Source organism: Stenotrophomonas sp. Steno-Z4 (genome assembly GCF_056393145.1).
The window spans coordinates 1,418,072-1,475,742 of sequence record NZ_JBWJPC010000001.1 but is presented as its reverse complement, the minus strand read 5'-3'; the positions used below and the strand labels follow the sequence as shown (position 1 = coordinate 1,475,742).

The 57,671-nt window shown below is 68.2% G+C and carries 31 protein-coding genes (1 of these 31 cut by a window edge); 21 read left to right on the top strand and 10 right to left on the bottom strand.

What is annotated here, in order from left to right; translation table 11 throughout:
- Window positions 1-194 precede the first annotated feature (194 nt).
- Window positions 195-1,043 (bottom strand): alpha/beta fold hydrolase, encoded by an 849-nt coding sequence (locus tag AC06E7_RS06460; protein ID WP_478063592.1) that lies wholly within the window; start codon window positions 1,041-1,043, stop codon window positions 195-197.
- Window positions 1,040-2,002, bottom strand: a complete 963-nt coding sequence (gene hemH, locus AC06E7_RS06455; RefSeq protein WP_478063590.1) for a ferrochelatase — start codon at window positions 2,000-2,002, stop codon at window positions 1,040-1,042. Before hemH ends, AC06E7_RS06460 begins: the two co-directional genes overlap by 4 nt.
- Before the next feature lie 166 nt (window positions 2,003-2,168).
- Here hemH and AC06E7_RS06450 point away from each other — a divergent pair, with 166 nt between their 5' ends.
- From AC06E7_RS06450 to tatC, 4 genes are all read left to right on the top strand, one after another.
- A complete protein-coding gene (locus AC06E7_RS06450) occupies window positions 2,169-3,056 on the top strand; it encodes a YSC84-related protein (protein ID WP_184126063.1) in 888 nt (295 codons plus the stop codon).
- Between the two features lie 77 nt (window positions 3,057-3,133).
- A complete protein-coding gene (gene tatA / locus AC06E7_RS06445) occupies window positions 3,134-3,361 on the top strand; it encodes a Sec-independent protein translocase subunit TatA (protein WP_217538947.1) in 228 nt (75 codons plus the stop codon).
- Window positions 3,362-3,376: 15 nt separating this feature from the next.
- The gene (gene tatB, locus AC06E7_RS06440) at window positions 3,377-3,868 is read left to right on the top strand and encodes a Sec-independent protein translocase protein TatB (protein ID WP_068847927.1); all 492 of its coding nucleotides are present in this window, start codon (window positions 3,377-3,379) and stop codon (window positions 3,866-3,868) included.
- Complete coding sequence (gene tatC, locus AC06E7_RS06435) at window positions 3,865-4,614, top strand: twin-arginine translocase subunit TatC (RefSeq protein ID WP_068847925.1); 750 nt, start codon at window positions 3,865-3,867, stop codon at window positions 4,612-4,614. Before tatB ends, tatC begins: the two co-directional genes overlap by 4 nt.
- A 490-nt stretch (window positions 4,615-5,104) precedes the next feature.
- On the opposite strand, the gene AC06E7_RS06430 is transcribed toward tatC, so the two are convergent.
- The 3 genes from AC06E7_RS06430 to AC06E7_RS06420 form a co-directional block, all read right to left on the bottom strand.
- Window positions 5,105-6,016 carry a BPSS1780 family membrane protein gene (locus AC06E7_RS06430; RefSeq protein WP_478063586.1) on the bottom strand — a complete coding sequence of 304 codons (912 nt, stop codon included), beginning with the start codon at window positions 6,014-6,016 and terminating at the stop codon, window positions 5,105-5,107.
- Between the two features lie 103 nt (window positions 6,017-6,119).
- Entirely contained in the window at window positions 6,120-6,839 is a 720-nt protein-coding gene (locus AC06E7_RS06425) for a glutamine amidotransferase (protein ID WP_068847921.1), read from the bottom strand.
- Window positions 6,811-8,646 carry a GspE/PulE family protein gene (locus AC06E7_RS06420; RefSeq protein ID WP_478063584.1) on the bottom strand — a complete coding sequence of 612 codons (1,836 nt, stop codon included), beginning with the start codon at window positions 8,644-8,646 and terminating at the stop codon, window positions 6,811-6,813. The genes AC06E7_RS06425 and AC06E7_RS06420 overlap by 29 nt, the downstream gene beginning before the upstream one ends.
- A gap of 116 nt (window positions 8,647-8,762) precedes the next feature.
- Between AC06E7_RS06420 and glyQ the strand changes: the two genes are divergently transcribed.
- From glyQ to AC06E7_RS06375, 9 genes are all read left to right on the top strand, one after another.
- Complete coding sequence (glyQ, locus tag AC06E7_RS06415) at window positions 8,763-9,674, top strand: glycine--tRNA ligase subunit alpha (protein ID WP_068847918.1); 912 nt, start codon at window positions 8,763-8,765, stop codon at window positions 9,672-9,674.
- A complete protein-coding gene (gene glyS, locus AC06E7_RS06410; RefSeq protein ID WP_478063582.1) occupies window positions 9,671-11,767 on the top strand; it encodes a glycine--tRNA ligase subunit beta in 2,097 nt (698 codons plus the stop codon). The genes glyQ and glyS overlap by 4 nt, the downstream gene beginning before the upstream one ends.
- Before the next feature lie 269 nt (window positions 11,768-12,036).
- The gene (locus AC06E7_RS06405) at window positions 12,037-16,830 is read left to right on the top strand and encodes a hypothetical protein (protein WP_478063580.1); all 4,794 of its coding nucleotides are present in this window, start codon (window positions 12,037-12,039) and stop codon (window positions 16,828-16,830) included.
- Window positions 16,831-16,838: 8 nt separating this feature from the next.
- Complete coding sequence (locus AC06E7_RS06400) at window positions 16,839-18,887, top strand: hypothetical protein (protein ID WP_478063578.1); 2,049 nt, start codon at window positions 16,839-16,841, stop codon at window positions 18,885-18,887.
- A 96-nt stretch (window positions 18,888-18,983) separates the two neighbouring features.
- Complete coding sequence (locus AC06E7_RS06395; protein ID WP_478063577.1) at window positions 18,984-19,496, top strand: hypothetical protein; 513 nt, start codon at window positions 18,984-18,986, stop codon at window positions 19,494-19,496.
- A gap of 77 nt (window positions 19,497-19,573) precedes the next feature.
- A complete protein-coding gene (locus AC06E7_RS06390) occupies window positions 19,574-21,358 on the top strand; it encodes an autotransporter assembly complex protein TamA (protein WP_217539147.1) in 1,785 nt (594 codons plus the stop codon).
- Window positions 21,355-25,197 (top strand): translocation/assembly module TamB domain-containing protein, encoded by a 3,843-nt coding sequence (locus tag AC06E7_RS06385; RefSeq protein WP_478063575.1) that lies wholly within the window; start codon window positions 21,355-21,357, stop codon window positions 25,195-25,197. Before AC06E7_RS06390 ends, AC06E7_RS06385 begins: the two co-directional genes overlap by 4 nt.
- A 737-nt stretch (window positions 25,198-25,934) precedes the next feature.
- A complete protein-coding gene (locus AC06E7_RS06380) occupies window positions 25,935-26,261 on the top strand; it encodes a SymE family type I addiction module toxin (RefSeq protein ID WP_426805281.1) in 327 nt (108 codons plus the stop codon).
- Between the two features lie 98 nt (window positions 26,262-26,359).
- A complete protein-coding gene (locus tag AC06E7_RS06375; protein WP_478063573.1) occupies window positions 26,360-28,507 on the top strand; it encodes a S46 family peptidase in 2,148 nt (715 codons plus the stop codon).
- Here AC06E7_RS06375 and AC06E7_RS06370 read toward each other — a convergent pair.
- Window positions 28,459-29,250, bottom strand: a complete 792-nt coding sequence (locus AC06E7_RS06370) for a hypothetical protein (RefSeq protein ID WP_478063571.1) — start codon at window positions 29,248-29,250, stop codon at window positions 28,459-28,461. The genes AC06E7_RS06375 and AC06E7_RS06370 overlap by 49 nt on opposite strands.
- A 171-nt stretch (window positions 29,251-29,421) precedes the next feature.
- Between AC06E7_RS06370 and AC06E7_RS06365 the strand changes: the two genes are divergently transcribed.
- The 4 genes from AC06E7_RS06365 (at window position 29,422) to AC06E7_RS06350 (ending at window position 44,274) form a co-directional block, all read left to right on the top strand.
- Window positions 29,422-30,141 (top strand): response regulator transcription factor, encoded by a 720-nt coding sequence (locus AC06E7_RS06365; protein ID WP_478063569.1) that lies wholly within the window; start codon window positions 29,422-29,424, stop codon window positions 30,139-30,141.
- Between the two features lie 222 nt (window positions 30,142-30,363).
- A complete protein-coding gene (locus tag AC06E7_RS06360) occupies window positions 30,364-39,903 on the top strand; it encodes an SdrD B-like domain-containing protein (protein ID WP_478063567.1) in 9,540 nt (3,179 codons plus the stop codon).
- Window positions 39,900-43,253 carry a hypothetical protein gene (locus tag AC06E7_RS06355; RefSeq protein ID WP_478063565.1) on the top strand — a complete coding sequence of 1,118 codons (3,354 nt, stop codon included), beginning with the start codon at window positions 39,900-39,902 and terminating at the stop codon, window positions 43,251-43,253. Before AC06E7_RS06360 ends, AC06E7_RS06355 begins: the two co-directional genes overlap by 4 nt.
- Window positions 43,254-43,263: 10 nt before the next feature.
- Window positions 43,264-44,274 carry an OmpA family protein gene (locus AC06E7_RS06350; protein WP_478063564.1) on the top strand — a complete coding sequence of 337 codons (1,011 nt, stop codon included), beginning with the start codon at window positions 43,264-43,266 and terminating at the stop codon, window positions 44,272-44,274.
- An 11-nt stretch (window positions 44,275-44,285) separates the two neighbouring features.
- On the opposite strand, the gene AC06E7_RS06345 is transcribed toward AC06E7_RS06350, so the two are convergent.
- Complete coding sequence (locus AC06E7_RS06345; protein ID WP_478063562.1) at window positions 44,286-46,151, bottom strand: diguanylate cyclase domain-containing protein; 1,866 nt, start codon at window positions 46,149-46,151, stop codon at window positions 44,286-44,288.
- Window positions 46,152-46,259: 108 nt separating this feature from the next.
- On the opposite strand from AC06E7_RS06345, the gene AC06E7_RS06340 reads away from it, so the two are divergent.
- The 3 genes from AC06E7_RS06340 (at window position 46,260) to AC06E7_RS06330 (ending at window position 52,319) form a co-directional block, all read left to right on the top strand.
- Window positions 46,260-47,606 carry a sensor histidine kinase gene (locus AC06E7_RS06340; RefSeq protein WP_478063560.1) on the top strand — a complete coding sequence of 449 codons (1,347 nt, stop codon included), beginning with the start codon at window positions 46,260-46,262 and terminating at the stop codon, window positions 47,604-47,606.
- Between the two features lie 51 nt (window positions 47,607-47,657).
- Window positions 47,658-51,104, top strand: coding sequence for a hybrid sensor histidine kinase/response regulator (locus AC06E7_RS06335; protein WP_478063632.1), 3,447 nt, complete (start codon window positions 47,658-47,660; stop codon window positions 51,102-51,104).
- 207 nt (window positions 51,105-51,311) lie between these two features.
- Entirely contained in the window at window positions 51,312-52,319 is a 1,008-nt protein-coding gene (locus AC06E7_RS06330; RefSeq protein ID WP_478063559.1) for a hypothetical protein, read from the top strand.
- A gap of 1 nt (window position 52,320) precedes the next feature.
- Here AC06E7_RS06330 and mntP read toward each other — a convergent pair whose 3' ends face one another.
- The 3 genes from mntP to acs all read right to left on the bottom strand — a co-directional run bounded on the left by mntP (window position 52,321) and on the right by acs (window position 56,068).
- Entirely contained in the window at window positions 52,321-52,899 is a 579-nt protein-coding gene (mntP, locus tag AC06E7_RS06325; RefSeq protein ID WP_093532614.1) for a manganese efflux pump MntP, read from the bottom strand.
- Window positions 52,900-53,440: 541 nt separating this feature from the next.
- On the bottom strand, window positions 53,441-54,106 hold the full coding sequence (locus AC06E7_RS06320) for a response regulator transcription factor (protein WP_068847883.1): 666 nt from the start codon (window positions 54,104-54,106) through the stop codon (window positions 53,441-53,443).
- Window positions 54,107-54,124: 18 nt separating this feature from the next.
- Window positions 54,125-56,068, bottom strand: coding sequence for an acetate--CoA ligase (gene acs / locus AC06E7_RS06315; RefSeq protein WP_217537482.1), 1,944 nt, complete (start codon window positions 56,066-56,068; stop codon window positions 54,125-54,127).
- Window positions 56,069-56,337: 269 nt separating this feature from the next.
- On the opposite strand from acs, the gene AC06E7_RS06310 reads away from it, so the two are divergent.
- A protein-coding gene (locus AC06E7_RS06310) for a DcaP family trimeric outer membrane transporter (RefSeq protein ID WP_210131374.1) crosses the window boundary here: on the top strand, window positions 56,338-57,671 show its 5' portion. The gene runs 94 nt beyond the window's last position; 1,334 of the gene's 1,428 nt are visible here — the first part of the coding sequence; it begins with the start codon at window positions 56,338-56,340; the stop codon falls past the right edge of the window.

Sequence of the window (57,671 nt, the reverse complement as noted above, 5' to 3'; positions counted from 1 at the left end):
CGAGGCCCGGCGACCCAGCGGCGGAAGACCTTGCACAGACATGGATGGGGGAGAGCACTCCTTCCTTGGAAGCCGGATGACACGCGGCTTCGCAGACGGCGGAGCAAGCGACGACACAGGCACGCTGCGCGTGCCTGCTGCATCGGTATCGGTTGGCGCCGCTGGAAGTTGAGTGCGACAGGGTGTCGCAGTGGTCAGCCGGCGAGGAAGCGCGTGATCACGTCGGCCACCAGTGCCGGGTGCTCCATGTGCAGGTGATGGGTGCCGGGGAATACATCCAGGCGGCCGTCGCGAAGCAGCTTGATGCGTTCACTGCGCAGCGGCTCGGGGTAGTACGACTGTGCCGGCGTCGCGTAGATCACCTGGGTGGGGCATTCGATCGCCGACAGCAGGTCGTCGATCTGCGCTTCGCTCAACCGCATCGCGGTGGGCAGCATCAGGCGCTGGTCGCTGCACCAGCTGTAGCCGCCTTCCACCGGCATGACGCCGCGTTCAACCAGCAGGCGCGCGCAGGGCTCGCTGAGTTGGTTCGCCATCATGCGCGCGCGTACCGGCGCGGCCAGATCGGAAAACACGCGCAGCTTCTTCGATGGCAACGCGCGCACGGCGCGTACATGCTCGCGAAGGCGCTGCGCGGTTTCATCTTCCGGCCCGCGCAGGCCGCCGAGCGCTTCTATGGCGATCAACCGCTCCACGCGCTCGGGCGCGGCGGCAGCGGTGAGGCTGGCAATGCCGGCGCCCATTGAATGGCCGAGCAGCGTGAAGCGCTCCCAGCCCAATGCATCGGCTACGTCGAGCACATGGCAGATCGCGCCCGGGGTGTTGTACTGCGTGCCCGGCGGCATATGCGAGCTGTGGCCGTGTCCGGGCAGGTCGATGGCCACCAGGTCCAGCCCGGGGAGTGCTGCGGCCAACGGCACGAAGCTGGCGGCGTTGTCGAGCCAGCCGTGCAGCGCCAGCACGCGCGTGCCTGCCGCCGGCGTCGAACGCAGGCCGGCCACGCGGGTGCCCGCCACCGGCAGTACAAACGGTTCGAGCGTCATGCCAACGCCGTGATGCTCAGCCGCGACAATGCCAGCGCGTGCGCGGGATCGGCGTTGAGGCAAGGGATGTAACGCATCTGCGCACCGCGCGCGGCGACGGTTTCGGTGAAGCCCATCGCTACTTCTTCCAGCGTTTCCAGGCAGTCGGTGGCGAAGCCCGGGCAGACCACGTCGATCTGTTTGACGCCGCGCTCGGCCATCGCCCACAGCGTGGGTTCGGCATAGGGCTGCAGCCACTTCTCGCGACCGAAGCGCGACTGGTAGGTGAGCTTCCACTCGCCATCCGCCAGGCCCAGTGCCTGCGCGATCGCCTGCGCACTGGCTTCGCAGCGCTGCGGATAGGGGTCGCCGGCATCGGCGAGGCGCTGCGGAATGCCGTGGAAGGAAAACACCAGCTGCTCGCCGCGGCCGTTCTGCTCCCACCATTGCCGGATGCTGCCGGCCACCGCCGCCACCCAGTCCGGGTCCACCGCGTAATCGCGCACCAGGGTGACGGTCACGCCCGGATGGCGGGGCTGCCAGTCACGCACCTGGTCTTCGATGGAGGCAGTGGTGGTCGTCGAATACTGCGGGTACAACGGCAGCACCACGATCCGGCGCATGCCTTCGGCGGCCAGCCGGTCCAGCTCGGCGGTGAGCGCGGGCGCGCCGTAGCGCATGGCGTGGCGTACGCGCACATTGGGCATCAGCTGCTGCATGGCTTCGGCCAGGCGGCGCGTGTAGACCATCAAGGGAGAACCGTCGGGCAGCCAGATCTGGGCGTACTTGGCTGCCGAGCGGCCACTGCGCAGCGGCAGGATCAGCCCGAACAGCAGGGGCTTCCACAGCAGCGGCGGAATCGCGACCACGCGCCGATCGCTGAGGAACTCAGCCAGGTAACGCCGCACCGCCGGGGCGGTGGGCGTCTCGGGTGTGCCTAGATTGACCGCCAGCACGGCGGTATCGGGTGCGTCGAGCATGGGACCATTCTCGCAGGTCTGCGCGACGGTCGGGATCGAATCGCGCCATCACTATCATCGAGCGGCTCGATTGAACCGAACATACTCATTGCGGATTCATCAGAACCCCACTAATTTCGGGGAAAGCGTATCGACGCTGTCCGTATTTCCCCTTTCTGGAGCACCCATGCGCCGCTTGAGCCTTGTACTGCTGATCTCCGCCAGCCTGCTGTCGACCCAGGCAATGGCCGGGCCGGAGGAGGACCAGCGCGCCCGCAACGCGGTGCGCGTGTTGAACGACATCCAGAATATTCCCGAGCAGGGCATTCCGGACAAATTGCTGGACGAAGGCCGCGCGATCGTGGTCATTCCCGACACAATCAAGGCAGGCCTGGTGATCGGCGGCCGCCGTGGCCACGGTCTGATGTCGGTCAAGAACGCCGATGGCAGCTGGTCCAACCCGGTGTTCATGAAGCTCACCGGCGGCAGCATCGGCTTCCAGGCCGGTGTGCAGTCCTCGGACGTGGTGCTGGTGTTCCGCAACGACCGCAGCCTGGACAATCTCGTCAACGGCAAATTCACCCTGGGCGCCGATGCCGGCGTGGCGGCCGGTCCCGTCGGCCGCAATGCCGCCGCGGCCACCGATGGACAGCTGAAGGCCGAGATCTGGTCGTGGTCGCGTGCGCGCGGTCTGTTTGCCGGCGTGGCGCTGGATGGCGCGGTGCTGCAGATCGACGATGAGGCGAACCTGGACGCCTACGGCAGCAACACCACGCCGCGCATGGTGTTCGAGGGCCGCATGGGCGAAGCGCCGTCGATGGACGTGGTGGCCTTCCGCGACCGTCTGGAAGAGGCGACGTATTCGGCACGTGAAAAGCGCGGCACCGCCGGCAGTGCACCGGCCCCGCGTGCGGCGACCCCGCAGCCCCAGGCAGCGCCGGTCGTAACTGAACAGGCCAATGCCGGTGCCACCACCGCGCCGTTGCAGGCCGTTCCGGCGCAGCCGGCGCCGCAGCAGGGCTTCCAGCCGGTGGGCGAAGGCGAAGTGCGTACCGAATCGCTGGACGGCAACTGACTTTCGTCACGCGCGCCGCCCTACCGGCGGTGCGCTATGCTCAGGTCCTTGTAACCGGGTAATGCGAGCAGAACATCATGGGCAGTATGAGCTTGTGGCATTGGGTGGTGGTACTGGTCATCGTTCTGCTGGTGTTCGGCACCAAGAAGCTGACCAGTGGCGCCAAGGACCTTGGCAGTGCCGTGAAGGAATTCAAGAAGGGCATGCGCGACGAGGACAAGCCGACCGCGCACCTCAGCGATGAGTCGCGTCCGCAGGATTCGACGACGACATCGCAGAACGAGCACGACCGCGACCGGCGCTGATCGGGGCGGCATGGCGTGTTCGACATCGGTTTCAGTGAACTGCTGGTCATCGCGGTAGTAGCGTTGGTCGTGCTGGGTCCCGAGCGTCTGCCCAAGGCAGCCCGCTTCGCGGGGCTGTGGGTGCGGCGCGCGCGCAACCAGTGGGATTCGGTGAAGCAGGAGCTGGAACGCGAGCTGCACGCAGACGAGATCAAGCGCCAGTTCCGCGACGCGCAGGATTCGGTGCGCGATACCGAGGCGCAGTTGCGTGCCAGTGGTGAGGCGGTACGCCGCGAAGCCGAGCAGGTGCGCAACCAGGTACAGCGCGATGGCGATACGCCAGCCAGCACCGACGAGCCGGTCATGACCGGGCCCGCGCCGGGTTCGCCGGCGAGCGTGGCCCAACACGTCGTGGCACCCGAGCCCGAGGCCGTGCCTGAAGAACCGCGTGATGCGATGGCACCGCCGGGCATCGACGGGCAGGCGCCGCGCGATCCGCCGCCTGCGACGACGGAGGCCCCGCGATGAGCGGTAACGAGTCGCCGGAAAGCGGGTTGATCGAACACCTGATCGAACTTCGCGCGCGTCTTATGCGGGCGCTGATCGGGCTGGGCGTGGTGCTGCTGGGGCTGATGCCGTTCTCGCGGCAGATCTACACGTGGTTGGCGCAGCCGTTGATCTCGCAGCTGCCCAACGGGCAGTCGATGATCGCGACCAACCCGGCCGGTGCATTCTTCGCGCCGCTCAAGCTGACCTTCTTCGTGGCCGTGTTCATCGCGGTGCCGTGGTTGCTGTACCAGCTGTGGGCATTCGTGGCGCCGGGCCTGTATGCGCGCGAAAAGCGCCTGGCCGTTCCGTTGCTGGCAACCTCGGTGCTGCTGTTCTACATCGGCTGCGCGTTCGCGTACTTTCTGGTGCTGCCGGCGGTCTTCCACTTCCTGACCACGTTCCGCCCCGAGGTGATTGCGATCACGCCGGACGCGAATGCGTACCTGGATTTCGTGCTGGCGATCTTCTTCGCGTTCGGCAGCAGTTTCGAACTGCCGGTGGCGATGGTGATCCTGACCCTGCTGGGGTGGATCACGCCGCAGCAGTTCAAGGACGGCCGCGGTTACGCCATCGTGGGCATCTTCGTGTTGGCGGCTGTGCTGACCCCGCCGGATGTGGTTTCCCAGTTGATGCTGGCGATTCCCATGTGCCTGCTTTATGAGCTTGGGATACATGCTTCGCGGTGGTTGGTGCCTGCGAAGGGTGATGAGCCTCAGGCGCAGTAGCGCTTTTAGAGCTTAAGAGCAGCGTTTTCTTTGCTGCGTGCTGGGGAGGCCGACGGGCAGCCCCTTACGGGACACGCCGTAAATACATCCTTGTAGGCTTGGCAAAAACATCCATGTTTTTGACAGTCCCTACAGGGGCTGCCCGCCGGCCTCCCCTCTCGTGCATCGCGAGTGCGGATAAGAAAGCAAAGCAAAGCAGCGACGCATGGCGTCGCTCTACGTTTTTGATTCTTTCAATGCATCACCGAATACATCGCACGCGCACGGTAGAGCGACGCCATGCGTCGCTGCTCTTCGTACCGCACAGCGCGATCCATGACGGGGCCGGGCGGCGGGTAGCCCCCGGAGGGACTGTCAAAAACATGGATGTTTTTGCCAAGCCTCCAGGGATGGATTCACGGCGTGTCCCGGAGGGGGCTGCCCGTCGCCCGGCCCCAGCCCGCAGCATCTGAAACGCTGCTGTTGCTGTTGCTGTTGCTGTCGCCGCCAATCAAGCCGCGAAAATATTCCCAGGCCCGTTCGACGGCGGTACCGGCGGTGGGGCGGCGCGGCCGCGGTGGGCGAACATCTGGTTCCAGGCGGCGTATACCGCACCCACGTACAGCGGCATGATCACCGCGGTGTTGGTCAGCTGCATCACGAACGCGGCTGCACCGGCGCCGCCGGCCATCAGCGCCAGCTGCATCACGATGATCATCACGAAGTAGATGCACATCGCCGCGATCAGGCCCAGCAGCATGAACACCGCCATCGCGCCGAAATTGCGGATGCAGCCCTGCAGGCTCATGCGCAGCGCGTGCATGCCGCTCTGGTGGTCGAACACCACCAGCGCCGGCTGGGTGAACATCGCCATACTCAGCGCCACGAACGTGCCGAATGCAATCAGCAGCCACAGCAGGATGCGCACCACCGGTACGCCGGCCATCAGCGCCATGGTCTGCTCATTGCTCGGCGTGGCGCCGGACTGCTGCAGCTCCTGCATTCTGCGGAACATCTCGGCCGTGGCAGTCAGGCCGTCGGGGCCCATCATCACGTACAACAGCGTACCCAGCGCAATCACCGCGATCAGCTGGATCGCCAGCGGCACCAGCAGGTGGCTCACGCGGCGGTCGCGGATCGGCTGCAGCAGGTGGGTCGGCATGGCGCGGTGGCCCTGGGCCACTTCGCTCACTGCGACCAGCATGCCGCCGAACACCAGCGGGCCTACCGCTACCGACACCAGCTGCAGCAACACGCCGAGCCAGCTCGGCAATGCCTGCGCCAGCACCAGGATCAGCGAACTGACCAGCATGCCGATCACGCCAAGGACCGCCAGCTGCAGCGGTGCGCGGCGATACAGGGTGAACGCGTCCAGCAGCCATTGGGCGCCCGCCGAGGCGGGCAGCTTGCGAATTTCGCTCATACCATTCCGGAACAGGGGGAAGGGCGCGTACGCCCCGAATACCAACGATTATCCCTGTTTTCCGTGCCCATCACCTGAAGGAAAGGTCGCTCCCAGCGGTCTTTCAGTTGTTGCGCGCCTGGCGGACGAACCGGCGCAGCAGCTGGCGGGCCAGCGGGGCCGCACTGACCCCGCGCGCCACGCTGCGCGCGCAGCCGCCGTGGCGACCGATGCACTCGGCACGCGCCCGCACGTAGCCGCGCATGTGGTGGGTGGCGAACTCCGGGTGGAACTGCACGCCCCAGGCCTGCTGGCCCCAGCGGAAGGCGTGGCAGTTGTCCTGCGCCGAGCGCGCCAGGATGGCCGCACCCTCCGGCGCGCGCAGCACCGTCTGCAGGTGGGTGGCATGGGCCGGGAAGCGCGCCGGCAGGCCCGCGAACAGCGGGTCGTCCACCGCCGACGGCTCCAGCGCCAGCTCGATCGTGCCCGATTCGCGCCCGGCCGGGTTGTAGGCCACCTCACCGCCCAGCGCATGTGCAAGCAGCTGGTGGCCGTAGCAGATGCCGAACACCGGGCGGTTGTCATGCGCGGCGGTGCGCAGCCACTGCGCGCTGCGCTCGCTCCAGTCGGCACGGTCGGTCACGTAGGCGGCCGAGCCGCTGATGATCACCCCGGCGAAATCGCGGTGGTCGGGCAGCTCGCCGCCGTGCTCCACGTCCACCACCACCGTCTCGTCCGCATCCAGCCCCGCCGCGACCCGGATCCAGTGCGGAAAACGGCCGTACCGGCGCAGCGAAGCGACCGGTTGGCCGGTTTCAAGAATCAGGAAAGGCGAGCGGTTCATCGGGGGGAGGCAGCACGCTGAGGACTTCCTCGATTGTAGTCAGCCCTGCCGCCACCTTTTCAAGCCCCGCGCGGCGAAGGGTTCGTACTCCTTCAGCACGCGCGGCCCGGTTGAAACCGGCCAGATCCATGTCCGCCCGGATCAGCCCGCGCAGCCGCGAACTCAATGGCAGCAACTCATACAGGCCTACCCGGCCCATGTAGCCGGTGCGCCGGCAGTCGAGGCAACCGGCCGGCGCATATGGCGTGGGAGACTCTGGTAATGCCTCATCGGCATCAGCCAGCACCGCCCATTGGGCCGCGCTGAGCGGCTTGGGCACCTTGCAGTGCGGGCACAACGTGCGGACCAGGCGCTGGGCCAGGACCCCGTTGATGGTGCTGGCCAACAGGTAATGCGGCACGCCCAGGTCGAGCAGGCGTGTGATCGCCGAAGGCGCATCGTTGGTGTGCAGCGTGGACAGCACCAGATGGCCGGTCAGCGACGCCTGCACGGCCATCTGGGCCGTTTCCAGGTCGCGGATTTCGCCGATCATGATGATGTCCGGATCCTGCCGCAGCAGGGTGCGTACGCCGGCGGCGAAGTCCAGGTCGATGTTGGTCTGCACCTGCATCTGGTTGAATTCCGGCGCGATCATCTCGATCGGGTCCTCCACCGTGCACACGTTCACGTCCGGGGTGGCCAGCCGCTTCAGGGTGGAATACAGGGTGGTGGTCTTGCCCGAACCGGTCGGGCCGGTGACCAGCACGATGCCGTGCGGGCGCTCCACCAGCGCGGTCCAGCCAGCCGCTTCCTGTGGGCTGAAACCGAGCTGGTCGATGCTCTTGAAAGCCGCATCCGGGTCGAAGATGCGCATCACGCACTTCTCGCCAAAGGCGGTGGGCATGGTCGACAGGCGCATTTCCACCTCGCGCCCACCCGGCGAGCGGGTCTTGATGCGGCCATCCTGCGGCCGTCGACGCTCGGCCAGGTCCATGCGGCCCAGCACTTTGATCCGGCTGACCATGGCGGTCATCACCGCCGGCGGTACCTCGAACACCTTGTGCAGCACGCCGTCGATGCGGAAACGCATGCGCCCCATGTCACGGCGCGGTTCCAGGTGGATGTCCGAGGCGCGCTGCTCGAAGGCGTACTGCAGCAGCCAGTCCACGATGTGCACCACGTGCTGGTCATCGGCGTTCACATCGCCGGAGCGGCCCAGCTCCACCAGCTGCTCGAAGCTGGGCAGGACGCCGCTGGCTTCGCCGCGCACGTCGCCGCGCGCCCCGCGCACCGACCGGGTCACCCCGTAGAACTCCATCGTGTAGCGGTGCAGGTCCAGCGGGTTGACCATGGCCAGCTCGATCCGGCGCCGGGCCAGGTGCTGCAGGTCGAGCAGCCACTCCTGGGCCAGCGGCTCGCTGGTGGCCACCAGCAGCCGCTCGCTGTCCACTGCCAGCGGCAGGAACCGATGGCGGCGGGCATAGGCATGGGAGACCAGCGCGGTCACCGCCGCCACGTCCACCCGGGTGGGATCGATGCGCAGGTAGCGGGTGCCGGTTCGGGTGGCCAGCCATTCGGTCAGCCGTTCCAGGCCCAGCTCTCCGCCGGAGGCGGCCGCCAGCTTCAGGTTGGCCAGCAGCACCAGCGGGTGCACCTCGCTGGCATTGCGGGCGCCTTGACCGGAAAAGCGGATGCGCTCCACATCACTGGCCGCGACCAGCCCGTCGGCCACCATGGCAGCCGCCACCTGATCGAAATCCAGCCGACCCGGCGGCAGGGGCCCCGGAGCAGGATCGGGGGCGAGCGTTGCCGGTGAGCGGTGTTCCATGGCGCCAGAATCCTCGGAGCGGGGGCCTGCACGGCGTGATGGCAGCTTGCCTGGAATGCCGGCGGGCGGTCCGTCGCTATACTAGCGCACCCCCTGAGCAGGCAAGACTCCGCCGCATGTCCGCGACCCAGAACGTTCCGATCACTTTCCAGGGCCTGATCCAGACCCTCAACCAGTATTGGGCGCAGCAGGGCTGCGTGCTGATCCAGCCGCTGGACCTGGAGGTCGGTGCCGGCACCTTCCACCCGGCCACCTTCCTGCGCTCGATCGGCCCGGAAAGCTGGAATGCCGCGTACGTGCAGCCCTCGCGCCGCCCGACCGATGGCCGCTACGGCGAAAACCCCAACCGCCTGCAGCGCTACTACCAGTACCAGGTGGCGATGAAGCCCAGCCCGGACAACATCCAGCAGCTGTACCTGGATTCGCTGAAGGCACTGGGCATCGACCCGCTGGTGCACGACCTGCGTTTCGTCGAGGACAACTGGGAATCGCCGACCCTGGGCGCCTGGGGCCTGGGCTGGGAAGTCTGGCTCAACGGCATGGAGGTGACCCAGTTCACCTACTTCCAGCAGGCCGGTGGCCTGGAGTGCAAGCCGGTGCTGGGCGAGATCACCTACGGTCTTGAACGCCTGTGCATGTACCTGCAGAACTGCGACAACGTGTATGACCTGGTGTGGACCTACGGGCCCGACGGCACGCCGGTGACCTACGGCGATGTGTACCTGCAGAACGAAGTGGAGCAGAGCACCTACAACTTCGAGTACGCCGACGTGGAAGAACTGTTCCACCGCTTCGACGCGTGCGAGAAGGAAGCGCAGAAGCTGGTGGAGGTGGGCCTGCCGCTGCCGGCCTACGAGCAGGTGTGCAAGGCCAGCCATTCGTTCAACCTGCTGGATGCGCGCCGCGCGATCAGCGTGACCGAGCGCCAGCGCTACATCCTGCGCGTGCGCGCGCTGGCCCAGGCGGTGGCGAAACTGTATGAAGCCAAGCGCCTCGAAGCGGTGGCGGCCAAGGAGGTGCAGGCATGAGCACGATGCTGCCGCTGCTGATTGAACTGGGTACCGAAGAACTGCCCGTGAAGGCGCTGCCAGGCCTGGCCCAGGCATTCTTCGATGGCGTGGTGGACGGCCTGGCCAAGCGTGGCGTGGAAGTGGAACGCGGCGACGCCAAGCCGCTGTCCACCCCGCGCCGGCTCGCGGTGCTGCTGCCCGGCGTGGCCGTGGAGCAGCCGGAACAGCGCGGTGAAGTGCTGGGCCCGTACGTGAACATCGCGCTGGACGCCGATGGCCAGCCGACCAAGGCGCTGCAGGGTTTCGCGGCCAAGGCCGGGATCGACTGGACCGCGCTGGAGCGCACCAGCGATGCCAAGGGCGAGCGTTTCGTGCACCGTTCGGTGACCCCGGGTGCGCGCACCGCGGCGCTGCTGCCGGAGATCCTGGCCGAAGCGATTGCCGCCATGCCCATTCCCAAGCCGATGCGCTGGGGCAGCCACGCCTACGGCTTCGCTCGACCGGTGCATTGGCTGGTGCTGCTGCACGGCAAGGACGTGATCGAGGCCGACGTGCTGGGCCTGAAGTCCGACCGCATGAGCCGCGGCCATCGCTTCATGCACGACAAGACCGTGTGGCTGTCCTCGCCGGACGACTACGTCAGTTCGCTGCAGGCCGCTTATGTGCTGGTGGACGCCGACGCGCGCCGCAGCCGCATCGTAGAGGCAGTAAATGCCGAAGCCGCCGCCGCCGGTGGCCAGGCGCGCATCACCGATGACAACCTCGAACAGGTGGTCAACCTGGTTGAATGGCCGGCGCCGGTGCTGTGCAGCTTCGAACGCGATTTCCTGGCGGTACCGCAGGAAGCGCTGATCGAGACGATGGAAATCAACCAGAAGTTCTTCCCGGTACTGGACAACAGCGGCAAGCTGACCGAGAAGTTCATCGGCATCGCCAACATCGAATCGAAGAACGTGGCCGAAGTGGCCAAGGGCTACGAGCGGGTGATCCGCCCGCGCTTCGCCGATGCCAAGTTCTTCTTCGACGAGGACCTCAAGCAGGGCCTGGAATCCATGGGCGAGGGTCTCAAGACCGTCACCTACCAGGCCAAGCTGGGCTCGGTGGCCGACAAGGTGCAGCGCGTTGTCGCGCTGGCCGGGCTTATCGCACCGCAGGTGGGCGCCGATCCGGTGCTGGCCAGGCGCGCCGCCGTGCTCGCCAAGAACGACCTGCAGTCGCGCATGGTCAACGAGTTCCCCGAGCTGCAGGGCATTGCCGGGCGCCATTACGCGGTGACCGGTGGCGAATCGCCCGACGTCGCGCTGGCGATCGATGAGGCCTACCAGCCGCGCTTCGGTGGCGATGACATCGCGCTGTCGGACCTGGGCAAGGTGCTGGCCATCGCCGAGCGTGCCGACACCCTGGCCGGTGGTTTTGCCGCAGGCTTGAAGCCAACCGGCAACAAGGACCCGTTCGCACTGCGCCGCAACGCGCTGGGCCTGGCGCGCACGATCATTGAATCCGGCTTCGAGCTGGACCTGCGCGCGCTGCTGGAAACGGCCTTTGCCGGCCTGCCGGCGGCGGTGCAGCCCAGTGCCGAGCGTAAGACCGAGGCCATGCCGCAGGAGCTGTACGACTTCATCATCGACCGCCTGCGCGGCTACTACGCCGACAAGGGTGTGCCGGCCACGCACTTCAACGCCGTGGCCGAACTGAAGCCGGCCTCGCTGTACGACTTCGACCGCCGCATCGACGCCATCGGCATCTTCGCCGCGCTGCCGGAAGCCGAAGCGCTGGCCGCCGCCAACAAGCGCATCCGCAACATCCTGCGCAAGGCCGAGGGGGCGATTCCCGGCATGGTCGATCCGGCCCTGCTGGCCGAACCGGCCGAGAGCGAACTGGCTGAAGCTGTCGAAGCGGCCATCGACGACAGCAACGCCAGCCTGCACCAGAAGGACTACGTCAGCGTGCTGGCGCGCCTGGCCCGCCTGCGCCCGCAGGTGGATGCGTTCTTCGATGCGGTGATGGTCAACGCGGAAGATCCCGCACTGCGCGGCAACCGTCTGGCGCTGCTCAAGCGCTTGGGCGACCGCTTGGGCAGCGTGGCGGCGATCGAGCATTTGTCCAGCTGACGGCAACAGCCTTATCGCGTCTCACCCTTGAAAGCGCCCGACTGGTTCGGGCGCTTTCTTTTTATGCGCATTTGCTCGAATGCGACGAAAACTGCAATCAATCTGAATATTGATTGAGCGTTTCTTAGGAAAAATCAGAAAACGATAAATTCGTGCAATCGGTATTTCCCAGCGCCGCGTGATCATCCGGCGCCGCACTTCCACGCGGCACCGACACGTCGCGTGCGTCCTGCGCGGCTCGCCCCCGCTTCGCATGGAAGTTCTGCCGCATGCCCATCTTCGATCGCGCCGCTGGCGCCTTGTCTACCTTCAACCCGTTCAACGCACCGGCCAACGAGTCTGTGGCGCAGGATGCGGCTGGGACAGGCGCAAATATCCCCACCCATGTAAGCAATGCGACATCGCCGTACCCGCGGGAAGCCACGGCACTGGACGTCGTGCTGAGCCCGCGTGAAAGGGCGGTGCATGATGCGATCCTGGAAACAGAAGCGCCGGAACGCGCGGCGCTGGCGTGGACGATGAAAAAGTACATCGCCGCTGCCACCACGCCGGAAGAACGCGAGGCCATCACCCAGCGGATGGAGCAGGCGCTTGCTGCGAGAGGTCGCGATGTGGCGATGCTGCGCCACCTGGGCATCAACACGCTGGACAGCGCGTTGACACGGGCAGCGTGGACCACACTGATGGCCGAACTGCCCGGCTGGGCCAGCAGCGCGATGACCGCAGGCCAGCTCGCCCGCAGCGTATTCACCGGCACGTGGGGCAGCGTGGCCGCCGTGCTGCCGTCATTGGCGGCGGCGCTTCCGTCGCTGCGCACTCATGCGCAGTTCGACGCGCTGGTGCAGTCGTTGCCCGAAACACTCCGGGCCAGCCTGTGGACCCTGCATGAGCAGATCGCACAGGCCGACGCGCAGTTGCGCCCCAACCTCGGCGGCGGTCACCTGGTGTCGGCGCTGGCGGTGGCCGCACTGCTCTGGCAGGTGCAACGCGCGCTGCCCAAGCCGGCGGGGCAGCTGCAGGGGATCGGTCGCTTCATCGCCGAACTGCCGTTGCACTGGCAGCGCATCGCCGTGCTCAATGGCGTGGGCGGGGCGCTGCTTGCACCGGGCGCGGTGGCTGCCGATGGGGAAGCGGACGTGCCGGTCGAACGCGACCAACGCGCACTGCGTCCAGGCCCGGAAGAAAAGGCACAACGGATCGAGTTCCAGCGCTGGGCGGACCGGGACCTGCGGCCGGGCCCGCCACGCATCCGTCCGACCATCGACAGCCTTGAGCCGGTGACGTTTGAAGCGTCGCGCGCGCCCGGGGCCCCGCAGGCAGGGGGGCCGACCCGCGAACCTGCCCCGGCACCTAGCCCGGCGCGGCCGGCCGATGCGGCAGCGTCACCGGGCAGCCGCCCGCAGAGCGGTTGGCTTGCGTGGCTGGGCGCCGGCATTGCCACCTTGGGCCATGCGGCACGGGGTGGCTTCCAGTCGGTGCCACAAGCCGCACCCGCAGTAGAAATGACCTTGATGGGCGGCTCGGCGCTGCGCGAGGTGGTGACCGAGCCGCTGATGTCGCCCGAAGCAGTTGAAGTGGCGACGGGAGCGGCTACCACCGCGCGCATGTTCCCCAATCTGCGACGGACGCCGCTGGCGCTGGCAGCGGCAGCGACGGTAACCGGTGCGGGTGCGGCAGTGATTGGCTTGAAGCGCTATTTCTGGCCCGATACCGCCGCGGCCACGCCGATTGCGCTGGCCGAACAGCTGGCCGTCGAGGTGGTTGGGTTGCCGGACGGCCACTGGGGCACCGCGCTGGACCTGGTACTGGGCGAACTGGAGCCCACTCCGCGTAGCGGTCGCACGCGGCGCGCGGCACCCGCCACCACCGCCTACCGCGCAGGCGAACAGGAAACCGACCTGCAGCGGCACGGTGTGTCGACCGCGCAGCTGGATGTACTGCGCGCCGACCCTGCCCTGATGCAGCAGCTGCAGTCGATGCGTCTGTGGTCGGTAGCGGTAGCGCGCGACATCGCCACGCAGCCCGGCTGGGAGTGGGTGGCGCGATTGTCGGCCTCGGAACAGGAACTGCTGGTCGGCCACTGGCAGGCGCTGCGCAGGATCGCCCCCACCCTGGCGGCGGTGGACAACGCGGCCGATGCGGTGATGGAAGAACTGCTGCAGAAGGCGGGGTGGCAGGGGAACTGGATGGACATCGAAGTGCGCCTGCCGCACAAGGACGTGGCCGGGATGCAGGTGGACGACCGTCTGCCGCTGCTCGCGTACTGCCTGTCGCGGCCGCGCGCCGGTGAGGCGTCGTTCCTGCGCGATGACCTGCCGGTCACCCCGCGTGAGTGGGCCCAGCTCAGGCAGGCGCTGGCCAGTGCCGACGCCAGCCGCCTGCGCGTGGACATCGCCTCCCGCGTCGAACAGGCGCGGCCGGCGCTCAGTGCAGCCGTGCAGGCGCAGCTGGTGCTGGACGCGCTCAAGGCCAAGGCGCTGGGCCGGCTGGGCAGCGGCGACGCGCATCGGCGCGGCGCGGAGGTGGTGCTGGGCTTCCTGCAGGGCACCGGCGCGGTCGAACGCGCCACGTTGACCTATGTGGACCGGCTGCCCGACGGCAGCGCGATCACGGTGCCGGTGCCGAATTACCTGGTGCTGCGCAGCGCCGCCAAGGAGGAGGGGCTGCGCGGCCAGGTGGTGCTGTACCGCTCGGACCTGTCGCGTTTCCAGGCATTCGGCGACGAAGACGCGTTCCGCGAGTTCCTGGATACCCAGCGCGCCCGCAGCGGTGCCTTTGCCGCCGACGGCGGGGTGCAGCGCAGCCTGGGCGACGACATCGTGCAGGCCGCGCCGCCAGAACATCGCAGGGACGTGCAGAGACTGGTCGATGACTGGGAAGCCCGTCTCGTGCTTCACCAGCGCGGCCAGCGCGGACCTGAGGCATGGAACCCGGCCACGAGCTTCACCTTTGCGTTCACTCCGGTCGAGCACGCCGACGGCGCGCGGCAGCAGTGGGCCGACACGCTGGTCAGTCACGGGCAGGCGCTGGCGCAGCAACAGCTGGGCCGCAACCTGCTGCGCTGGAGCCCGCTGGGCATTGCCAACGTAGCGGCGGACGCCGCCTACGAGCAGCGCCGCGACAGCGCCCTGCAGACCCTGGACACGCACGCGCAGCCCAGCGTTACCGACGCCATGGTGGGCGCGCTGCGGATGGCCGGTTTCGAAGGCTCGCTGGCGGGCTTCGATCCGAGCCGGGTCCGTCTGCAGCTGGGCGAGCAGCACATGGACCTGACCCGTTGGGCGACCCGCGGCTGGCAGCAGCACGGGCTGCCCCGGCCGCCGGTACCGCTGAACGCCCCGGACTGGGCGCCCGACGCGGCCGGCATGCCCAATGCCCGGCTGCCGCCAGCCACCTGGCTGGACGATGCGACGCTGGACGCGATGCAGCTGGTGGCGTGGCGCGGCGACGCGCAGGGCGGGGTGGACGCCGAGCTCACCGCGCGGCTGGCCGACCCGGCGCTGCGCCGGGCGATCTGTGGCGAGCTGGAGAGCTTCGCCACCAGCAACCGGCTGGCCACGGCCTACATTGAGCACCTGCGCGCGCTGCCGCGCACCGGGGAGGGCAGGGCCTTCGCCGCTGCGCTGGGCAACCAGATCCGCGCGCGCACCGCGTGGATGATCGAGGTGGCCCGACAGGACGGCCTGCTGGACGCCGCCACCCACGCCGCGCTGCAAACGGCGCACGCGCAGCTCGACCCGGTCGGCAAGCAGACTTCGACCCTGCAGGTAGTGACGCTCAAAGGCCACCCGCTGGTGGGGCTGTGGGCGATCCAGACGCCTGCCGGTCGCCATGTGTTCCTGCCCGATACCCCCTACGGCGACCAGGTGCTGGACGAGCGCGCCTTTGCCCTCTGGCTGCGCCGGCCCGAGGCCGAAGCCTATGTACGCACCCGCGCGCAGTATCGCTACCACCCGGACCTGGCCGGGGCATTCGAGCATACCGCCAGCTCGCGCGGCATCCCGTTCGGCTTCGCGGCCACGCGTGGGCCGCAGGCGGCGGCGGCCACGCTGATCGCCGCGCGCATCGACGATGTGGACGAGCTGACGGTGAGCCCGCACGAGCAGCTGGTCGAGACCCTCAGGATGATCGGCACGATCGGGGTGGGCGCGTTGTGTTCCCTCGCCAGTGGCGGCACCGGCACGCTGCTGTGCCTGGCCGGCACGCTGGGGGTGGTGGTCGACAGTTTCCACCGGGGCCTGGTTTACCTGGAGCGCGGCCTGGTCGATGACGGCATCCTCGAGATCGGCGGGGGGGTGGTCGACCTGCTCGACCCGGCCCAGATCACCGCGATCCCCGGGCTGCTGTACCAGCTCGGCAAGCGCAGCCTGGGCACCATCGCCGAGGCGACCGCTGCAGTGCGCCAGCTGCGCCTGCAGCGGCGGGGGTTCAGCGCCGACGGACAGGTCAACCAGGGCTTCGCGGTGTCGGACAGCGCATTGGCGACCGCAGCGCTGCCCATGCTGGAACAACCGCTCGCCGGTGGCGGCCTGCTGTACCGGCAGCGGGACCGTACATATATCCGGCAGGAAGGTCATTTCGTCGAAGCGGTGACCGATGGCCGCGATGTGCGCCTGCGCATGCCGGATGCATCCGAGGCGCCAGGTCCACCGGTGGAATTCAGGAACAACGCCTGGTACCGGCAGGAGCGCCCGGCGGCGCACCGCGGCACCACCACGCTGTCGCCAGTGGGCGGGCGCGGGTGGGTGAGCCGCCTGCCGGAGGCTGAAAACCTGCCGCCGGAGAAGCTGGACGAGCTGGAGGCGGTGTTCGGCGTGCGTTCGCGAGATTCCTCACCCAGTGCCGACCTGCGCCACGTGGTGCAGGAGCTCACCATCGACCAGCGTGTGCAGCGCATTCTCGGCGACCCCGAATCGCTGGGCATGCCCGGCGACGAGGCGATCATCATGCGCGCCTGGGCCGACAGCCCTGCACTGGGCAACGGCAAGGGTGTGGAAACCTATGTCACACCATCGGCGAGTGGACCCGAGGCGCACGTTTCGGCCGCGGTCCCGTCGGGCTGATGGTGGAAGTGGCCGACACGCGCACCTTGCCCGGCGTCGAGGCCCTGGTTGACGCTGCTGACGCAACCGCCCTGGCCACGCGGCTGAAACTACCGGCGGACACCGGCCGCGACGCGCTGCTGCAGGCGGTGCGCAGCGAGCTGGGCCGGGTGATCAAGGCCGACCCGGCGCAGAGCCGCCTCACCTGGCAACGCTGGATCGCCGCCCAGCACCGCCTGCCAACGGCAGCGGACAACCTGGTCAAGCACTTCCCCGATCTCACCAAGGCCGAGGCGGAAGAGATCATCACCCGCTCCAACGGCCTGCAGAAGCGCGAGGTGGAATCGTGGATATTCTCCACGGACATCCGCGCGATCGTGGCCGACACACTCACCAGCCGGACGCAGCGCCAGCAACGCCAGGCGGTGGTGAACGACGCCTTCGGCACGCTTGCCGATGTGCAGCAACTGGGCACCCACCTGCAGTCGGCACTGCCTGGCCGCACCATCAAGGTGCGTGACGATGGCCAGGGCGGTTCCGTGCTGCTGGTCGGCTCGACAACGCCCGGGGTTGCCGAAGCACGGCTGGCCTTCAGCCCTGGCACGGGTAGCGCACTGATCGTGTCGGATGCGCAGCACAAGGTACATACGCACTGGCAGGACGCGTTGTTCGAACAGCTTGCCGCACCCGAAAAACGCCGGTTGGGCGACGCAACCACGCTGCGGCGCGAAGTGGTCGAGCAGATGAAGCAGATGCCGATCACGCAGCGCTGCAGCCTGAGGGGACCGCTCAAGCCGGTGCCCGACATCAGCCCCAACAGTGAGGCACGGCCCCACGAGCGCACCCGCCGTTCGGCGGACTGCGATCCTCCGGACAGCATCTCGCTGGGTCCGGACATGATTGCACTGCGTGACGACATGCAGCGCAGCCTGGGCGCGATGCGGCACGCGCTGGACCGGACCTACACCGGCCTGCGCGCGGAAGAACGCGAACTGAAGGCGCTGACCAGCCGCATGATGCAGCTCAAGCTGGAGAAGCAATCCCTGCCGCCGGCCGACGCCGCACGCATGAAGGAGCTGCAGAAGAAGAACTTCCGCACCTTGAACGGCTACGACCTGATGAACGCGGCCTACTACCGTCTGGACGACATCGCGTACGACGGGGTGCCGCTGGGTCCATCACCGGATTTCCCGGACAGTGGTTTCGCCTTGAGTACCGTGCCGCGGGCATGGATGCACCCGGAAAACTTCGTCAAGCCGGTGCCGGTGCGCCGCGTGTTCCTGCCCGCTGCACAGGCCGAGGGCAAGCCGATGCAGAGCGACCTGTTCCGTGCGGACTATCCGCTGGGTGCAGACCTGATGCCCTCGGTGGGCAAGCTGGCCGAACCGGGGCAGGCGTCGAAGAAGATCACCCTGACCGAGCGCGACCTGCAGGTGACGGTGCCGGGCGGGAAGCAGGCCCGGTCGTTCGCCGAGCTGACCGACGCGGAGTTCGACGCACTGGATGGCAAGTCGCTCTCGGAGGCAATGCGGCAGTACGTTGGCGAGGGAAATCTGCTGGCAAGCAATGCAAAATCCCTGACCCCCGGCGACTACTACCTGTACCAGATCCGCTCATGCAGCGAGAGCAAGATCCTGAAGGGCTGGTTTGACGCATTGAAGAAGGCGGTGCCTGCGATCGCAGACCTTCTCGATGGAAGGGGCCCGATACCGAAGGTCACGGGGAAGGTCGGCATCCTGTCCGACAGCAACCCCTGTTCCTACAGCTGTGATCGCCGCCTGGCCGAGTTGGAGGAGATGCTGCCCGATGTCGAACTTACCGTGTTCTATCACTTCGACACGCCGACCGAGGCCCTGGAGTGGCGGTCGGAGCAGGCCATGCTGCGGGTGATGGAGAAGCACCGCGTCGCATGGGAGGGTGCAGGCCATTCCGAAAACGACATTCGGCAGATGGCCGCCGCCGAGTTGAAGAAGCCCGATGTGCGCCAATGGGCCGAGGAACAGTTGCTGGCATCGCCGCCGCCGCGGCCGGTGCCGCGGCTCTGGACACGGACGGAGTATGAAGCCGAGGGATTCTGAGGCGCGCCGCATGCGGATGCGGCACCATGTCGATGTGCGACGGCCGGGGTGCGAGCCCCGGCCGCCGCTGGACCACCGATTCCGGGAGCACTTGCAATGATCATCAACGGCGCCGGCCGTCCTGCCGCACTTTCCAGCACACCGGGCCTCACCGCGGCGGACGCCTCCGTTCTCGGGGCCGACCGCGAGCAGGCCCTGGGCACGCGCGAGCACGATTTCCTGCTGTTCGGCAGCCAGGCCACCGCGTTCGCCCGCGACCTGTTCCGCAGTGGGATCGCCGACGACCTGCGCGCCTATCTCGAACAGGGATTCCTGCACGACGCTGATGCCAGCGGGCCGGTACACCGGAAGGTGGCGCCCGGGGACGGCGACGACGGGCTCGATGCCTGCGGCGGGAATCTGACCCTGCGCGACGGGGTGCTGATCTTCGGCCGCTACAACAACCACGGTAACGGCGATTGCTATTACGCCTGCGTGCCGGGCAGGGGGGCGCCTGCGTTCTTCAGCATCTGCATCGAGTCCGGCGTGGACAGCGGTGAGGCCTACGAAATCTCCGTGTCCCCCTCGATGGACTGGTCACAATTTCTGGCTCACCTTCCGCCTGCGTGAATATGGCGTGATGCTCGAGGCCGCATGCACCGCAGCGACGGGCTTCGTTTTTGGCACGATCCCGCTATCCTGTGCCCATGCCGCCTTTGAAATATTTCCTGCCGCTGTTGTTCCTGTCGCTGGCCATCGCCTCGACCGCGCATGCGCGTGGCACCATCGAGAAGGTGGACATTACCGGCCTGGACAGGGACGACGATGCCGAGATGATCGAGAACATCGAAGTCTCGCTGTCGTTGTACGACACCATTGGCAAGGAACAGGGCGAGTCCCGGCTGGAATACCTGCTGTCACAGGCCGAGCGCCAGACCCGGCGCGCGCTGGAACCGTTCGGCTACTACAACCCGGTAATCACGGTGGAAAGCCCGCGCGAAGGTGAGAACCTGCGCGTGGTGATCCATGTCGATCGTGGTCCGCCCACCCTGGTACGCCGCGAGAACATCGACATCACCGGTCCGGCGCAGCTGGACCAGTACCTGCAGGAAGACCTGGAGAACTTCCGGCCGCGCAAGGGCCAGCGCTTCGAGCACACGCTGTACGACGCCAGCCGCGTGACCATCACCCGGCGCCTGGCCGAACGTGGCTACTTCGATGCCGATTTCACCCAGCGCCGGGTCGAGATCACCCGCGCCGAGAATGCCGCCGACATCGATCTCACCTGGGATAGCGGCCGCCGCTACAACATGGGCGATATCCGCTTCCACCAGGATTACTTCGTGGAGCGCCTGTTCGACCCGCTGGTGTACTGGGAAAAGGGCAGCTACTTCCACGAAGGCAAGCTGGACCGCCTGCGCGAATCGCTGACCAAGCTGGATTACTTCAGCGTCATCGACATCCAGCCGCAGCCGGACCAGGCCGACGAGAACGGCAACGTGCCGGTGGATGTCACCCTGACCCGGGCCAAGCGCAGCATCTACACGGCCGGTATCAGCTACGGCAGCGAAAGCGGCGCCGGTGTGCGCGGTGGCCTGGAGCGGCGCTTCCTCAACAGCCGCGGCCACAAGATGAACACCCAGCTGGACTACGCGCAGAAGCGCAAGAGTCTTGTCACCACCTACCGGATCCCGGCGTTCAAGTGGCTGGACGGGTGGTACGGGCTCACCGCCAGCGCGTATGACGAGCAGACCGACTACATCGACCTTCGCAACTTCAAGCTGATCGGCAGCCGCAGCGGCGAGATCAACGAGAACTGGACGGCCATCGCCTCGATCAACGCCCTGCGCGAGCGCTGGCGCTATGCCTCGGGCACGGAATTCACCAACGCGATCTACAACACCTCCACGCTGGTGTATCCGCAGCTGGTGGCCGACTACGTGAATGTCGACGACCGCCTGGCCCCGCGCAAGGGCATCAGTGGCAGCGCGACCATGCGTGGCGGCATTGAAGGCGCAGGTTCGGATACCAGCTTCGTGCAGGCCAGCGTGATGCTGCGCTGGTTCATTCCGGTCGGCGATGCCGACCGCCTGATCCTGCGCGGCGAAGGGGGTACCACCTGGACCAGCGACCTGGTGGCGATGCCGCCCAGCCTGCGCTTCTTCGCCGGTGGCGACCGCAGCATCCGCGGCTATGCATTCCGTGAAGTGGGCCCGCGCACGCCTCCGCCGGATAAATTCGCGCTGGGTGCCAAGAACCTGGTGACCGCCTCGGCCGAGTATGAGCACTACTTCAAGGGCGGGCCGTGGGGCGGCGCGGTGTTCGTCGATACCGGCAGCGCGTTCGACAACACCATCGACCTGCATACCGGCGTGGGCTTCGGCGTGCGCTGGAAATCACCGGTGGGGCCGGTGCGCGTGGACATCGCGCACGGTCTGAACAATCCGGATTCGAAGTTCCAGCTGTACCTGAGCGTGGGAGCGGACCTGTGAGCACGCCGACCCCGACCCCGCCAACCCCGCCGCCGCCGCGCGTGCGCTTCTACCGCAAGCGCCGGTTCTGGGCATGGTCCGGCTTCACCGTGCTGGGGCTGGTGCTGCTGGCGCTGCTGCTGGTGTACTGGCTGCTGCAGACCGTGGCCGGGCGCGATGTGCTGCTGGCCCAGGTGGTGGCGCGGCTGCCGGTGGGCGCCACGCTGACCTGGAGCAAGGTGGATGGCCCGGTGGCCGGGCCGCTGGTGCTGCACAACCTGGATTTCCGCTACGACGACATCCACTTCACCGCCGAGCGCGCGTACCTGGATCCGGATATCCGCCCGCTGCTGGGCCGCAAGCTGCAGCTGGATGCGCTGCAGATCAAGAACGCCACGTTGAACCTGGCCAAGAGCGACGAACCGTTCGAAATGCCCTCGTGGCCCGATTCGCTGCCGCAGATCGAAATGCCGCTGGCGATCCAGGCCGACACCATCATCATCGATGGCTTCCGCATCACCCAGGCGCAGGAACCGTTGATCGACATCACCAGGCTGCGCGGTGGGCTGGAAATTGCCAACGGCGAATTCCGCGCGCGCCAGCTCAAGGTGGACAGCGACCTGGGCGACTTCCGCGTGGACGGCCGCTATGTGCCGCGCAACGACTATTCCACCGACATCACCATCGGCGCGGTGCTGCCGGCACCGCGCGGTCGCACCCCGGCCCGGCTCGGGCTGGTGGCCCGTGGCAACCTGGACCGCATGGAAATCGCGCTGGCCGGGCATGCCCCCGCGCCGCTGCAGGCCAGCCTGGTCTTCGACGGCCGCGACGCACCGGTGTGGAAGGCCAGTGCGCGCAGCAAGGAACTGGACCTGGCACTGCTGGTGCCGGGCATGGATGCCAGTACCAGCACGCCGCTGTCGCTGGATTTCCAGGCCACCGGCAAGGGCGGGCAGGCCAACCTGCAGGGCCGCATCCAGCAGGGCGACCTGGCGGTGGAGCTGGCGCCGTCCAATGTCGGCCTGGCCGACCAGGTACTGACCGTCTCACCGCTGGTGGTGAAGGGCTTCGGTGGCCAGGCCCGGCTGCAGGGCACCGCCGATTTCCGTGACCGCGAAAATGCCAGCCTGCGCTTTGCGATCGTCGCCAACGACCTGACCTTCGTGCCCGAGGCCGATCCCACCACGCCGGGCGCCGCCAAGCCGGTGCCGGTGACGCTCAACGAAGCGCGCATGGGCCTGGCCGGCACGCTCAAGAACTGGGCGGCGGTCGGCACGGCCTCGGTGGAGCGCGAACAGCAATCGGCCGACCTGACGTTCGATGTGCGCGGCAGCGACACCGCCGCCCGGATCAAGCAGCTGCAGGCCAAGACCCCCGGCGGCGCGCTCGACGTGACCGGCCAGGTGGCGTGGGCGCCGCAGCTGGATTGGGACGTGGCCGCCAAGCTGGCTGCATTCGATCCCGGCTACTTCGTGCCCGGGTGGGATGGCCGCCTGTCCGGCAACGTGGCCTCCAAGGGCCGCCAGCTGCCGCCGCCGGCGGGCAGCCCGGCCGGTACCGCCGGCATCTATGAAGCCACCGTGGACGTGCCCGGCATCAACGGCATGCTGCGCAACCGCCGCGTGGATGCGCAGGGCCGCTTCGCGCTGCGCGGGCAGCAGGGCGAAGGCAACGTGCGCCTGGCGGTGGGCAACAGCCGCTTGACCGCGCGCGGCAGCGTCGGCGACCGCCTCGATGTGCAGGCGCAGCTGGAACCGGTGCAGCTGGATGACCTGATGCCCGGCAGCACCGGCACGCTGCGTGGCCAGGTGCAGGTGCGCGGACCGCGCACCGCGCCGGACATCACCGCCGACCTGGTCGGCAGCGGGCTGCGCTATGCCGATTACAGCGCTGAAGCGCTCAGCATCCGTGGCCGCCTGCCGTGGCAGGGCAGCAACGACACCCTGGCGCTGCAGGGCACCAAGGTGCAGGCCGGCATGCTGCTGGACACGATCAACGTGGACGCGCGCGGCAGCGTGTCCAACCTGCGGCTGGATGCGCAGGCGAAGAACGAACTGGGTGCGGTGGCGCTGGAAGGCGGGGTACGCCAGCAGGGCAATGCATGGCGGGGCGATATCGCCGCGCTGCGGATCGCACCCATCAAGGGCGATGCGTGGGCGTTGCGCGCACCGGCCACCTTCGGTATCCAGGGCAGCAATTTCACCCTGACCGACACCTGCCTGGGCGCGGCCACCGGCGGCGCGCTGTGCGCCAGCGCCAACTGGCCGCGTGATGGGTTGAAGGTACGCGGCGATGCGCTGCCGCTGGCGCTGGTGCAGCCGTGGCTGCCGCCGCAATCCGGGCGCCGCCTGCACCTGCGCGGCGAAATCACCCTGGATGGGCAGATCCGTCCGCGCGGCAATGCCTGGGAAGGCAGCGCCAGGATCGCGTCGCTGGAAGGCGGCATCCGCCTGGGCGACAACGCGCGCGGCGAGCTGGTGCGCTACGACCAGTTCTCGGCCACGCTGGAAATGACCCCGGCGCAGATCAACGCCAAGCTCGGTGTCGGCTTCCAGGGCAACGGCTTCGTCGATGCCAAGGTGCAGACCGGCTGGGATGCCAACGCGCCACTCAACGGCGAGCTGTACCTCAACATGTCGCGGCTGTACTGGATCGAGTTGTTCTCGCCCGACATCGTGCGCCCCACCGGCCTGATCGAAGGCCACGTCAGCCTGCGCGGTACGCGCGGCACGCCGTCGCTGGGCGGCGACGCCAAGCTGAGCAACTTCAAGGGGGAATTCCCGGCGCTGGGGCTGACCTTCGACCAGGGCAGTGGCAGCTTCACCGCGCAGCCGGATGGTTCGGCGAAGATCACCGCACAGGCGAACTCGGGCAAGGGCACGCTGTACGTCGACGGCGGGCTGTCGTGGTTCGGCGATGCACAGCCGCTGCAGCTGCATATCCATGGCGAAAACGTGCTGCTGTCCAACACGCCGGAACTGCGCATCGTGGCCAACCCCAACCTCGACTTCACCCTGGCCAAGGCGGCCATGCAGCTGCGCGGCACCGTGCACGTGCCCGAAGCCGACCTGGACCTGGAGCGGCTGGATCGCGGCACCTCGGTCTCCGAAGACGTGGTGGTGCTGGACCCGGCCGACCCGGAAGAAGGCCCGAGCCTGCCGCTGGACATGGACCTGACCGTAAGCCTGGGCGACAAGGTCCGCATGGCCGGCTTCGGCCTCAAGGGCGGGCTGGGCGGCAAGATGCAGGTGTGGGCGCGGCCCGGTCGCGAGATGACCGCCAACGGCGCGCTGGAAGTGAGTGGCCGCTACAAGGCCTATGGCCAGGACCTGACCATCACCCGCGGCAACCTCAACTGGAACTTCAACGCCGTCTCCGACCCGCGCATCAACATCCGTGCAGAGCGCCGGGTGGGTGATGTCACCGCCGGCATCGACGTGACCGGTCGCGCGCAGTCGCCACGGGTGGACGTGTGGTCGGACCCGTCGATGTCGCAGTCCGAAGCACTGGCGTTCCTGGTGCTGGGGCGCAGCCTTACCGGCGCCAGCAGCGACCAGACCCAGCAGGTCAACGCGGCCTCGGCAGCGCTGTCGGCCGGCAGCGGCCTGCTGGCTTCGCAGCTGGGCGCCAAGCTCGGCCTGGACGACGCCGGCGTCAGCCAGTCGCGCGCGCTGGGCGGCTCGGTGATCGGCGTGGGCAAGTACATCTCGCCCAAGCTGTACGTCGGCTACGGCGTCTCGCTGGTCGGCAGCGGCTCGGTACTCACGCTGAAGTACCTGCTGCGCCGCGGCTTCGACATCGAAATCGAATCCAGCACGGTGGAAAACCGTGGCTCGCTCAACTGGCGAAAAGAAAAGTAGAGCCAGGCCCTGCCTGGCTGCTGACAATGATCGGCGCCACGGCCCACCGGACGTGTGGGGACCTGGTATCGGTAGGGTCGCATCCCAATCGACTGCCGATAGGCTACCCGCGTCCGGTACTGGCACTGCAATGATCGGCATCGCGCCTCCGTCAGCCCGTGTGATTGCGGGTACGACACCGGTAGGGTCGCATCCCAATCGACCACCGACGCGGCATCCGCGATCGTTGATGGCATTGCAATGATCGGCATCACGCCTCCGTCAGCCATGCAATTGCACATGTCCATGCGTCAAAGCGATCGCGCACATTGTCGGCAGTCGTTTGGGAACCGACCCTACCGCGCGGGGCATGCCGAATGCGGCATGGAAATCCCGGCGATTCAAGCAGCGCAGGGCGCTTGGAAAGACAGTTCGCCTACCGCATCACACTTTGCAATGTCCTTGCGCCGCAATGGATACCGGGTACCTCCGGATCAATTCCGACACAGTGTTAGGCACTGCTTACCGGTTCGGCCGAATCAACAGATACAACCGAATTCCGTTATGGTCATCGCGTCCGCATGGTAGGCCCTGAGTCTAAAAGCTCAGCAACCAAGCAAGCTTGATGCAATGCGTCGGGAGGGTGACCGAATACAACACCCCTCGTGGAAATACGTCGCACCGTTTCTTGCTTAACGGCTTTTAGCCTCCCGACTCCCCCGCCATTCCGGCGGGGGGACATCAAGGAGAGGCCTACCATGCACGACCAAGAAAACCAGTCATCCGCCCGCACCCCATCGCGTGTCGTCTACCACTGGCGTACGCCGCGCAGCGTGCTCGTTGGTGCGTTGCGCGAGGACGACCGTGAGCCGGAGCCCGGCGAACTACTGATTCCCTCCCTCCACCTGCGCGGCATGTGGATGACCACGGCAGGCATCGAGACCGGCAGCTGTCTGAGCGTGCATATCGCGCCCGGCTGCCTGCTGCTGCGCAGCGTGAAGCCCGTGGTAAGCGTCGCGTGCCGCCCCGGGTGGTACCTGTCCACGAAAGAGGCCCCGAGCGTTCGAACGCGCTCGCGCTGGTAAGCCGCGCGTCATTCCCCGGCCCCTGACCATCGGCCGTTGCCCCTGCGGGGCGCAGCGGCTATGGTCCCGGACTGTTCAACAGTGCCGGAATCAACTCCATGGCCACTCGCAGCACCCTCTCCACCGCCCTGGCCCTTGGCCTCACCCTCGCCGCCGGCGCCCACGCCGACGAAGGCATGTGGATGCCGACCCAGCTGCCGGACCTGGCCAAGCCGCTGAAGGCCGCCGGGTTCAAGGGCAACCCGGCCGACCTGGCCAACGTGACCGCCGCGCCGCTGAGCGCCGTGGTGCGTGCGGGGGGCGGCACCGGCTCGTTCGTCTCCGAAGACGGCCTGCTGCTGACCAACCACCATGTGGCCATGGGCGTGATCCAGTACAACAGCACCGCCGAGCACAACCTGATCGACGGCGGCTTCATCGCCCAGGGTCGCAGCGATGAGCGCCCGTCCAACCCGGATTTCCGCGTGCTGGTCACCACCGGCTTCGACAAGGTCACCGATGAAGTGCTGCGCGATGCGCGTGGCAAGACCGGGCGCGCCTACTTCGACGCGGTGGACCGCGCCAGCAAGCGGCTGGTGGCCGAGTGCGAGCAGGAAGGCAACGTGCGCTGCAGCGTGGCCGACATGTACTACGGCACCGACTTCTATCGGATCCGCCAGCTGGAACTGAGCGATGTGCGGTTGGTGTACGCGCCGCCGCGCGCGATTGGCAACTACGGCGATGAGATCGACAACTTCATGTGGCCGCGCCATACCGGCGATTTCACCCTGCTGCGCGCCTACGTGGGCAAGGACGGCAAGCCGGCTGCGTACAGCCCGGACAACGTGCCTTACCACCCGCCGGCGCACCTGAAGATGGCCATCGATGGCCCGAAGACCGGTGATTTCGCCATGCTGGCCGGATACCCGGGCATCACCTACCGCCACCGCACGGCGGCCGAGTTCGCCGGCCAGATCGATGCGGTGCTGCCGCGCCGGGTGGCGGTGTTCCAGCAGATGATCGACACCATCGAGGCGGCTACCGCCAAGGATGCGCAGGCCCGCACCCGCTATGCCGCGCAGCTGCAGTCGCTGAAGAACAACCGCAAGCGTGCCGCCGGTGAGCTGGAGGGCCTGCTGCGCAGCGATGCCAAGACCCAGCGCGCCACCGATGAGGCGGCGATGCTGAAGGCCACCGATGCGACCTGGCAGCCGGACATCCAAGCGCTGCTGGGCTCGCTGTCGCAGGGCGCGTCGATGGGCGAGCGCGATTTCGTGCTGGAACAGGCCGCCGCGCAGAGCCAGCTGCTGCGCTCGGCGTTGCTGCTGGAGCGCCTGCGCGTCGAATCGGCCAAGCCCGATGCCGAGCGCGAAAGCGGCTACCAGCAGCGCGATCAGGCGCTGATCGAAGGCACCCTCAAGCAGGTCCAGCGCCGCTACGCGCCGGAGGTCGAGAAGGCGCTGCTGACGAATCTGTTGACCCGCTACCAGCAGTTGCCCGATGCGCAGCGCGTGCCCGAGTTCGACGCCGCGTTCGGCCGTACCCCGGCCGCGCTGGCCAAGGCGTTGGACGCGCTGTACAGCGGCACCCGGCTGGGTGATGAAACCGAACGCCTGAGCCGCTTCGCCGCTGCGAAGGAAGGCAAGGCATTGGCGCACGACCCGCTGATCGACCTGGCTGGCCCGCTGGTGGCCGCGCAGCTGCGCATGGAGGGTGAGCGCAAGGAACGCGAAGGCGAACAGCTGCGCCTGCGCCCGGCCTACATGCAGGCGCTGTTTGCATGGCGCGCAAAGCAGGGCCGGGCGGTTTACCCGGACGCCAACCGCACCCTGCGCATCAGCTACGGCAAGGTCGAAGCGCTGTCCCCGCGCGATGCGGTGCATTTCGATCCGGTGACCACCGTGGCCGGCATCGTGGAAAAGAACACCAACGCATTCCCGTTCGATGCGCCCAAGCCGCTGCTGGCGGCCATCGCCAAGGGTGACTTCGGCAGCACCGCCGACCCGGTGCTGAAGACCCAGACGGTCAACTTCCTGACCAACCTGGATACCACCGGCGGCAACTCCGGCTCGCCGGTGCTCAATGCACGCGGCGAGCTGATCGGGCTGAACTTCGACAGCAACTGGGAATCGGTCAGCGCAAGCTGGTGGTTCGACCCGCGCTTCAAGCGCGCCGTGCACGTGGACATGCGTTACCTGCGCTGGCTGCTGGCCAAGGTCTACCCGGCACCGGCACTGCTGACCGAAATGGGCGTGCCGGCCGAGTGACGCTCTCGGCCCCGTCCGGGTAGCAGCGGGGTGATACCGGTCCATTCCAGCTGCAGCGGCGCACGCCGCAGGTCCGGTTCGTTGCCCAGTGGGTTGTTCGGGTCCCACACGTTCGGATTGGCGGTTTCCGCCGTGCATTCGGGTGGCGGCGTGGCGGCGTTCCATGCCGCCAGGTGCAGTGTCACCCCGCCCAGGTGACGCCGGGCCATGGGCGGCACTTCCTGCGAGGCAACCACCACCACCTCGGTGGGTTGCAGACCGAGCGCAAGCGATTGCGCCATCAGCCGGGCGGACACGTCGTGGACTGCCCGTTCCCAGCCTTCGAACGGTTTCGCATAAGGCAGCTGGGCGAATTCGCGGCGAACTTCATTCAACAGACGGGCATGGATGGCGGCCTGTGGCCAGCGTCCCGCGATTGTGGGGATGTCGTGCAATGGCGCGGCGGCGTGCACCTCATACAGGTAATGCACGGTGCGTAAGGTGTGGCATTCCGCCGCGCTGAGCGGCCCCTGCTCGGCGCCATATCCCGGTTGCATCAGGTATTGGAAAACCCTGGCCATCGGCCAGCGGTTGTTGCATTCGACAGGCGGCGGCGTGCAGGTTTCGGGAGGAATGTTCTGCACCGACACGAGCAGGGAACGGAGCTCCTTTACTGCGGTGATGCGGTGCTCCAGCGGCAGCGACGCTTCCAGGCGCCGGGTCAGCATGGGGCTGAGCACTTCAGGGACAGTGGCAACGGGCACGGCGGACTCCACATGGCGGGGCCTCCAAGCTGACCGCCGCGTCCCGTGGCGACAAGGGGCATCCCCGACGCCTTGGTGTCCGATTGCGCACGGATACTGGGAGCCTGCTGCTGCTGTCCGATCTGGCTCACCTGCAGCCGGGCGGCTAGACTGCAGCCTGGATCTGGGGAGATGACGCGCCACGTGACGGCAGTACGGGAACTTGAAGGGCTGAAGGTCTGGGTGGTTGAAGACGACCCTGAGCTGCTTGCACTGCTGCTGGACGACCTGGCCTGGCGCGGCGCGACCGTGCGTGGCCTGGACAGCGCCGAAGCCCTGTACCGCGCGCTGCTGAGCGACCGCTGCGACATCGTGGTGCTGGACGTGGGCCTGCCTGGCGAAGACGGCTACACGGTGGCGAGCCACCTTCGCGCCTCGGCCTCGATCGGCATCGTGATGCTGACCGGCCGTGGCGATCCGCGCGACATGGCGCTGGGCCTGATCCAGGGCGCCGACCTGTATCTGGTCAAGCCACCGGACCTGGACGTGCTGGCAGCCGGCCTGCACAGCCTGCGCCGCCGCCTCTCGCCCCCTTCCACCGCGCCGGCCCCCGCCACGGCGCAGCCGCGCTGGCGATTGGCCGATGACGGCTGGACCCTGCACGCACCGACCGCCGCCACGCTGGCGCTGACGATGATGGAGCGCGGCGTGCTGCAGTTGCTGTTCGCGGCCAACGGCGGCGCCGTCACCCGCGAGCAGCTGATCGCCAACATCACCGACACCCCGTGGGATTTCGATCCGCACCGGCTGGATGTGCTGGTCCATCGCCTGCGCACGCGCGTGCGCAGCGCCACCGATGTCGAGCTGCCGATCCGCGCGCTGCGCGGCCAGGGCTACCTGCTTACCGCCTGACCCGCGCGGGTCTGTGTGAGCCGGTGTGAGCGTGCGTGAGCCGCCGGCACTGACTTGCCTTCACGGCAACATCACAATCCGCCCCGCCCGGCACCGTCGGCGACGTCTGTCGCCTGCAGGCCTGGGATTCATCTGACAGGGGACGTCTGGACCGGTTGCGTTGGGTACGCATCGTGCGGCGTTCCCTGTGAACGCTGCAACGACCGGAACAGGGGAAAACGCATGTCCATCCAGAGCGATCGCGCAGGCATCTGCGCGGCGGCAACGCCGTTTGAGCGCACGCAGGCGCAGTCCTGGCGGTTGTCGCTGCGCCGCGCCGTGCTGGGCCTGCTGATGGCGCTGCCACTGCCCGCACTGGCCATCGACCTGCAGATCACCGACTTCTCCGATACCGGTTACGACCCGGTGCCCGCAGGCACCACGGTGATCTACAACGTCAAGGTCGAAAACGGCGCCAACGACACCGCCAGCGGCAGCGCGACCCTGTTCGATCTGCCCGCCGGCACCGCGCTGGGCAGCACCGCCCCGGCGGGCTGCAGCGCTTCAGCCGGCGCTGCCGGCACTACCCGCGTGGTGTGCACGAACCCGGCATTGAATGCCTCCACGGCGCCTTACGAATTCAAGCTGCCGGTCACCACCATTGCCTCGCAGCCGGCCACCATCACCGTGCGTGCCGCGATCGGTTTCGCCAACGCGCTGCCGCCGGCGACCACGCCGATCAGCACGCTGCAGAACACCGACCCGTTCTTCGGCAGCGATACCAACGTTGCCAACAACCGCACCAGCCAGAACACCACCATCCAGGCGGCGGCCGACCTGGAACTCAGCAAGAGCGCCACGCCCGATCCGGTGATTGGCGGCGGTGAAGTCACCTACACCCTGACCGTGCGCAACGCCGGCCCCAGCGTCACCACCGGCTTCCGGGTCGCCGATACGCTGCCGCCGAACGTCACCCTGGTCGGCGCGCCGACCGGTGCGGACTGGGCCTTCACCCAGCAGAACGGCACCTACAACGGCACCCTGGCGGTAGGCGCGAGCACCAGCTATTCGTTCCGCGGCAAGGTCAATGTCGGCACCGGCAACATCGTCAATTCGGCGGTGGTCAACGCCGGCAACGTGCCCGACCCGGTGCCGGACAACAACGCTGCCCAGGTGACCACGCAGGTGACCGCCGGTGCGGACCTGCTGGTGTCCAAGTCGGTATCGCCCGCGCCGGCAGCCGCCGGCTCGGTGGTCACCTATACGCTGACCGCGCGCAACGATGGTCCCAGCGCGGCCACCACCGTGGTCCTGCGCGATGCGTTGCCGGAAGGCTTCCAGGTCAACGGGGTATCCGGACCCGGCGGCTGGTCGTGCACCAACAACGCCGAGCGCACCGTGGTCACCTGCAACGCCGCGAGCTTCGCACCGGGCGCGCAGGCGCAGATCGCGATCCAGGCGCAGGTGCCGTCCACCGGCACCAACAGCAGCGGTACGGTGACCAACACCGCCCAGATCAGCGCGGCCACGCCGGATCCGGTGCTCACCAACAACGAAGGCAGCGTCGGCCTGACCGTCATCCCCGACGGCGCCGATCTGCGCATGACCAAGACCAAGACCCCGGCGCTGGTACCGGTGTGGAACAACACCGGGCTGCGCACCGACAGCGTGATGACCAGCACCCTGCGCGCGCAGAACCTGGGCCCGCGCACGGTCACCGGCAACCTGCAGCTGGTCGATACGCTTGCCGCGGGCGAAGAATGGGTCGATGCCAGTGGGCAGCCCTACGCGGCGGGCGTGCCCGTGACCGTGGGCGGTTTCAGCTGCAGCGTGGACCGCGCCTGGAGCGGGGCCCCGGCGCAGGTCGTCACCTGCACCCAGACTGGTGGCTACCCGGTCGCGGTCAACGGCAACTCCGCCGCGCTGACCCTGTACACGCTTGCGCGCCTGCAGGGCACGCTGGCCAATACCGCCTGTACCGGCGGCAGCGGCGGTTCGGCCGAACCGACCACCGCCGGTGGCATCAACCTGGATCCGAACACCGGCAATGACTGCACCGGCGGGCAGAGCCGCGCCACCGACGCCCGCGCCGACCTGTCCATCACCAAGCGCACCAATGGCGCTGGCGACGCCGACAACGTGATCCGGGAAGCGGATGGTGGGGTCAGCTACACGCTGCAGGTCACCAACAACGGCGCAACCACCACCGGCGTGGTGGTCAACGACCCCATCCCGGGCTTCGTGACCGGCAGCACCACCGTCACCAAGAACACCGTGCCGCCCGGCTGGACCTGCGATGTGGTCGGCAGCGGCTACATCTGCCGCTCCGCCGGCACCGCGCTGGCGGCCGGCGCCACCGCCACGATCGTGTTTACCGTCAACCGTGGTCTGTTCGACAGCCAGAGCCAGGCCGCCGGTACCTGCGGTGGCGTGGCGATGCCGGCCGGCCGTTTCTGCAACACCGCTGGCGTCAGCATCGATCCGAGCGTGAGCGGGTCGATCGGCGAAGCCAACCCGGGCAACAACAGCGCCTCGGACTGGGTGCAGATCGACCCGGTGGCCAACGTGGCCACCACCGCCAAGGACATCACCTCCGGCAGCCCGGGCCGCGCCGGCGTCAACACCACCTACCGCATCACCTACCAGAACCGGGGTCCGTCCACGGCCCGCGGCGTGGTGTTCAGCGATACCTTCACCCTGCCGGCCAATGACGCCGGTTTCGTATTGGTTTCCGCGGCGCGCACCGGCAGCGGCAGCACCGCGTGCAGCGTGACCTCCAACGATGCGGCGATCAGCTCGGCGCCCGCCCCGGGCGGCACCTCGTGGTTCAACACCGGCGGCGCGCCCGCCACGCTGCGGCTGACCTGTGCGCCGCAGGACATGGCCAACAACTCCACCCAGACCATGACGGTGGTGATCCGCCCGAACGTCAACAGCGGCAACACCGGTCGCCGTTTCACCAACGATGGCTCGTTCCATTTCGATCCGGACAACACCGGCAGCCCGGTACCGGCCAGCGGCGTCGACGGCAGCGGGCGCAGCTACAACTACAACAGCCGAACCGACGATGACCTGCGTGCCGCCGCGCTGGATTTCACCGCGGGTGAAGTGGACCTGATCGTCAACAAGATCGACCAGAACTTCGCCGGCGCGGTAGATCCGTTGGGCTTTGATTCGCGCGTGGGCCAGGAAGCGAACAACTACATCCTGTACCAGGTCAGCGTGCGCAACGACGGCCCGTCGCTGGCCACCCGCACGGTGATCGAAGACACCATCACCCCGGCCAGTGGCGCCAATGTCGCCTTCGTCGGCAGCCGCACCGGCACCGCCACCACCCCGCAGGGCGCGATGGAAGCACCGGGCGTGCGCTGTACCGTTGCCCCGGGCAGCAGCAATCCCACCACGGCGCCGCAGACCCTGTCGTGCAGCATGCCCAGCGTGGGCGTGTCCACCACCGAACAGGGGGCGATCGCCGCCAACCAGACCAGCTACCTGTACCTGGTGTACCAGTACCTCAGCGCGCCGCCGGCCACCGGCGCGACGCTGTTGAACGAGGTCACCGCACGCTCGGCCGAAACCGAGCGCGATACCAGCAACAACAGCGCGGTGCAGGAAACCAGCATCCGCACGCGCTCGGACCTGGCAATGACCAAGACCAGCGTGGTGCTGGCGCCCAATGCCAACCCGACCCAGCCGCTGCCCGCCGCTGCCACCACGATCAGCCTGCGCCAGCCGTTCTGGTACGTGCTGGACGTGGTCAACAATGGCCCCGGCCACAGCCTGTCGCGCGACCGCAGCGGCGACAATCCACTGCGCGGCGATGGCGTGGTGGTCACCGATACGCTGCCGGCAGGCCTGGAGGTGATCGGCGGCGGCGAAGGCACCAGCTGGCAGAAGGCCGGCAACACCGCTGACGCCGGCGTGGTCAGCAACGGCACCGGCAGCTGCGTGGTGAACGGTCGCAACCTTACCTGCCGCATGGGCGACCTGGCGCTGGACGGCCGCGTCCGCGTGCTGGTGCCCGCGCGCTGGACCACGGTGCCGGCCAATGGCGCCGGCCTCAACACCGCACGCGCCACCAGCGACCAGCTCGACCCGACCCCCGGCAATGACGAAGGCACCAGCACCCACACCGTGGTGCGGTCCTCGCTGACCGGCGTGGTGTTCCAGGACCGCGAGCGCAGCGGCACCGACGGCGGCACGCCGCAGGCCGGCGAACCGACCATTTCCGGCGTGGAAGTGCGCCTCACCGGCACCGATGCCTACGGCAACGTGGTGGCGCTCACCACCACCACCGACGGCAACGGCGCCTACCGCTTCGACAACCTTGCGCCGGCCGGTACCGACGGCTACACGCTGACCCAGGTGCAGCCGGCCGCGTACGTCAATGGGCCGGTGGCACCGCCCGTTTCGGGCGGCCTGGCGCCGTCGGACGGCGGTACCTATGCCGTGGTCGATCCGGCGATCAGCGCCAACTCGCTCTACTCCGCCATCGCGCTGGGCGCGGGCGTGGACGCGGTGCGCTACAACTTCCCGGAAGTGCGCCGCCCGGCGTTGTCCGGCTTCGTCTACGTCGACAGCAACTACAGCAACACCCGCAACACCGGCGACGCCCCGATTGCCAACGCCACCGTCGAACTGCTCGACGCGGCCGGCACCGTGGTGGCCAGTGCCACCACCGCCGCCGACGGCAGCTACAGCTTCCCCGGGCTGAACCCGCTGCAGGTGTACACGCTGCGCGAAGTGCTGCCCACTGGCAGTTACCGCAACCGCCCCAGCGCGATCAATCCAGGCCTGGTGGGTACTGCGGCGTGCGCAGGCTGCACCGTGGCCACCGGCGCGGCCGGCGATGCCGCCACCACCGACCGGATCGGAAACATCGACCTCTCGCGCGGCGAAGACGCCACTGCGTTCAACTTCGGCGAAGACGCGGTCACCGCCATCTCCGGGAATGTGTACCTGGACCGCAACGGTAACGGCGACTTCGATGCCGGCGATGCCGGTACGCGCAATTCGCAGGCCAATGGCGGCCTGCAGGGCGTCACCGTCACCCTCATCGGCGCGGGCCCCGACGGCGCGTTCGGTACGGGCGATGACCTGCCACCGGTGGTGGTCCAGACCGACGCGCAGGGCCGCTACGATTTCGATGGCCTGGTGGTCGGGCAGAACTACCGCATTACTGAGACGCAGCCGCAGGGGTATGCGAACGCTGCGGAAAACGCGACCAACAGCATCACCCTCAACGCGCTGCCGTTGACCGGTTCCAGTGGCAATGATTTCGGCGAGGCGCTCGGTTCGCTCAGCGGCGAGGTCTACGAAGACTTCTCCAACGTGGCGGCCAACAACAACAACGGCCGCCGCGACGCCGGTGAAAACGCCATCGCCAACGTCACCGTGACCCTGTCGGGCACGGACGTGCTTGGCAATCCGGTCGCGCTGACCACCACCACCGATGCCAACGGCGGCTACCGCTTCAGCGACCTGCTGCCGCCGCAGGCCGGCACCGGCTACACCCTGACCGAAACGCAGCCGGCCGGTTACCTGGACGGCAAGCATGCGGCCGGCAATGCGGCCACCCCCGGCAGCACGGCCGTGGCCAACGTCATTTCGGCGATCGCCATCAACGCCGGGCAGGACGCCAGCGGCTACCTGTTTGGCGAACTGGCCAATGCGCCGATCAGCGGCACGGTGTACCTGGACCGCAACGACGACGGCGACAACACCGCCGGCGACATCGGCGTGCCCGGCGTGCAGGTGACCATCGTCGGCAATGGCGCCGACGGCGTGTTCGGGACGCCCGACGACACCACCGTCACCCTGGTCACCAATGCCGATGGCCAGTACAGCTACCCTGGCGCGATCGCCGGCCAGGCCTACCGCATCACCGAAACCCAGCCGGCCGGGCTGGGCGAAGGCCGCGAGCAGCCGGGCAACGTCATCCTGATCGCCAACCTGCCCGCCGCCGGCGCCAGCGGCAACGACTTCGGCGAGCTGGCCGCGTCGCTGTCCGGCACCGTGTTCCTGGACCGCAACAACAACGGCGTGCAGGACGCCGGCGAGCCGGGCCTGCCGGGCGTGCAGCTGCAGCTGCCGGCCGGCACGGTCGACGCGCTGGGCAACGCCGTGGTCACCGTGGCGACCGATGCCGACGGCCGCTACCGCTTCGACCACCTGCTGGCCGGCACCTACAGCGTGACCGAGCAGGCCGCGCAGCCGTCGTTCAATGGCGTCCCGACCCTCAACGGCCTCACCCGTGCGGGCAGCATCGACGGCGCCATCGTGGGCGTGTCCACGGCCGTGGCCAGCGTGCCGAGCGCGATCAACGCGATCACGCTGCCGGCCGGCAAGGCAGGGACCGCCTATGACTTCGGCGAGATCCTGCCGGTGTCCATCGCCGGCGCGGTGTTCTTCGATGTCGACAACGACGGCGTGCGCAACGGTGCCGCTGAAACCGGCATCGAAGCGGTGACCGTGCAGGTCACCGGTACCGACGACACCGGCGCCAGCGTCTCGGTCAGCGTGCAGACCGATGCCGATGGCCGCTTCATTTTCGAAGGCCTGCGCCCAGGCACCTACACGCTTGTTGAACCGCAGCAGCCGGCCGGCACCAGCAACGGCATCACCACCGCCGGCACCGTCGGCGGCACGCCGCGTGGCACCGCCACCCCGATCACCACCGTGCCCAGTGCGATCAGCACCATCGACCTGGCCACGCCGGGCAGCGCTTCGGTGGACAACCTGTTCGGCGAAATTCCGCTCAACAGCGGCATCAGCGGCAAGGTCTGGACCGACCGCAACAATGACGGCGTGGTCGACCCGGGCGAAACCGGCCTGGCCAATGTGCGGGTCACCCTGACCGGCACCGACCTGGCCGGCAACCCGATCAGCCGCGATACCGTGACCGACGCCGACGGCAGCTACAGCTTCGCCGAACTGCCGCCGGGCACCTACGTGGTGACCGAACCGGAGCAGCCCACCGGCACCCGCGATGGCCGCACCGTGGCCGGCAGCACCGGTGGCAGCGTGACCGCGCCGGGCACGGCGCCTTCGCAGATCACTGCGCTGGTGCTGGGCGTGAACCAGCAGTCGATGAACAACAACTTTGGTGAGATTCCGACCGCCAGCATTGCCGGCCGCGTCTACAACGACAGTAACGACAACGGCAGCGTCGACAGCGGCGAAGGCGGCATCGCCGGGGTCAGCGTGGTGCTGACCGGCACCGATGACCTCGGCGAGCCGGTATCGCTCACGTTGAATACCGACGCCGAAGGCCGCTACCGCTTCGAGGGCCTGCGCCCGGGCACCTACACCGTGACCGAGCCGACCCAGCCGCCGCAGACGCTCAACGGCATCACCAGCGCCGGCACCGTCAACGCCGCCCTGGTCGGTGTGGCCAGTGACCGCGCCAGCGTGCCGTCGGCGATCAGCCAGATCGTGCTGCCGCTGGGCGTGGACGCGCTGGAGTACAACTTCGGTGAGATCGGCGATTCGCCCGACCTGATGGTCAGCAAGGCGTCCACCAGCACGCGCTTCACGGTCAACAACCTGGCCGGTTACACCATCCAGGTGCGCAACGCCGGCCAGCAGCCGAGCCGTGGCGAGTACACGGTGCACGACCGCCTGCCGGCGGGCCTGAGCCTGGACAGCCTGCCGGTGGGGACCGGCTGGACCTGCACCGGTGAACCCGGCGCGGTGCGTTTCAGCTGCACCAGCCAGCGCGTGCTGGCTGCCGGTGCGGTATCGTCGGACAGCATCGCCGTGGTGGTGCGCGTGGCCGCCGCAGCGGCCGAGGCCGGCACCGTCAACAATGCCGTGCTGGTGGAAGGCGGCGGTGAGAACCCGTTCCGCGCCCCGACCGCAATCGAACGCGCTGCGTTCGAGGGCGAAGTGGGCAACCTGCCGGCGTGCGTGGACACCATCATCCACAACGCCTGCCGCGTGCCCAACAGCGTGCAGCTGGCCGCGTCGGTCGGCGGCACCGTCTGGTTCGACGTGGGCAGCGATGACCAGCTGCTGGATGGCGGCGACCGTCGTCTGTCGGCCTGGATCGTGGAGCTGGTGGACCCCGCCAACGGCCAGGTGGTGAAGACCACCGTGAGTGCGGCTGACGGCAGCTACCGCTTCGGCGATGTGGTGCCAGGCGTGAAGTGGAACATCCGCTTCCGCGACCCGCGCTCCACCGTGCTGTGGCCGTTCCCGGTCACCCGCGAAAGTGCCGGCGGCGTGCAGGAAGCCTGCGACGCCGACGCGGCGATCGCGCGCGGCGGGGTCAGTGCCTGCCGCACCACCGACAACGGCACCAGCCAGCTGGAAGTGGTGCTGCGCGCCGGTGACCACCTGCCGCAGCAGAGTCTGCCGGTAGACCCATCGGGCGTGGTGTACGACGCCACCACCCGCGACCCGGTACCGGGTTCGATCGTGACCCTGGCGCCGGTTGGCCTGTGCAGCGGGTATGACCCGCGAACCAGCGTGCTCAATGCAGCCGGTGGTGGCTATCGCATTGACGGCAACACGATTGCGATGACCGTTGGCAGCGAAGGCTTCTACCAGTTCGCGTTTGGTCCGGCGGCGCCGGCACGTTGCGAGTTCCAGTTGACGGTGACTCCGCCGGGTGGCTACACCTTCGTGTCGAGCATGATCCCGCCGCAGGCCAGCGCGTTGTCGCCGGCCGGCGGTGCCGGTGCCAACCATGTCGTGCAGGCCAACACCCAGGCGCCGACCGGCGCGGTGGGTACGGCGACCGAGTACTACCTGACCCTGTTCGCGGGTTCGGCCACCGCAGCGATCGTGCACAACCATCTGCCGCTGGATACGGCGGTGGCCACGGGCCTGGCGATCACCAAGACCGGCGACCGCCAGACCGCCGAAATCGGCGACACCGTGCAGTACACCATCACCGTGCGCCAGACCGCAGGCAGTGCGCTGGCCGCGTTGAACGTGATCGACCGCCTGCCGCGTGGCTTCACCTACATCAACGGCACCGCGCGTGCCGACGGCCGTGCGGTGGGCGACCCGGCCGGCAAGCCCGGCCCGCTGCTGGGCTTCGCGCTGGGGCCGATCACTGTCGGTGGCCAGATCGTGCTGACCTACCGGGTCCGCGTGGGCGTGGGCGCGCAGCAGGGCGACGGCATCAACCGGGCGCAGGCCCATGGCTGTTCGATCAGCGGCGGTTGCATCGACCCGGTGGCGGTCACCCCGCTGCCCGGTTCGCTGGCCTCCAACCGTGCCGAATACCGCGTGCGTGTCACCGGTGGCGTGTTCACCGAACAGGCCTGTGTGCTCGGCAAGGTGTTCATGGACTGCAACAACAACCACCTGCAGGACCGCGAAGAGCTGGGCATCCCGGGAGTGCGCCTGTACTTCTCCGACGGCACCTGGGTGATCAGCGATTCGGAAGGCAAGTACAGCTTCTGCGGCCTGCCGCCGCAGAGCCACACGCTGAAGGTGGATGCGAGCACGCTGCCGGTCGGCGCGCGCCTGAGCACCAGCAGCAACCGCAACCTGGGCGACGCCGACAGCCTGCTGCTCGACCTGAAGAACGGCGAGCTGCACCGCGCCGACTTCATCGAAGGCAGCTGCGCCAACCCGGTGCTGGAGCAGGTCAAGGCACGTCGCACCCAGGGTGAGGTGCAGGCGCCGGAAACCGAACCGGGCCAAGCGCCGCTGCGCTTCGAGAGCAAACCCGCACGGGCGCCGCAGCAGGCGACCGATACGGCCAACCAGAGACCGATCGTGCATCCCAGAGCCACACCGCCCGCCGCCGCCACGGAGGGACAGCCATGAGCCGTGCTTCCGTAGTGCGCCAGCTGCCGCGCTTGAGCTTATTGGCCTGCGCGCTGGCGACCCTGCCGGCGATGGCCCAGAGCGTGGGTACGCCGGGCCGCTTCACCCCGGTACTGGGCGATGCCAGCACGCTGTACCCGCGCAGCCCGGCCAGCGTGGACGCCGCGCCCGTTGCGGTGCGCGCCGCAGCGGGCACGCTGGACCGCATCGTGGTCGAGCTGGACCGCGACGGCGTGCCGGCCGATGGCCAGAGCCCGGTGCACGTGCGCGTGCAGCTGCTGGACCCCAGCGGCCTGCCGCTGGCCGGCACCACCTACGCGACGATTGAAAACAGTGGCGGCCGGATCCGCCTTCCCGGCTCGCGCACCGATGAGCTCGGCCCGGGTGCGCTGGATGCCGACAAGGTCACCCCGGGCGTGCAGCTGCAGGTGGTCGATGGCGTGGCCGAGTTCGACCTGGTCGCGCCGCACGAGCCCCAGGATGTGCTGCTGCGGATCACCGCCGGGGCCGAAACCGCGCAGGGCAGCATCGGCTTCGTGCCGGAGATGCGCGAGATGATCGCCACCGGCCTCATCGAAGGCGTGGTCAACTTCCGCAGCCACGGCAATGGCAGCCTGGTTTCGCCGGTGGAGCACAACGACGCGTTCGACCGCGACATCCGTCGCTGGGAGCGCCAGTTCAACAACGGCAAGGCCAACGCCGCCGCGCGCACCGCGTTCTTCGTCAAGGGCCGGATCAAGGGCGATGCGCTGCTCACTGCCGCCTACGATTCGGACAAGGACACCCGCGGCCGCCTGCTGCGTGACATCCAGCCCGAGGAGTTCTACCCGGTCTACGGCGACGCGTCGCTGCGCGGCTTCGACGCGCGCTCGGCCGAGCGCCTGTACGTGCGTATCGACAACAAGCGCAGCTACCTGCTCTACGGCGACTTCCAGACCGGCGACGGGCTGGCCACGGCCACCGGGATCGGCGGCAGCGGTGCGATTCCGCAGCGCAGCCTGGGGACCTACAACCGCACCGCCACCGGACTGGGCTGGCATTTCGAAAGCGCGCGCGTGCGCAGCAATATGTTCGCCATCGAAGATTCCCTGCGCCAGGTGATCGAAGAGTTCCGCAGCCAGGGCAGTGGTCCCTACGCGCTGCGCAACAACGCGGTGCTGGAAGGCAGCGAGCGTGTCGAAGTCATCTCGCGCGACCGCAACCAGCCCACCCGCATCGTGTCGGTGCGGCCGCTGGCGCGGCTGGTGGACTACAGCTTCGAGCCGTTCTCCGGCCGCATCCTGCTCAACCAGTTCCTGCCGGCCTTCGACAGCGACCTCAACCCGGTCTCGCTGCGCATCACCTATGAACTGGACCAGGACACCGAGAAGTTCTGGGTGGTCGGCGCCGACGCGCAGGTGAAGCTCACCGACCAGCTGGAAGTCGGCGCGGCGGCGGTGGATGACCGCAACCCGTATGCGGAATTCCGCATGGGCAGCGCCAACGCAAGCTACCGGTTCGGTGACAACACCCTGCTGGTGGCCGAGTTCGCGCGCACCCAGAGCGAGGTCAACACCAACAGCATCAACCAGATCACCTCGCAGGGCCTGAAGGACGTCACCGGCGAGGTGGAAGGCGATGCCTGGCGCGTGGAATTCGCGCACCAGACCGAGAAGCTGGAAGGGCGCCTGTTTGCCGCCCGTACCGACCCGGCGTTCAACAACCCGGCCGCGCCGCTGTACGGCGGTCGCGGTGAGTACAACGCGCGCGTGGCCTACCAGCTTGGGCCGCGGCTGGAGCTGTACGTGGAAGGGCTGCGCAGCGAAGACCGCAACCCGGACGGTGGCAAGCGCGATGCCGGCGGCGCCGGCGTGCGCATTGGCGCTACTGAACGGCTGACCGTGGACCTGGGCGTGCGCAGCATCCGCGAGACCATCGGCGTGACCTCGCCGTGGTCGTCCGGGGTACCGTTCGGCAATGCCGGCGGGCTGACCGGCGGCTTCGCCACCGGTGCCGGTGGCGGCGCGCTCGGCTACGGCCAGCAGGCGCTGGACCCGGCCACCGGGCTGATGGTGATCAACGGCAGCAGCACCGGCAGCCCGATCACCAGCGACCTGCCGGTGGGCACCGAGCTGGAATCGGACAGCGCCCGCTTCGGCCTGGGCTATCGCCTGAGCGACAAGCTCAGCAGTGGTGCCGAGATCGAGCACAGCGTGAGCGGCGAAGAACGTCGGCGCCTGGCCGCCGGGTTGGACTACCAGGTGTTCGAACGCAGCCGCCTGTACGGCCGCTACGAAAAGCAGACCGGCCTGACCAGCGCCTACGGCATCACCACCACCGACCGCGAGGCCGACGCGCTGGTGTTCGGTATCGACAGCAGCTACCTGCGCGATACCCAGACCTTCAGCGAGTACCGCCTGCGCGACGCGATCAGTGGCCGCGACGTACAGGCCGCCTCGGGTATCCGCAACAACTGGGACATCGCCGAGGGCCTGCGCCTGTCCAGTTCGGCCGAGCACGTGAAGGTGATCGACGGCAGCACCGGTGACAGCACCGGCCTGGCGCTGGCCTTGGACTACGGCGCCAACCCGCTGTGGCGCGGTGCGATACGGGCCGAACACCGCATTTCCGAAGACGTGCCGGACACCGACACCAATGAGGCGTTCAACACCACGCTGCTGCAGTTCATGCTGGCCCGCAAGCTCAGCCGCGACTGGACCCTGCTGGCCCGCAACTACCTGCTGAGCACGCGGTATGACGCACGCGGCGACGTGCTGCAGGACCGCTTCCAGCTGGGCGTGGCCTACCGCGATACCGACCGCAACCGGATCAACGCGCTGGCCCGTTACGAGTACAAGCTCGAGCGCGACGAGAGCGGGCTGACCCTGGTCGATGGCAGCACCGTGGATGGCAGCAGCCAGGACGTGCGCACCCGCGCGCACATTGTCTCTGCCCATGCCGATTGGCATCCGTCGCGGCCGTGGTGGTTCACCGGGCGCGTGGCCGGCAAGTGGCAGCAGGATCAGTTCGCCTACGCCGACGGGGGTCGGGTCAACAGTGACTTCCGCGCCACGCTGCTGTCCGGGCGGGTGGTCTATGACATCACCGAGAACTGGGACATCGGCGTGCTCGGCTCCACGTTCCGCGGCCAGAGCGGCGCCAACCAGTACGCCTACGGCATGGAAGTCGGCCGCCTGCTGCGCCAGAACCTGTGGCTGTCGGCCGGCTACAACTGGACCGGCTTTGCCGGCGACCGCGACCTGAACGGCTATGAGTACACCCAGCAGGGCGTGTTCGTGCGCCTGCGCTTCAAGTTCGACGAAGACCTTTTCCGGCCGGACCCCGTCCGCTACCGCGACCCGGCACGCTGAGGATGCCCTGATGAACAACGCCAACCCGATCTTCCGTTCTGCGCGCCCGCTGCTGGGCGCGGCGCTCCTTGCCGCCCTTGCCGGTGCCGCACATGCGCAGGCGGCGCAGCTGCTGCCGCAGCAGCAGCGCATCACCGACGAGGCCATCCATGCCGACCATGCGACTTACGAGGCGACCCAGGGCCGCATCCAGGCGCTCAATGATGGCGGCCGGCCGATCCGCGATTACCACCTGTCCAAGGCACAGTGCTGGCTGGACGTGTCCTTCCACGAATACAGCCGCAACGACCGCAGCGATTTCCCGCAGGCCGCATTGGGGGAATCCGAGCGGCTGATCATCGGCATGGAACAGGGCGCCAGCCCGCTGCCCACCGACACGCCGCTGGTCAACAACGCGAAGTACCTGCGCGACGACCTGTGGCAGCGCCTGCGCGTGCTGCATGGCGCGCCGGGCTTTGCCTGCGCGGCGCAGCAGGTGGCCTGCGGCGAGGTCGAGCTGGTGCACGCCGGCAACGAATTCAACCAGCAGCAGTGGCGGCATTCCAAGCCGTACATCCAGATTGCCGAGGAGCTGGTCAACGACGCCGAAGCGCTGGCCCGCCAGTGCGACGTGGCCCCGGCGGCCATCGCCGCACCGGGCCCGCTGGTGGCCAACGTGCTGTTCGAGTTCGACCGCGACGGCTACCGCGACATCCGCACCTACTCGCTGGAGAGCATCGACCGCGCGCTGGCCAGCATCGCCGCGGAGAAGCTGAGGCTGCAGGGCGTCACGCTGGTCGGGCATGCCGACCGCCTGCAGGGGCGCGGCTTCGACGCCAACCAGGCGCTGTCCGAACGGCGCGCACGCACCGTGCGTGAGCTGCTGATCGGACGCGGGCTGGACCCGGCGACGATCCGTTACGAATACCGGGGTGACACGCAGCAGGTGCAGCAGTGCGACGGCGTGCGCCCGCACGCTGCGTTGCTGGAATGCCTGCTGCCCAACCGGCGGGTGGAAGTGCGGTTCGACGTCATCCGCTGACGTCGGATCCATCACACATCCCAGCGAATGGGCCGGCTGCCGCTGAGACGCACCCACCCGGCCGCCGCGGCCTCTTCCGGATTTCCCAGCACTGCATACAGATGCGGTGCCTGGGTCCCGTCTTCGCCCCATATCCCTGCCCATGCATTGCGCCCGCCCTGGCGGGCGCCCTGCAGTGCACGATCGGCAGCGCGCAGGCTGTCATCCCGCTCCGCCGGTGCATCGCCGAACAACGGCAGGGGTGCCATGCCCACGCTGGCGGTCAGGGTCAGGTGCTGACCGGGGGCGAGATCCACCACCAGCCGCTCGATGGCCAGCCGCAGGTGCCCGGCCAGGGCCTGTGCCGCTTCCGCGCCGGTGTCGTGGCGCGCCACCAGGAAGGCCGCGCCGCCCCAGCGTGCCAGCAGGTCGTGCCGGTCGCAGGCCGCACGCAGGCATTCGCCCACGGCACGCAGCACGCTGTCGCCGGCTGCTTGTCCATGGCGCTCGTTCAGCGCTTTGAAGTCGTCCAGTTCGATCAGCAGGAGCGCGCTGCGCGCTGCGCCATCGTGGCCTGCGGCGCGTTCGTCGAGCCTGCGCTCGGCCTCGCGGCGGTTGGGCAGCCCGGTGACGCTGTCGGTCCGGCTGAGCGCGGTGAGCTGGCCGCGCTGCTGGCGCAGCCGCAGCACGAGCACCGTGGCAATCACCGCGACGGTGAGGAAAGCGATCACCGCGCTGTTGCGCAGCACGCGCACCCGGCCCAGGTCCTGTTCGGCATTGACCTGGGCGGGATGGATGCTGCGTTCGGCCGAGGCCTGCAGCCTGGCCAGCTGGGTGAGGGTCTCGCCCTTGCTGCGCGCCTGGTCCATCGCGCGGCCCTGGCGCACGTACTGCAGCGCCTGCTCGCGGTGACCCAGCAGGGTGTGGATGTCACCGAGCAGGTCCAGGCCGTTGCGGACTTCTTCCACGAACCGCCCGTGCTCTGCCAGGCCCTGCGACTGGGTGGCCAGCGGCAGCGCCACCGCGGCGTTGCCCCGGTCCATCGCCAGCCGTGCCAGGCGCTGCAGGGTCACCACCTGGCCCTGCGGATCCTGCTTTCCCTGCCAGGCCAGCACGCCGCGCAGCGCTGCCTCGGCGGCATCCCGTTGCCCCGACACGCGCAGGATTTCGGCGCGATGGCTGGCAATGCGATGCAGGAACACGTCCTGGCCGCTCAGCCGCGTTCCGATCGCTTCGGCGCGCTTGAAGGCTGCGGTGGCTTCCTCGTACCGCTGCAGCATCAGCAGCGCATACCCATAGTTGTAGTACAGGATCAGGTCGCCCGGGTTCGGCGGCCGGTGCAGGTGGTCGCTGAGCTGCGTGGCCTTGTGCAGGTAGGTGAGGGCGCCTTCGGCATCGCCCATCGCGTCGCCACGGATCATGGCGATCTGCATCAACGCGCCGATCTGGCCCTGCACGTCGCGTTGCCGCACCGCATCGTCCAGCAGGGTGCCGGTCAAGCCGAGCGCGCGCGCGTGGTCGCCGCGCCACAGCAGCAGGTGCGCGGCCATGGTCCGGGCGCGCTGGATATCGTCGGGGCTGGCGTCGGCGCGCGTCGCGGCCGCCAGCAGGCGGTCGGGCAGGTCGGTGGTCTGGTCCAGCTGCCCCAGCGCCCGCAGCGCCACCCCCAGGCAGCCGACCGCGCCGATTTCCATCGAGGTGGACAGCGAGGGCGCGGCCAACAGGCTGCGTGCGAGCTGCAGCGAGGCCTGCGGTTCGCTGGTGAGCAGGGCATGGCACTGTTCCACCTGCGCCATCTGCGGCGCCGCGTCGAGCGGGCGCTGCGCCTGGGCGGGCAGCGCGGCCAGGGACAGCACAACGGCAAGCGCAGGCAGTCCGCGCCGGACTAGCGACAACATAGGCATGGCGACAACGACTTCCCCGGTCGAGTGCAGACGATCTACAGCGCACTGCTAATATACCGATGTTGCCGCCGCGCGCCGGCGCCGCCCGCCATTCCCTGCCGCATGCCCGAGTCGTCGCCTTCCACCCGCGCCGCCGCTGCTGAACGCCCTGCCGGGCTGGGTCGGCGTACCGATGCCATGCTGGGCAGCCTGCTGCTGCTGGTGGGGCTGTACCACCCGTTGCTGGCGGCGTGGACGGCGTTTCGGCTCGGGGCGGGTCTGGACATGATGGTCCCCGCCATGGCTGCGGCCCACCTGCTGTTGTGCCTGCTGTGCCTGATCGAGCACCGGGCCGGCCGCAGCCTGCATGCCGCCGTGGTGTTCCTGGCCGGTGAACTGCTGCTGCTGGTGCTGGCCTACGGGTACTGGGGACTGGCCGCCCAGCTGCGGGTGCAGCTGGTGCAGCTGGTGCCGGTGCTGTTGGTGGCGGCGGTGCTTGGCCGCCGTCCGCTGGCCTGGACCGCGGCATGGCTGTGCGGGCTGATGGCCTTGGGCGGCTGGGTCGACGCGGCGTCGGGCCTGTTCCGGGCCGACCGGGTGCTGCACGCGACCAGTGACCTGGCAGTGTCGGCATTCGGCACCGTCATGACTGCCTGGCTGCTCCACCACAGCGTGACCGGCCTGCGGGAAAGCCTGCAGGAAGCCCACCAGCGCAGCCAGGAACTGGCCCGCAAGCGCGACGAGCTGCAGGTGGAGATGCAGGCCCGCGAGCGTTCGCGCGACCAGCTCGTGCATGCCATGAAGATGGACAACGTAGGTCGCCTGGCCAGCGGCATCGCGCACGATTTCAACCACCTGCTGGCGCTCATCCAGGGCTACGTGGCCAAGGCGCGGCGCAGCGAGGGCGAGACCCTGCAGGCGGCCCTGCAGGGCGCGGATTCGGCGACCCGGCGGGCCAGCGCGGTGAGCCGGCGCCTGCTGGATTTCAGCCGGCTCGAGCCGGGCCGACCGCAGCTGCTGGACGCGGCCGCCACGCTGGCGGCGATGGCGCCCACGCTGCAGCAGGTGTTCGATGACCGCGTGCACTGCGAAGTGGAAACCGGCGACGTGCAGCGGCTGATCCACTTCGACCCGGCCCAGCTCGAATCGATCCTGCTCAGCCTGGCGGTCAATGCCAGCCAGGCCATGCCCGACGGTGGCCGGTTCACGCTGCGCCTGCAGCCGCCCGATACCGACGGACGCGTGGTCCTGCAGCTGCAGGACACCGGCCAGGGCATGAGCGAAACGGTGCGCGCGCGCTGCCTGGAACCGTTCTTCACCACCAAGCCGGTGGGACAGGGTACCGGCCTGGGCCTGGCGGTGACCGCCAGCCTGGTGGAGGCGGCCGGCGGTGCGGTGCAGGTGCACAGCCGCCCGGGCGAGGGCACCCGGATCGACCTGCAGCTGCCGTCGCGTCCGCTGGCGGCGTGAGCAGGGGCGTGCAGCGGCTACACTGCGGCCTGCGCTTGCGGAAACATGCCCGTGGTTTCTAGCTGGATCCTGCTGCTGGTGTCGGTGGCCTATGCCGCCCTGTTGTTCGGCGTGGCCTGGTGGGGCGACCGCCGTCCCATGTACCCCGACCGCCCGTGGCTGCGCCCGGTGGTCTACAGCCTGGCGCTGGCGGTGTACTGCTCGTCGTGGACCTTCTACGGGGCGGTGGGCACGGCGGTGCGCAACGGCATCGGCTACCTGCCGATCTACCTCGGTCCGCTGCTGCTGCTGCTGTTTGGCTGGCGCATCATCGAACGCCTGGCGCTGATCGCGCGCAGCCAGAACGTGGTGTCCATCGCCGATTTCATCTCCTCGCGGTTCGGCCGCTCGCGACGGCTGGCCGCGCTGGTGGCGGTGATCGCGCTGATCGGCATCGTTCCCTACCTCGCCCTGCAGTACAAAGCCGTGGCGATGAGCCTGCAGGTGCTGACCGGCAGCGTCGGGCCCACCGGCTGGTTCAGCGACCCGGCGTTGTACGTGGCGCTGCTGATGGCGCTGTTTGCCACCCTGTTCGGCACCCGCCAGGTGGACGCCACCGAACACCACCACGGCATGATGCTGGCCATCGCGCTGGAATCGATGATCAAGCTGATCGCGATGGTGGCGCTGGGCCTGTTCGCCTACCTGTGGCTGGCCGACCGCGGCGAAACCGTGGTGCGCAGCGCGCATACGCTGTTCACCGGGCTGCCGCCGGTCGGCTTCATCTCGCAGACGCTGCTCAGTTTCCTGGCCATCGTGTGCCTGCCGCGCCAGTTCCACGTGGCGGTGGTGGAATGCGGCGACGTGCGCGATGTGCGCCGCGCGCGGTGGATGTTCGGCGGCTACCTGATCATCATTTCGGCGATGGTGATTCCGATCGCCACGGCCGGTGTGACCCTGTTCGGCACCGGCGGCAGCATCGCCGACGACAGCATGGTGCTGGCCCTGCCGTTGGCCGAAGGCCGTAAATTCCTGGCGCTGGTGGCCTACGTGGGCGGCTTCTCGGCTGCCACCGGCATGGTCATCGTGTCCTCCATCGCGCTGGCCACCATGGTCAGCAACGACCTGGTGATGCCGGTGCTGCTGCGCCGCAGTGGCGACCACCAGGAAGCGGCCGACGTCGCTTCGCGGGTGTTGTGGATCCGCCGCATGGCGATCCTGCTGTTGGCCCTGGCCGCGTACAGCTACTACCGCGGCAGCAGCAACGACAGCACGCTGGCCTCGTACGGGCTGATGGCATTCGCTGCGGTGGCCCAGTTTGCGCCGGGCCTGATCGGTGGCCTGTACTGGCGCGGTGCCAGCCGCCGGGGCGTGGAGACCGGCATCCTGCTCGGCTTCGGCACCTGGATCTACACCCTGCTGCTCCCGGCGCTGACCCACGCCGGCTGGATGGATGCGGCCTGGCTGAGCGACGGACCGTTCGGCATTGCCTGGCTGCGGCCGCAGGGGCTGTTCGGCATGACCAGCTGGGACCCGCTCACCCATGGCACGTTCTGGTCGCTGCTGATCAACGCCGCGGCCATGCTGCTGGTGTCGGTGCGCTGGCGCCCCGGCGTGGACGAGCGCCTGCGCGCCGCGCCGTTCCTGGACCCGTATGCCGAGCGCCCCTCCGTGGCCGGTGCCTGGCCGGGCCATGTGCATGTGGGCGACCTGCTGGCGCTGGCCTCGCGCGTGGTCGGCGACCGCCATGCGCGCCGGTCGTTCTTCGAGCAGGCGCAGTCGCTGGGCCGCGAGCTGCAGGCCTCGGCCCCGGCGGACCGGGCCTGGGTGCAGTTCACCGAACGCCTGCTGGCCGCCTCGATCGGCGCGGCCTCCGCGCGCCTGCTGCTGACCAGCCTGCTGCGTGGCTCGGGCATGGACCTGGGCGAGGTGGTAGCGGTACTCGATGAGGCCGGGCAGGAACTGCGCTTCAACCGCGAGATCCTGTCCACCACGCTGGAAAACATCAGCGCCGGGGTCAGCGTGGTTGATCCGGACATGCGCCTGACCGCGTGGAACCGCCGCTACCAGCAGATGTTCGGCTACCCCGATGGCATGTTGTACGTGGGCCGCCCGGTCGCCGACCTGATCCGCTACAACGCCGAGCGCGGCGAGCTGGGCGAGGGCGATATCGACGTGCAGATCAACCGCCGCATCGGCTACATGCGCGCCGGTTCGCCGCACATCTTCGAGCGCACCCGCAGCGATGGCCGGGTGATCGAGATGCGCGGCCAGGCGCTGCCCGGCGGCGGCTATGTCACCAGCTACAACGACATCACCGACTACAAGCACGCCGAGACCGCGCTGCTGGAGGCCAACGAGACGCTGGAACAGCGCGTGGCCGAACGTTCGCATGAAGCCGAAGTGGCGCAGCAGTCCAAGACCCGTTTCCTGGCCGCAATCAGCCATGACGTGCTGCAGCCGCTGAACGCAGCGCGCCTGTTCGCCTCGGCATTGCGCGACAGCCACCACAACAACGATGAACAGCGGCACCTGGCAGAGCGCGTGGACGCCTCCCTGCGTGCCGCCGAAGAACTGCTGGACGGGCTGCTGGACGTGTCGCGGCTGGATGCCGGCGGCCTGCACCCGGTGATCGGCGATTTCGACGTGAGCCTGCTGATGCGCGAACTGGCCGCGCAGTACTCGCCGGTGGCGGCCGGGCGCGGCCTGCGCCTGGACCTGTTCGCGCGCCCGGCCTGGGTGCGCAGTGACCGCCGCCTGCTGCGCCGGGTGCTGCAGAACTTCCTGGCCAATGCGCTGCGCTACACCCGCCAGGGCCGCATCGTGCTGGCCGTGCGCCATCGCCGCGACGAGATCGAACTGCAGGTGTGGGATACCGGGCCGGGCATCCCCGAGCACCACATGCAGCAGATCTTCAATGAGTTCCATCGCTACCAGCAGCCGTTCGACTGGGGCGAGCAGGGGCTGGGGCTGGGCCTGTCGATCTGCCAGCGCATCTCGCGCCTGCTCGACCACCGCCTCAACGCGCGCAGCCAGGTGGGCAGCGGCAGCATGTTCTCGATCCTGCTGCCCCGTGCGCAGGTGCCGGATCTACCGGCCAGCGACGCGCCGGCCAGCGTGCCCGAGCACAGCACCCGCACCGATTCGCTGGCCGGCATGCGCGTGCTGTGCGTGGACAACGACCAGGAAATCCTCGACGGCATGCGTGCATTGCTGGGCCGCTGGCAGGTGCAGGTGATCACTGCCAGCACCGTGGACCAGGCGCTGGAGGAAGTGCAGGCGCAGCCGGACGTGATGCTGGTCGACTACCACCTGCACGATCGCCTGGATGGACTGGACACGCTGGTGGCGCTGCGCGAGCGCGCCGGGCGCGACATTCCCGGCGCGCTACTGACCGCCGACGGTCGCGACGAGCTCAAGCGGATGGCGCGCGAACGCGGTTACCGGCTGCTGACCAAGCCGATCAAGCCGGCCTCGCTGCGTGCGTACCTGGCGGCGCATTCGACCTTGAAAGGGTGAATCCGACAGGCACGGCCCTGCCGCGCCATCGCGCTGTCTATGCTGCGCGGTCGATCCCTGCGCCATGGAGTGTCCGTGCCCGTCCCCTCATTGCGGTCCGTTTTCGCTACGCAGCTGCATTCGCCGTGGGCAATCCCGTTGGGGGGCAGCGTGGGAGCAGTGGTGGGAGGCGCGTTCTCACTTGCGTTTCGCGGGTGTGCCAACGTCGTGCCGGACGCCCTGATCGGGGGCTGGCTGGGCATTGGCTGGACCAATGTGCAACGCTACCTGGACCCGGGCAGGGCCACGGCGCGGCTGCGCCCGCATGAGCGTGCGCTGGTCGACTACCCGGCCGTACGCGCGCTGCTGCATGAGTCCGGTACCAGTGTTGATGACCTGGACGCGTTGAAGTCTCTGGCCGCGCAGCTGGAACGGGATTTCAGCCGGGTCACCCGTGAATTCAATGCATACTGCCAGACCCGCAGGGTGCCACCGAATCCGCTCATTGCAGGCGTCATCCGTCATTTCTACCTGACCCATTGCCGCGATCGTGCGGTGATGCTGCTCGCCAAGCGCAACGCCACCGCCTGTTACCTGGTGGCCGCACGCGAAGGGCAGGGCACGGCCATCGCGGCCGCGCTGAACCAGGCAGGCACGCGCGCCGGCACCGTGCTGCGCCAGCTGCACTGCCCGTACCTGCGCGTGGACCTTGCCAATACCGCGCTGCGTGATGCGCATGCGTTCACCACCGACGAATGCCAGGGCGAGATGCGCGTGCATTCTGCTCCCGCCCGGACAGGGCACATGCTGGAGACACTGAAGCCCAGCGCACTGGTCGGCGTCACCTATCGTCGCCAGACGCGGCGACACTGTGAATCCGGTGATGCATCGGCATCGGCATCGGCAGCGACGCCGACACCGGCGGCGGAGTCAGCCGGCTCAGTCCATCACGCCCGCGCCGAGGTCCACTTGGGACCGCTGCTGCGCGCCAAGCTGCGTGGACTGGCCGCCGACAGCCGCACCTTGCGGGAACTGGACCGGATCAAAGGTGACTTGGCCGACCGCCGTCCTTGCGGCCACCCGGTGCGCTACCAGGGCATGCCGTATCAAGCGACCGACATCCACTGGGAAGGCCGGCAGAGCCCGGGCCGTAACACGGAGCGCCTGCTGTACCGTAAAACCCCACATGGCTACGTGCTGGTCGACATCGTCGACTACCACCGCCCACGCACCTGATCTAGCCGACGGCGCCAGAAAGATGCTCATACAGGATGGCGCTGCCGACGATGATCAGGATTACGCCGCCAGCGATCTCGGCACGCTTGCCGATCATGTCGCCCAGCACCCGACCCAGCATGATGCCGGTGGTGACCATCACCAGCGTGCACAGGCCGATCACCGTCGCCATCACGCCGATGTGCACGTCCAGGAAGGCCAGGCCCACGCCGACGGCCAGGGCATCGATGCTGGTGGCAAAGCCGGTGACGGCCAGGTGCCAGAAACCGTGGTGCTTGTCGGGGTCGTCGCTGTCAGCGTCCGGGTCGTGCCGCACGCCGTTGATGATCATGTGCACGCCCAGTGCACCGAGCAGCACGAAGGCGATCCAGTGGTCGAAGGCCTGCACGTAGGACGACGCGGCGCGGCCGAGCAACCAGCCGATCACCGGCGTAAGGCCTTCGATCACACCGAAGATGAGGCCGGCACGCAGCGCATCGGGAAAACGCGGCTTGCGCATGGCAGCGCCTTTGCCGATTGCCGCGGCGAAGGCATCGGTGGACATGGCAAAGCCGATCAACAGCATCGAAATGGGGGACATCACACGACAGTGCAGGTTGGGCGATGACGGACAACGGCCCACGTTCGCGCCCAACCTGTCGTTGCGCACGCGGACCGCTGGTCTCGCCAACCATCACTGGCTGCCCGCACCACGGCGCACTGGCCGAGCATGTTGATACGGGCGTTTCCTTCAGCAGGAAACAGGCTACTCCCCAAGGGGACGCGAAGCTTAGCACCGCGAACGCGGTTTACCGCCCAAATCGCCGAATTGCGCAGGGCGTGCTGGGATGTATAGCTTCGGCTATAAGCCGAAGCAGGTAGAGCGGACTGTTAGTCCGCTGCATGTCTCCGCAGCCGGGGGTAGAGCGGACTGTTAGTCCGCTGCGTGTCTCCGCAGCCGAAGGTAGAGCGGACTGTTAGTCCGCTGCATGTCTCCGCAGCCGGGGGGTAGAGCGGACTGTTAGTCCGCTGCATGTCTCCGCAGCCGACTAACAGTCGGCTCTACCGCAACGACGCAACGACGCAACGACGCAACGACGCAACGACGCAACCACGCGGCCACGCAGCCACGCAATCCGCGATCAATCCTCTTCCGGCGGCAACACCAACGGCTCGTCATCCAGCGTCAGCTTGCCGGCCATCAACACCGCCTGGGTACGATTGGTCACGCCCAGCTTGCGCAGGATCGCGGTCACATGCGCTTTGATGGTGGCCTCGGACACATTGAGGTCATACGCAATCTGCTTGTTGAGCCGCCCGGCGCCGAGCATCTGCAGCACCCGGAACTGCTGCGGGGTGAGCTCGCGCAGGCGCTGGCCGACCTCGCGTTCCTCGCGCCCGGTCGGCGGCACGTTGTGCGCCTCCGGCGGGGCCCAGGTTTCGCCATCCAGGATCGTGCCCAGCGCATGGCCGATGGTGTCCGAGTCGGCCGACTTGGGAATGAACCCGAACGCGCCGTGGTCCAGTGCCCGCCGCATCACGGTGGGCTCTTCGCGCGCGGACACCACCACCACCGGCAACTGCGGGTGCAGCGCCCGCATGTGCACCAGCGCGTTGAAGCCCTGCGCACCGGGCATGTTGAGGTCCATCAGGACCAGGTCGGCGTCGGCATGCTGGTCGGCCAGCTGGTACAGCGCTTCCACGCTGTCGGCCTCGTACAGCAGCACGCCCGGCATCACCCGCTGCACCGCGCCGCGCAGGGCTTCACGGAACAGGGGGTGGTCATCGGCGATCAGCAGGGTTGTCATGGGGGAGGTGGGAACCAATTACTTGACCTTACGCTCTTCCACCAGCGATGCCACCACCGACGGGTCGGCCAGGGTCGAGGTGTCACCCAGCTGGTCGGGTGCGTTCTCGGCGATCTTGCGCAGGATGCGGCGCATGATCTTGCCCGAGCGGGTCTTCGGCAGCCCCGGCGCCCACTGCAGGTGGTCGGGCGAGGCGATCGGGCCGATCTCCTTGCGCACCCACGCCACCAGCTCCTTGTGCAGCTCCTCGCTCGGCGTTTCGTCGGCCACCAGGGTCACGTAGGCATAGATGCCCTGGCCCTTGATGTCGTGCGGGAAGCCGACCACGGCCGCTTCGGCCACCTTCGGGTGGGAGACCAGTGCGCTTTCCACTTCGGCGGTACCGATGCGGTGGCCGGACACGTTGATGACATCGTCGACGCGGCCGGTGATCCAGTAGTAGCCGTCCTCGTCGCGACGGCAGCCGTCACCGGTGAAGTAGCTGCCCGGGTAGGTGCGGAAGTAGGTGTCGATGAACCGCTGGTGGTCGCCGTAGACGGTGCGCATCTGGCCCGGCCACGAATCGCGGATGATCAGGTTGCCTTCGGTGGCGCCGTCCTTGATCTCGCCATCGGCGTTGACCAGCGCCGGCTGCACGCCGAAGAAGGGCAGGGTGGCCGACCCGGGCTTGAGATCGATCGCGCCGGGCAGCGGCGAAATCAGGATGCCGCCGGTTTCGGTCTGCCACCAGGTATCCACGATCGGGCAGCGGCCATCGCCGACCACGTCGTAGTACCAGCGCCAGGCTTCCGGGTTGATCGGCTCGCCGACGCTGCCCAGCAGGCGCAGCGAGGCGCGCGAAGTGCGCTTGACCGGGGCATCGCCTTCGCGCATCAACGCGCGGATGGCGGTAGGCGCGGTGTAGAAGATGCTGACCTGGTGCTTATCGATCACCTGCCAGAAGCGCGAGGTGTCGGGGTAGTTCGGCACGCCTTCGAACATCAGCGAGGTGGCGCCGTTGGCCAGCGGGCCGTACACGATGTAGCTGTGCCCGGTGACCCAGCCCACGTCGGCGGTGCACCAGTAGATGTCCTCTTCGCGCAGGTCGAACACCGCTTCATGGGTGTAGGCCGCGTACAGCAGGTAGCCGCCGGTGGTGTGCAGCACGCCCTTGGGCTTGCCGGTGGAACCGGAGGTGTAGAGGATGAACAGCGGATCTTCGGCGTTCATCCGCTCCGGTTCGCACTGTGCCGGCTGCGGGTCCACCACGTCGTGGAACCAGCGGTCGCGCGGGGCCTGCATGTCCACCGCACCGCCGGTGTGGCGCACCACCAGCACGGTTTCCACCGTGGTGGTGCCGGGCAGCTTCAGCGCGGCATCCACGTTGGCCTTCAGCGGAATCCTGCGGCCACCGCGCAGGCCTTCGTCGGCGGTGATGATCAGCTTGCTGCCGCAGTCGATCACGCGGTCGGCGATCGAGTTGGGCGCGAAGCCACCGAACACCACCGAGTGGATCGCACCGATGCGCGCGCAGGCCAGCATGGCCACGGCCGCGTCAACGATCATCGGCAGGTAGATGGTGACCCGGTCGCCCTTCTTGACGCCCAGGTTGCGCAGCGCGTTGCCGAGGCGGCAGGTGCGCTCGTACAGCTCGCGGTAGGTCACGCCCTGCGCCGGCGCATCCGGGCTGTCCGGTTCGAACAGCAGCGCAACCTTGTCGCCGCGCTTGTCCAGCTGGCGGTCCAGGCAGTTCACGCTGGCGTTGAGTTCGCCGTCTTCGAACCACTTGATGCGGAAATCGTCGAGCTGGTAGCTGACGTTGCGGATCGTGGACGGCTTCCTGTACCAGTCCAGCCGCTCGGCGGCCTTGCCCCAGAACGCGTCGGGATTGTCCACCGATTCGCGGTAGAGCTGCTGGTAAGTGTTCTTGTCAATGCGCGCCTTGGCGGCAACGTCCGCTTTGACGGGGTAAAGATCGGCCATGGCACCCTCACTTGCACTAGGACTGGGTTGTGCGATCGCAGCATAACCCGCGATTCATCCCGCTCAGTTTGCCGCATCCACCGCGCCACGAGGTAAGCGAATGGTTAGACCTTGGTCGTAACGAGCAATTGCCGGCAGGTCACGGCCGTTGGTCGTGACCCCGGGTTCGACCAATTGCCAATAGCCGGGGTGCGTCAACCGGCCGCACGCTCGGCTCGACCGTGACCCCACACGCGGCGATCACTTTGCCACCCGGGAGAGAGGGCAACATGAGTACCCGTATGTTGAAGACCATGCGCAAGCCGTTGGCGACCTGCCTGTTGGTCGCGTTGGTGGCGCCTGGCATGGCGTTTGCCGAAACCGCCAAAGAGAAGCAGCTGGAAGCGCGCGTTGCCGAGCTGGAGCGCCAGGTGCAGCTGCTGCTGTCCACCACCCAGCAGCAGCAGACCCAGATCAGCCAGGCCCAGACCGATGTGACCGCGGTGAAGACCGTGCAGGCGCAACAGCCTGCCGCCGCCACCGTGCCCGCCGGCAAGCAGCCGATCCAGGTCACCACCATCACCCCGGGCGCCGCGCCGGGCACCACGGTCAAGATCGGCGGCTTCATCAAGGCCGACTTCCTGGCCACCCAGACCGGCGATGGCCAGCTGGCCGACGATGCTACCGGCCGCGCGCTGTACCTGCCGGGCCAGACCCCGGTGGCCGGTGCCGGCGGCAGCGGCGAGCGTTCCGACGTGGACTTCAATGCCCACGCCAAGTTCTCGCGCTTCAACCTGGGCATCGACAACGTCTCGGACAAGGGCAACAAGTCCGGCGCGTTCTTCGAGATGGACTTCTTCGGCAACTCGCTGGGCAACCAGACCGCCACCAATACCTACGGCGTGACCCTGCGCCACGCGTACATGTATTGGAACAACTGGATGGCCGGCCAGACCTGGTCGAACTTCATGGACGCCGCCTCGCTGCCGGAAGCGGCCGACTTCGTCGGTCCCACCGACGGCGTGCTGTTCGTGCGCCAGGCGCAGATCCGTTACACCCAGGGCGGCTTCAGCGTCGCGCTGGAAAACCCGGAAACCACCGTGCTCACCGGCACCCGCAATCCGGTTACCGGGGCGTGGACCAACGTGGCCAGCAACAGCGACCGTGGCTCCCTGCCGGACCTGACCCTGCGTTATGGCTGGAAGGGCGACTGGGGCACCTTCGGGGTCGGCGGTATCGTGCGCCAGCTCAAGGTCGACAACCAGGCCACCGGTGCCGACGCCGACAAGATCGGCGGCGGCCTGACCCTGGGCGGCAAGTGGGTGATGGGCGGCAGCGACCAGCTGCACTACCAGATCAGCGGTGGCGAAGGCATCGCCCGTTACGTTGGCCTGGGCGTCACCGCCGATACGGCCTACGACGTGGCCCAGGACGAACTCAACCCCACTGGCGTGCTGGCCGGCTATGTCGGCTGGCGCCACGCCTTCACCCCGAAGCTGCGCACCAACCTGATCTACGCCCGCAGCGACTACGACAACGACAGCGTGCTGGGCCCGCTGGTCACCAAGAGCGTGCAGAGCATCCGCGGCAACATCTTCTACACGCCGATGCCCAAGGTCGATAT

Excerpts from the sequence above, each read along its gene's own strand:
- AC06E7_RS06460 (WP_478063592.1), bottom strand. The coding sequence starts at position 1,043 with ATGACGCTCGAACCGTTTGTACTGCCGGTGGCGGGCACCCGCGTGGCC.
- hemH (WP_478063590.1), bottom strand. The coding sequence starts at position 2,002 with ATGCTCGACGCACCCGATACCGCCGTGCTGGCGGTCAATCTAGGCACA.
- AC06E7_RS06450 (WP_184126063.1), top strand. The coding sequence starts at position 2,169 with ATGCGCCGCTTGAGCCTTGTACTGCTGATCTCCGCCAGCCTGCTGTCG.
- tatA (WP_217538947.1), top strand. The coding sequence starts at position 3,134 with ATGGGCAGTATGAGCTTGTGGCATTGGGTGGTGGTACTGGTCATCGTT.
- tatC (WP_068847925.1), top strand. The coding sequence starts at position 3,865 with ATGAGCGGTAACGAGTCGCCGGAAAGCGGGTTGATCGAACACCTGATC.
- AC06E7_RS06430 (WP_478063586.1), bottom strand. The coding sequence starts at position 6,016 with ATGAGCGAAATTCGCAAGCTGCCCGCCTCGGCGGGCGCCCAATGGCTG.
- AC06E7_RS06425 (WP_068847921.1), bottom strand. The coding sequence starts at position 6,839 with ATGAACCGCTCGCCTTTCCTGATTCTTGAAACCGGCCAACCGGTCGCT.
- AC06E7_RS06420 (WP_478063584.1), bottom strand. The coding sequence starts at position 8,646 with ATGGAACACCGCTCACCGGCAACGCTCGCCCCCGATCCTGCTCCGGGG.
- glyQ (WP_068847918.1), top strand. The coding sequence starts at position 8,763 with ATGTCCGCGACCCAGAACGTTCCGATCACTTTCCAGGGCCTGATCCAG.
- glyS (WP_478063582.1), top strand. The coding sequence starts at position 9,671 with ATGAGCACGATGCTGCCGCTGCTGATTGAACTGGGTACCGAAGAACTG.
- AC06E7_RS06405 (WP_478063580.1), top strand. The coding sequence starts at position 12,037 with ATGCCCATCTTCGATCGCGCCGCTGGCGCCTTGTCTACCTTCAACCCG.
- AC06E7_RS06395 (WP_478063577.1), top strand. The coding sequence starts at position 18,984 with ATGATCATCAACGGCGCCGGCCGTCCTGCCGCACTTTCCAGCACACCG.
- AC06E7_RS06390 (WP_217539147.1), top strand. The coding sequence starts at position 19,574 with ATGCCGCCTTTGAAATATTTCCTGCCGCTGTTGTTCCTGTCGCTGGCC.
- AC06E7_RS06380 (WP_426805281.1), top strand. The coding sequence starts at position 25,935 with ATGCACGACCAAGAAAACCAGTCATCCGCCCGCACCCCATCGCGTGTC.
- AC06E7_RS06375 (WP_478063573.1), top strand. The coding sequence starts at position 26,360 with ATGGCCACTCGCAGCACCCTCTCCACCGCCCTGGCCCTTGGCCTCACC.
- AC06E7_RS06365 (WP_478063569.1), top strand. The coding sequence starts at position 29,422 with ATGACGCGCCACGTGACGGCAGTACGGGAACTTGAAGGGCTGAAGGTC.
- AC06E7_RS06360 (WP_478063567.1), top strand. The coding sequence starts at position 30,364 with ATGTCCATCCAGAGCGATCGCGCAGGCATCTGCGCGGCGGCAACGCCG.
- AC06E7_RS06355 (WP_478063565.1), top strand. The coding sequence starts at position 39,900 with ATGAGCCGTGCTTCCGTAGTGCGCCAGCTGCCGCGCTTGAGCTTATTG.
- AC06E7_RS06350 (WP_478063564.1), top strand. The coding sequence starts at position 43,264 with ATGAACAACGCCAACCCGATCTTCCGTTCTGCGCGCCCGCTGCTGGGC.
- AC06E7_RS06345 (WP_478063562.1), bottom strand. The coding sequence starts at position 46,151 with ATGTTGTCGCTAGTCCGGCGCGGACTGCCTGCGCTTGCCGTTGTGCTG.
- AC06E7_RS06340 (WP_478063560.1), top strand. The coding sequence starts at position 46,260 with ATGCCCGAGTCGTCGCCTTCCACCCGCGCCGCCGCTGCTGAACGCCCT.
- mntP (WP_093532614.1), bottom strand. The coding sequence starts at position 52,899 with ATGTCCCCCATTTCGATGCTGTTGATCGGCTTTGCCATGTCCACCGAT.
- AC06E7_RS06320 (WP_068847883.1), bottom strand. The coding sequence starts at position 54,106 with ATGACAACCCTGCTGATCGCCGATGACCACCCCCTGTTCCGTGAAGCC.
- acs (WP_217537482.1), bottom strand. The coding sequence starts at position 56,068 with ATGGCCGATCTTTACCCCGTCAAAGCGGACGTTGCCGCCAAGGCGCGC.